Source organism: Pilibacter termitis (assembly GCF_900167335.1).
GTDB lineage: Bacteria > Bacillota > Bacilli > Lactobacillales > Streptococcaceae > Pilibacter > Pilibacter termitis.
This window is the reverse complement of record NZ_FUXI01000001.1, coordinates 96,685-154,355: the sequence shown is the minus strand read 5'-3', so window position 1 is coordinate 154,355 and position 57,671 is coordinate 96,685. Positions and strand designations below refer to the sequence as shown.

58 protein-coding genes and 2 riboswitches (2 of these 60 only partly in view) are annotated in these 57,671 nt (G+C 38.0%); of the genes, 51 read left to right on the top strand and 7 right to left on the bottom strand.

The window, feature by feature from the left end; genetic code table 11:
• A protein-coding gene (locus B5D30_RS00770) for a hypothetical protein (RefSeq protein WP_078806111.1) crosses the window boundary here: on the top strand, window positions 1-286 show its 3' portion. 152 nt of this gene lie to the left of the window's left edge; 286 of the gene's 438 nt are visible here — the last part of the coding sequence; the start codon falls outside the window, past its left edge; the stop codon is at window positions 284-286.
• A 36-nt stretch (window positions 287-322) separates the two neighbouring features.
• Here B5D30_RS00770 and B5D30_RS00765 read toward each other — a convergent pair whose 3' ends face one another.
• The gene (locus B5D30_RS00765) at window positions 323-739 is read right to left on the bottom strand and encodes a ribonuclease HI family protein (protein WP_078806110.1); all 417 of its coding nucleotides are present in this window, start codon (window positions 737-739) and stop codon (window positions 323-325) included.
• 114 nt (window positions 740-853) lie between these two features.
• Between B5D30_RS00765 and B5D30_RS00760 the strand changes: the two genes are divergently transcribed.
• Both B5D30_RS00760 and B5D30_RS00755 read left to right on the top strand, forming a co-directional pair.
• Window positions 854-1,288, top strand: coding sequence for an EbsA family protein (locus tag B5D30_RS00760; protein ID WP_078806109.1), 435 nt, complete (start codon window positions 854-856; stop codon window positions 1,286-1,288).
• Window positions 1,289-1,553: 265 nt separating this feature from the next.
• Window positions 1,554-1,838 carry a hypothetical protein gene (locus tag B5D30_RS00755; protein ID WP_144399429.1) on the top strand — a complete coding sequence of 95 codons (285 nt, stop codon included), beginning with the start codon at window positions 1,554-1,556 and terminating at the stop codon, window positions 1,836-1,838.
• Between the two features lie 72 nt (window positions 1,839-1,910).
• Here the strand turns inward: B5D30_RS00755 and plsY are convergent, their stop codons facing one another.
• Window positions 1,911-2,561, bottom strand: coding sequence for a glycerol-3-phosphate 1-O-acyltransferase PlsY (gene plsY, locus B5D30_RS00750; RefSeq protein ID WP_078806107.1), 651 nt, complete (start codon window positions 2,559-2,561; stop codon window positions 1,911-1,913).
• A 220-nt stretch (window positions 2,562-2,781) separates the two neighbouring features.
• Between plsY and B5D30_RS00745 the strand changes: the two genes are divergently transcribed.
• From B5D30_RS00745 to B5D30_RS00690, 13 genes are all read left to right on the top strand, one after another.
• Window positions 2,782-3,222 carry a CoA-binding protein gene (locus tag B5D30_RS00745; RefSeq protein ID WP_078806106.1) on the top strand — a complete coding sequence of 147 codons (441 nt, stop codon included), beginning with the start codon at window positions 2,782-2,784 and terminating at the stop codon, window positions 3,220-3,222.
• 73 nt (window positions 3,223-3,295) lie between these two features.
• On the top strand, window positions 3,296-3,727 hold the full coding sequence (locus B5D30_RS00740) for a hypothetical protein (protein ID WP_078806105.1): 432 nt from the start codon (window positions 3,296-3,298) through the stop codon (window positions 3,725-3,727).
• Window positions 3,728-3,849: 122 nt separating this feature from the next.
• Window positions 3,850-4,569, top strand: a complete 720-nt coding sequence (locus B5D30_RS00735) for a CBS domain-containing protein (protein WP_078806104.1) — start codon at window positions 3,850-3,852, stop codon at window positions 4,567-4,569.
• A gap of 29 nt (window positions 4,570-4,598) precedes the next feature.
• Window positions 4,599-5,060, top strand: a complete 462-nt coding sequence (gene lspA, locus B5D30_RS00730) for a signal peptidase II (RefSeq protein ID WP_078806103.1) — start codon at window positions 4,599-4,601, stop codon at window positions 5,058-5,060.
• A complete protein-coding gene (locus tag B5D30_RS00725) occupies window positions 5,057-5,962 on the top strand; it encodes an RluA family pseudouridine synthase (protein ID WP_078806102.1) in 906 nt (301 codons plus the stop codon). Before lspA ends, B5D30_RS00725 begins: the two co-directional genes overlap by 4 nt.
• A 64-nt stretch (window positions 5,963-6,026) precedes the next feature.
• Window positions 6,027-6,965 (top strand): manganese-dependent inorganic pyrophosphatase, encoded by a 939-nt coding sequence (locus B5D30_RS00720; RefSeq protein ID WP_078806101.1) that lies wholly within the window; start codon window positions 6,027-6,029, stop codon window positions 6,963-6,965.
• Between the two features lie 203 nt (window positions 6,966-7,168).
• The gene (locus tag B5D30_RS00715) at window positions 7,169-7,657 is read left to right on the top strand and encodes a FeoA family protein (RefSeq protein ID WP_078806132.1); all 489 of its coding nucleotides are present in this window, start codon (window positions 7,169-7,171) and stop codon (window positions 7,655-7,657) included.
• Window positions 7,647-9,812 (top strand): ferrous iron transport protein B, encoded by a 2,166-nt coding sequence (gene feoB / locus B5D30_RS00710; protein ID WP_078806100.1) that lies wholly within the window; start codon window positions 7,647-7,649, stop codon window positions 9,810-9,812. Before B5D30_RS00715 ends, feoB begins: the two co-directional genes overlap by 11 nt.
• Before the next feature lie 524 nt (window positions 9,813-10,336).
• Window positions 10,337-10,975, top strand: a complete 639-nt coding sequence (locus B5D30_RS00705; RefSeq protein WP_078806099.1) for a thymidine kinase — start codon at window positions 10,337-10,339, stop codon at window positions 10,973-10,975.
• Window positions 10,950-11,087: a hypothetical protein gene (locus B5D30_RS13350; RefSeq protein WP_159443149.1), complete on the top strand. Its 138-nt coding sequence runs from the start codon at window positions 10,950-10,952 to the stop codon at window positions 11,085-11,087. The genes B5D30_RS00705 and B5D30_RS13350 overlap by 26 nt, the downstream gene beginning before the upstream one ends.
• A gap of 93 nt (window positions 11,088-11,180) precedes the next feature.
• Window positions 11,181-12,260 (top strand): peptide chain release factor 1, encoded by a 1,080-nt coding sequence (gene prfA / locus B5D30_RS00700; RefSeq protein WP_078806098.1) that lies wholly within the window; start codon window positions 11,181-11,183, stop codon window positions 12,258-12,260.
• A complete protein-coding gene (gene prmC / locus B5D30_RS00695) occupies window positions 12,253-13,173 on the top strand; it encodes a peptide chain release factor N(5)-glutamine methyltransferase (protein ID WP_407675483.1) in 921 nt (306 codons plus the stop codon). Before prfA ends, prmC begins: the two co-directional genes overlap by 8 nt.
• On the top strand, window positions 13,145-14,176 hold the full coding sequence (locus B5D30_RS00690; RefSeq protein WP_078806096.1) for an L-threonylcarbamoyladenylate synthase: 1,032 nt from the start codon (window positions 13,145-13,147) through the stop codon (window positions 14,174-14,176). Before prmC ends, B5D30_RS00690 begins: the two co-directional genes overlap by 29 nt.
• A 65-nt stretch (window positions 14,177-14,241) precedes the next feature.
• Here B5D30_RS00690 and B5D30_RS00685 read toward each other — a convergent pair whose 3' ends face one another.
• Window positions 14,242-15,180, bottom strand: a complete 939-nt coding sequence (locus B5D30_RS00685) for a 1-phosphofructokinase family hexose kinase (RefSeq protein WP_078806095.1) — start codon at window positions 15,178-15,180, stop codon at window positions 14,242-14,244.
• Between the two features lie 318 nt (window positions 15,181-15,498).
• Between B5D30_RS00685 and B5D30_RS00680 the strand changes: the two genes are divergently transcribed.
• The 32 genes from B5D30_RS00680 (at window position 15,499) to B5D30_RS00525 (ending at window position 51,857) form a co-directional block, all read left to right on the top strand.
• The gene (locus B5D30_RS00680; RefSeq protein WP_078806094.1) at window positions 15,499-16,290 is read left to right on the top strand and encodes a DeoR/GlpR family DNA-binding transcription regulator; all 792 of its coding nucleotides are present in this window, start codon (window positions 15,499-15,501) and stop codon (window positions 16,288-16,290) included.
• On the top strand, window positions 16,280-16,771 hold the full coding sequence (locus tag B5D30_RS00675; RefSeq protein WP_078806093.1) for a PTS sugar transporter subunit IIA: 492 nt from the start codon (window positions 16,280-16,282) through the stop codon (window positions 16,769-16,771). The genes B5D30_RS00680 and B5D30_RS00675 overlap by 11 nt, the downstream gene beginning before the upstream one ends.
• Complete coding sequence (gene gatB, locus B5D30_RS00670; RefSeq protein WP_078806092.1) at window positions 16,768-17,046, top strand: PTS galactitol transporter subunit IIB; 279 nt, start codon at window positions 16,768-16,770, stop codon at window positions 17,044-17,046. The genes B5D30_RS00675 and gatB overlap by 4 nt, the downstream gene beginning before the upstream one ends.
• A gap of 19 nt (window positions 17,047-17,065) precedes the next feature.
• The gene (locus B5D30_RS00665; RefSeq protein WP_078806091.1) at window positions 17,066-18,424 is read left to right on the top strand and encodes a PTS galactitol transporter subunit IIC; all 1,359 of its coding nucleotides are present in this window, start codon (window positions 17,066-17,068) and stop codon (window positions 18,422-18,424) included.
• A 38-nt stretch (window positions 18,425-18,462) separates the two neighbouring features.
• Window positions 18,463-19,506, top strand: a complete 1,044-nt coding sequence (locus tag B5D30_RS00660; RefSeq protein WP_078806131.1) for a galactitol-1-phosphate 5-dehydrogenase — start codon at window positions 18,463-18,465, stop codon at window positions 19,504-19,506.
• Window positions 19,507-19,516: 10 nt separating this feature from the next.
• Window positions 19,517-20,362: a class II fructose-1,6-bisphosphate aldolase gene (fba, locus tag B5D30_RS00655; RefSeq protein WP_078806090.1), complete on the top strand. Its 846-nt coding sequence runs from the start codon at window positions 19,517-19,519 to the stop codon at window positions 20,360-20,362.
• A 266-nt stretch (window positions 20,363-20,628) separates the two neighbouring features.
• On the top strand, window positions 20,629-21,408 hold the full coding sequence (rpsB, locus tag B5D30_RS00650; protein WP_078806089.1) for a 30S ribosomal protein S2: 780 nt from the start codon (window positions 20,629-20,631) through the stop codon (window positions 21,406-21,408).
• A 460-nt stretch (window positions 21,409-21,868) separates the two neighbouring features.
• Complete coding sequence (gene pflB, locus B5D30_RS00645) at window positions 21,869-24,178, top strand: formate C-acetyltransferase (RefSeq protein ID WP_078806088.1); 2,310 nt, start codon at window positions 21,869-21,871, stop codon at window positions 24,176-24,178.
• A 642-nt stretch (window positions 24,179-24,820) separates the two neighbouring features.
• A complete protein-coding gene (eutP, locus tag B5D30_RS00640; RefSeq protein ID WP_078806087.1) occupies window positions 24,821-25,285 on the top strand; it encodes a EutP/PduV family microcompartment system protein in 465 nt (154 codons plus the stop codon).
• Window positions 25,286-25,436: 151 nt separating this feature from the next.
• The gene (locus B5D30_RS00635) at window positions 25,437-25,997 is read left to right on the top strand and encodes a cob(I)yrinic acid a,c-diamide adenosyltransferase (protein ID WP_078806130.1); all 561 of its coding nucleotides are present in this window, start codon (window positions 25,437-25,439) and stop codon (window positions 25,995-25,997) included.
• Between the two features lie 9 nt (window positions 25,998-26,006).
• Entirely contained in the window at window positions 26,007-27,128 is a 1,122-nt protein-coding gene (locus tag B5D30_RS00630) for a 1-propanol dehydrogenase PduQ (protein WP_078806086.1), read from the top strand.
• 310 nt (window positions 27,129-27,438) lie between these two features.
• The gene (locus tag B5D30_RS00625) at window positions 27,439-27,786 is read left to right on the top strand and encodes a BMC domain-containing protein (protein WP_078806085.1); all 348 of its coding nucleotides are present in this window, start codon (window positions 27,439-27,441) and stop codon (window positions 27,784-27,786) included.
• A riboswitch (adenosylcobalamin (AdoCbl) riboswitch) is annotated at window positions 27,778-27,918 on the top strand. (Overlaps the previous gene by 9 nt.)
• 112 nt (window positions 27,919-28,030) lie before the next feature.
• Entirely contained in the window at window positions 28,031-28,624 is a 594-nt protein-coding gene (locus B5D30_RS00620) for an ANTAR domain-containing response regulator (RefSeq protein ID WP_078806084.1), read from the top strand.
• 1 nt (window position 28,625) lies between these two features.
• On the top strand, window positions 28,626-30,032 hold the full coding sequence (locus B5D30_RS00615; protein WP_159443148.1) for a sensor histidine kinase: 1,407 nt from the start codon (window positions 28,626-28,628) through the stop codon (window positions 30,030-30,032).
• Window positions 30,033-30,118: 86 nt separating this feature from the next.
• Complete coding sequence (eutA, locus tag B5D30_RS00610) at window positions 30,119-31,552, top strand: ethanolamine ammonia-lyase reactivating factor EutA (RefSeq protein WP_078806082.1); 1,434 nt, start codon at window positions 30,119-30,121, stop codon at window positions 31,550-31,552.
• Between the two features lie 157 nt (window positions 31,553-31,709).
• On the top strand, window positions 31,710-33,074 hold the full coding sequence (locus B5D30_RS00605; protein WP_078806081.1) for an ethanolamine ammonia-lyase subunit EutB: 1,365 nt from the start codon (window positions 31,710-31,712) through the stop codon (window positions 33,072-33,074).
• A 39-nt stretch (window positions 33,075-33,113) separates the two neighbouring features.
• A complete protein-coding gene (gene eutC, locus B5D30_RS00600; RefSeq protein ID WP_078806080.1) occupies window positions 33,114-34,004 on the top strand; it encodes an ethanolamine ammonia-lyase subunit EutC in 891 nt (296 codons plus the stop codon).
• Between the two features lie 17 nt (window positions 34,005-34,021).
• On the top strand, window positions 34,022-34,675 hold the full coding sequence (gene eutL / locus B5D30_RS00595) for an ethanolamine utilization microcompartment protein EutL (RefSeq protein ID WP_078806079.1): 654 nt from the start codon (window positions 34,022-34,024) through the stop codon (window positions 34,673-34,675).
• 11 nt (window positions 34,676-34,686) lie between these two features.
• Complete coding sequence (locus B5D30_RS00590) at window positions 34,687-35,199, top strand: BMC domain-containing protein (protein ID WP_078806078.1); 513 nt, start codon at window positions 34,687-34,689, stop codon at window positions 35,197-35,199.
• The gene (locus tag B5D30_RS00585; RefSeq protein WP_078806077.1) at window positions 35,200-36,669 is read left to right on the top strand and encodes an acetaldehyde dehydrogenase (acetylating); all 1,470 of its coding nucleotides are present in this window, start codon (window positions 35,200-35,202) and stop codon (window positions 36,667-36,669) included. It abuts the gene before it with no gap.
• A 22-nt stretch (window positions 36,670-36,691) separates the two neighbouring features.
• Window positions 36,692-36,973, top strand: a complete 282-nt coding sequence (eutM, locus tag B5D30_RS00580) for an ethanolamine utilization microcompartment protein EutM (protein ID WP_234984584.1) — start codon at window positions 36,692-36,694, stop codon at window positions 36,971-36,973.
• A gap of 168 nt (window positions 36,974-37,141) precedes the next feature.
• Entirely contained in the window at window positions 37,142-37,426 is a 285-nt protein-coding gene (gene eutM, locus B5D30_RS00575; RefSeq protein ID WP_078806076.1) for an ethanolamine utilization microcompartment protein EutM, read from the top strand.
• Between the two features lie 219 nt (window positions 37,427-37,645).
• On the top strand, window positions 37,646-38,278 hold the full coding sequence (gene eutD / locus B5D30_RS00570; RefSeq protein ID WP_078806075.1) for an ethanolamine utilization phosphate acetyltransferase EutD: 633 nt from the start codon (window positions 37,646-37,648) through the stop codon (window positions 38,276-38,278).
• Between the two features lie 30 nt (window positions 38,279-38,308).
• Window positions 38,309-38,821, top strand: a complete 513-nt coding sequence (locus B5D30_RS00565; RefSeq protein WP_078806074.1) for a hypothetical protein — start codon at window positions 38,309-38,311, stop codon at window positions 38,819-38,821.
• A complete protein-coding gene (locus tag B5D30_RS00560) occupies window positions 38,818-39,081 on the top strand; it encodes a EutN/CcmL family microcompartment protein (protein ID WP_078806073.1) in 264 nt (87 codons plus the stop codon). The genes B5D30_RS00565 and B5D30_RS00560 overlap by 4 nt, the downstream gene beginning before the upstream one ends.
• Window positions 39,082-39,138: 57 nt before the next feature.
• Entirely contained in the window at window positions 39,139-40,227 is a 1,089-nt protein-coding gene (eutH, locus tag B5D30_RS00555) for an ethanolamine utilization protein EutH (RefSeq protein ID WP_078806072.1), read from the top strand.
• Window positions 40,228-40,341: 114 nt separating this feature from the next.
• Window positions 40,342-40,785: a cupin domain-containing protein gene (locus tag B5D30_RS00550; protein WP_078806071.1), complete on the top strand. Its 444-nt coding sequence runs from the start codon at window positions 40,342-40,344 to the stop codon at window positions 40,783-40,785.
• A 40-nt stretch (window positions 40,786-40,825) separates the two neighbouring features.
• Window positions 40,826-40,903: riboswitch (adenosylcobalamin-variant (AdoCbl-variant) riboswitch) on the top strand.
• A 187-nt stretch (window positions 40,904-41,090) separates the two neighbouring features.
• Window positions 41,091-45,761 (top strand): DUF4430 domain-containing protein, encoded by a 4,671-nt coding sequence (locus B5D30_RS14180; protein WP_078806070.1) that lies wholly within the window; start codon window positions 41,091-41,093, stop codon window positions 45,759-45,761.
• 14 nt (window positions 45,762-45,775) lie between these two features.
• Window positions 45,776-46,615, top strand: coding sequence for a DUF4430 domain-containing protein (locus B5D30_RS00540; protein WP_234984583.1), 840 nt, complete (start codon window positions 45,776-45,778; stop codon window positions 46,613-46,615).
• Between the two features lie 79 nt (window positions 46,616-46,694).
• Window positions 46,695-47,603: an energy-coupling factor transporter transmembrane component T gene (locus tag B5D30_RS00535; RefSeq protein WP_078806068.1), complete on the top strand. Its 909-nt coding sequence runs from the start codon at window positions 46,695-46,697 to the stop codon at window positions 47,601-47,603.
• Window positions 47,573-50,242: an ATP-binding cassette domain-containing protein gene (locus tag B5D30_RS00530; protein WP_078806067.1), complete on the top strand. Its 2,670-nt coding sequence runs from the start codon at window positions 47,573-47,575 to the stop codon at window positions 50,240-50,242. The genes B5D30_RS00535 and B5D30_RS00530 overlap by 31 nt, the downstream gene beginning before the upstream one ends.
• A gap of 256 nt (window positions 50,243-50,498) precedes the next feature.
• Window positions 50,499-51,857 (top strand): hemolysin family protein, encoded by a 1,359-nt coding sequence (locus tag B5D30_RS00525; protein WP_078806066.1) that lies wholly within the window; start codon window positions 50,499-50,501, stop codon window positions 51,855-51,857.
• 231 nt (window positions 51,858-52,088) lie between these two features.
• Here the strand turns inward: B5D30_RS00525 and B5D30_RS00520 are convergent, their stop codons facing one another.
• Window positions 52,089-52,697, bottom strand: coding sequence for a superoxide dismutase (locus tag B5D30_RS00520; protein WP_078806065.1), 609 nt, complete (start codon window positions 52,695-52,697; stop codon window positions 52,089-52,091).
• Window positions 52,698-53,137: 440 nt separating this feature from the next.
• On the opposite strand from B5D30_RS00520, the gene sdaAB reads away from it, so the two are divergent.
• Together sdaAB and sdaAA are read left to right on the top strand one after the other, a co-directional pair.
• Window positions 53,138-53,809, top strand: coding sequence for an L-serine ammonia-lyase, iron-sulfur-dependent subunit beta (gene sdaAB, locus B5D30_RS00515; protein ID WP_078806064.1), 672 nt, complete (start codon window positions 53,138-53,140; stop codon window positions 53,807-53,809).
• A gap of 52 nt (window positions 53,810-53,861) precedes the next feature.
• On the top strand, window positions 53,862-54,743 hold the full coding sequence (gene sdaAA, locus B5D30_RS00510) for an L-serine ammonia-lyase, iron-sulfur-dependent, subunit alpha (RefSeq protein ID WP_078806063.1): 882 nt from the start codon (window positions 53,862-53,864) through the stop codon (window positions 54,741-54,743).
• A 132-nt stretch (window positions 54,744-54,875) separates the two neighbouring features.
• Here sdaAA and B5D30_RS00505 read toward each other — a convergent pair whose 3' ends face one another.
• The 3 genes from B5D30_RS00505 to B5D30_RS00495 form a co-directional block, all read right to left on the bottom strand.
• A complete protein-coding gene (locus B5D30_RS00505; RefSeq protein ID WP_159443147.1) occupies window positions 54,876-55,208 on the bottom strand; it encodes a LytTR family DNA-binding domain-containing protein in 333 nt (110 codons plus the stop codon).
• Window positions 55,171-55,617 carry a response regulator gene (locus B5D30_RS00500; protein ID WP_078806061.1) on the bottom strand — a complete coding sequence of 149 codons (447 nt, stop codon included), beginning with the start codon at window positions 55,615-55,617 and terminating at the stop codon, window positions 55,171-55,173. Before B5D30_RS00500 ends, B5D30_RS00505 begins: the two co-directional genes overlap by 38 nt.
• 188 nt (window positions 55,618-55,805) lie before the next feature.
• Window positions 55,806-56,489, bottom strand: a complete 684-nt coding sequence (locus B5D30_RS00495; RefSeq protein ID WP_078806060.1) for a GntR family transcriptional regulator — start codon at window positions 56,487-56,489, stop codon at window positions 55,806-55,808.
• 541 nt (window positions 56,490-57,030) lie between these two features.
• Here B5D30_RS00495 and B5D30_RS00490 point away from each other — a divergent pair.
• A protein-coding gene (locus B5D30_RS00490) for a mannitol dehydrogenase family protein (RefSeq protein WP_078806059.1) crosses the window boundary here: on the top strand, window positions 57,031-57,671 show its 5' portion. The gene runs 988 nt beyond the window's last position; the window shows 641 of its 1,629 coding nt (coding positions 1-641); the start codon lies at window positions 57,031-57,033; its stop codon lies beyond the right edge, outside the window.

The window sequence follows — 57,671 nt, the reverse complement described above, 5'->3', positions numbered from 1 at the left end:
GGATATTTTAGCACATTTGACCGATGAGAGCTTTATTCTTTTGAGAAATGTAGCGAACGCACCTGAGGAAATTGTTTCCATGAAACTCTCTGTTGTGCATGATATTTATACTTTTACTCCGTTATCTGCAATTTCCATTCAGCCAATTGTCAAATTGCGACGAAACTTAGCTGATTTGGATATTTTCGGCAAAGTAATTTTTTCATTTCACGACTTTGCAGGTTTGATGAATGTTGACGGAAAAGCACGAGAAGTAGTGGATTTTCCAATGGTGAATTTGCCGTAAAAAGTATGGCTGTCCATTATTTTTTATAGTTTGTCTTTAGAGATGCCCTTTATTTATTTTTAAACTTTTTTGCAACCCTTGGCGAGCTAGATTGTCTGCCCCTTTGTTTTGATTTTCAGGAATCCACTGTACGATCAGCAAGGAAAAGTTTTTTTCTAGCTCTAAAAATTCCGTTAAATACGGAATAAACCTAGGATTTTTAGTAAAACCTTTATCCAACGAGGCAACAACCGTTTTAGAATCGGAAAAAAGGAAAATGCTCTCGTTTGTTTTTTCTTGCTCTAGTAAGATTTTTAGCGAGAGAAGTAGCACTTCAAATTCCGCCTCGTGATTGTTGGTAGCGTAAAGCGGAAAGGAGTGTTGCGTTTGTTTGCCGTTCTCGATAAAAACGATGCCACCGCCACTTAATTTCTTTTCTGTATGCGTTGCCGCATCTACATAAATTTTTATCATACTCAATTGACTTTCTATTTTTATGCTTTTATGTTAAAATTCTATCACATTGACTTGAAAAAAGTGAGTAGTAAGACTATTTTTTACACACTCAAAAGCGTAAGGAAGAGAAGTATGATTAAAATTTTCGGGAAAATTCGTTATCATTGGCAACCAGATCTCACGACAAGTGTGACGTATTGGTCAGCAACCTTTACTATTTTTTTCATTAGTATGATTTTTACATTGGAAAATACGGAGGTTTATTGGCTGACGTTTGTGATATTTTTCGTCTTTTTATTCTTCGTGGCAATCGGTTTTCATCGATATTTTTATTTTGAAAATGATGAGTTATTTGTCGTTTCTTTGTTCAAAAAAGAACGTGCGAGAGTAAAAATTTCGGATATTCGTGCCATTCAAATTGCCCCACATGGTGTGAGGATATATTGTGAAAAATGGAAAGACGGTCGTATTTTTTACATGAGACGTTGGCACAAAGAGCCATTTATGGAGGCAATCCGTGAAATGCAAGAATTTAAGGCAGAGATTACAGAGATTGAACATTTTTAGTTAGGAAAATAGTGTGAACACTTTTGTTAAGGGTACCTCTAAAAACTCTGGTTAAGCCAAAACTAGCAATTTTGGGTAAGCGTGAGTTTTTAGAGGTACCTTTAAGTCTGTTTTTGTAAACAAAAGAGTAGCTTTTTTAGTTTTTGATAAAAAAATAGGGCAGTTTTTTTCTTTTTTCTGAATAAACGGGTTTTATATAGCCACACCAAAAAGATAAGGTTATGATTTTAATGGTATCTTTATAACGTGGGGAATGAAAAGGAAAATGATGAAAAAAAGTATTATAATTACACTTCTCGGATTATTTGCAATTATCACAGGCTCTTTTGTCCATACTTTGACAAGTAAACAAGAAGTAAGAAAAATAGCAGACTCAATCGTTCAAGAGCAAGGGCGATTTACAGGTGTTTTGATAGAACAAGAGCCACACACACTACCCGCAAAGTCGGAAATTTTACAAAACGAACCTTCTGAAAAGGGAAGAATGGAGTTTGAAAAAAGAACTTCAACAAACGAAAAGAAAGAGTTTCAACTTACAAAAGAAGAATGAAAACAAATTTTTGATTCTCGTTCTTATGGAGAAGACAAGCGGCTTGAGAATAGAAAAGCAAAAAAGCGGGATTTATTTCTCCGCTTTTTTCCCGTTTTTCAACAAATTCAATCCAAAACCAATTGTATTTTCTTCTCGTTTTTTCATTCGTTCAATATTTTCACGATGTCGCAAGACGATAAAGAGTGCTAGTAACACAATCAAAACCGTAAATAACCAGTCTCGGTTTGCTAAAATCGGACAATGGAAAACTGGAAAAAGGAGTACACCTAAAAATCCAAAAGCAGCAGCTGCAATCGAGGAGAAACTCACCATGCTTGTCAAAAAGAGCGAAATGGTAAAAATCACCATAACATAAACAAAAAACATTGGTGCTACACCAAGTAACATTCCTGCACTTGTTGCGACTGCTTTTCCGCCTTTGAAACGGACGAAAATAGAAAAAGTATGCCCTAGAATCGCAAAAATCCCAAAAACAACTGGTGAGATATTGTTCACATGAAATACAACAGGCAAAAGAGTGGCAAGTGTTCCTTTGAACATGTCACAAAGCAATACAACCACACCTGCACGTTTCCCTAGCACACGAAAAGTATTGGTGGTACCAATATTGCCAGAACCAAACTGGCGAATATCGACATCAAAAAATTTTTTCCCAATCCAAACACCACTTGGAATTGAGCCAAAGAGATAGGCGAGTAATAATAAAAATGGAATAACCACGTTTTTCTCCTTCCTGTGAACGAAAGACCAATTGAAGTCTTTTTTGTTTTTTCACTTCATGTTTATTGACTTTGATAAGAAAATCTCTCGTACAAAAATTTTCATTTAAGGACACTCCTTAAAATATTTCATTATCATTTCTGCCCAAAAAATTATATACTATATAAAAGAGCTTGCTCAGAAATTTTACCAGATTTTTGCGTGGAAAGGAAGTAAAGAAATGAAATTTCACAATCCAGAGGAGAAGATTATTTTTGATTATTTGAAAAAAGCAAAGCGTATCGCTATTGTTGGGATGAGTGACAAGACAAATCGCTCGAGTTATTTAATTGCAGAGCAGTTGCAATTGGCAGGTTATGAGATTGTTCCTGTCAATCCAGTGCTTGCAGGAAAAGAAATTTTAGGTGAAAAAGTGGTGGCACGCTTGCAAGATGTTACAGGACATATTGATATTGTGGATATTTTTAGACGAAGTGAATTTTTACCAGAAGTTGCACGTGATTTTCTTGAGATTGATGCGGATGTTTTTTGGTCACAATCTGGCTTGTTCTCGGAAGAGGCGGCAGAGATTTTGCAAAATGCTGGTGTAGAAAAAATTGTCATGGATAGATGTACCAAAGTCGAACTACTTCGCATGAAATGGGCAGAAAATAGCGAGTAGAACAGGAAATTTCTCTGAGTTTATGCTATGATAAATGAGCTAAGCAAGCACGTAGCAAGAGAGGACGACAAAATTGATTTACCGTAATAGCGATTCGCTGAATACAAAAGAATGGAAAAGTTATTATTTGTCGATTGGATTGACAAGTAAATTTATAGATGAAACCTTGCAATATTTTTTAGACAAGGGGTGGATTGAATTTGGCGATTTCTTCCGTTTGGTTGAACTGAAAAAGCAATCCAACGACGTATTAGTGAGAAAATTAATGCCGAATTATTTAGCGGACAAAAAATTTCTCACAGGTGCGGTGACAATGGAGTTCTTATTGAGTTTTGATTTATGGGGGTATTATTTAGCGAAATATTTGTACCACTACCAAGCCATTATCCGCTTTGGACAACGTGACGAAGACTTATCATTTATCTATGAAAATTTAATCCTAGATTTCAAAGAAAACGTAGAAAAAGAGTTTGAACTCTTGAGAAAATACTCACAGGTGTTTTGAAAAAAGAAAAGCGAAGTGGGGCGTTTTGAATTATAAAGATTGTCAAGTCATTTCAATCAACATCGCCAGACTTCAACACTTTGTACTCACAAAAGAAAAAATTTTAGAGGAATGGAAAAAATATGACCGTTAAAAATAGCGACAGGTTTCTGTCTAGTTTTAATCGAATCAATAAATGGTTGCTTGAAAAAAGCGACAATCCAATCAATATTCCGTTTGTTTCATTGGTTGGGCATATGAAAAAACGGCGAGATTTACGTTTGGCACCATTCGCCAATGATCTCATTCAATTTGCTCAGTTGAGAAATGCGATTGTGCATGACCAAACAAACGAGGCGTTCGTCATTGCTGAGCCGAACGATTGGGCAGTTGAACGAATTGAAGCGATTGAGCATGAATTACTGCATCCTGAGCGGGTATTACCGAGATTTCGCAAGAAAATTACGCTCATCAATGCTGAAATTCCGATTTCCGAATTATTGGAAATTGTTGCCAAGAAAAAATTTACTCTTTATCCAGTCGTCAAAAATCAAGAATTTCAAGGGCTTTTGACGTTGAAAATGATTGGTTTTTGGGTAGCAGAGCGTATTAGTGCGGGAGAAAGTGATTTTTCGCACTACCAAGTAGCAGATTTGCTCGCACGTCCTGAAAAAAGAGCAAAATTTTCCTTCGTTCCAAGCAATTTCCCAACGGATTTTTGTATTGAGCGATTTCAAAATGAGCCAAATTTAGAGGCGATTTTGATTACCAAGCATGGTGAACGGAATGAAGAAATTTTAGGGATTATTCGTCCAAATGATTTATTTAAAAAAGCCAAGAATAGCTCAAAAACTTCTGTTTAATAGCGGTTTTTTTTGACAAAGGAGACATTATGATAGCAGTTTATTTATTGACAAGTGTGGCACTAATTGCTTTGGATCAATTGGTGAAATATTTGATTGTCAAAAATTTTTCTTACGGTGAGGAAAAAACATTGATTGACGGTGTTTTTTCATTGACTTATGCGAAAAATGACGGTGCAGCATGGAGCATTATGCAAGGGCAAATGTGGTTTTTCTATATTGTGACACTCGTTGTGATGATCGTTGCCATTTTCTTTTTAGTGAAAAATGTAAAGAAGAGCAAATTGTTAAGTATCGCACTTACACTCGTGATTGCAGGTGGTTTCGGGAATTTGATTGACCGTGTAAAACAAGGATATGTGGTAGATATGCTACAAACAGATTTTATTGATTTTCCAATTTTCAATATAGCAGATTCATTTTTGGTAATTGGTGTAGGGATTATTTTTATCTATGTACTTTTAGAGGAAAAAAAGGAAGCTAAAAAATGAAAAAATTAACATTTCAAGTAAAGAACCAAAAAGGAAGAATTGACAAGGTGATTGCTGAAAATTTCACAGACTATTCACGTTCACAAGTGCAACATTGGTTGAAAGAAGAACTTGTTACGGCGAATGGAAAAATTGTCAAAGCAAACTATAAAGTGGCAAATATGGATGAAATCGAAATTACTTTGCCAACTCCTGAAGTGCTAGATATTCAGGCAGAAAATATTCCGCTAGAAATTGTTTACGAGGATGAGGATGTGGCAGTGATCAATAAGCCACAAGGCATGGTCGTACACCCTGCGACTAGCCACACAAGCGGCACGCTAGTTAATGCGTTGATGTATCATATCAAGGATTTATCTACAATTAATGATGTGGTGCGTCCCGGAATTGTGCATCGAATTGACAAAGACACAAGTGGACTTTTGATGATTGCCAAAAATGATAAGGCACATGAATCACTTGCTGAACAGCTGAAAAATCATACGTCAGAAAGGAAATACATTGCACTTGTCCACGGTGTGATACCGCACGAAAAAGGAACGATTGAGGCTCCGATTGCTCGGCATAAAACGGACAGAAAAAAACAAGCGGTCATAGAAGGTGGAAAGCCTGCGATTACACATTTTACTGTCTTAGAAAGATTTGGCGAATATACGCTTGTCGAATTAAAACTTGAAACAGGTAGAACGCACCAAATTCGTGTGCATATGAATTATATCGGTCATGCCGTTGCAGGAGATCCAATTTATGCTCCGAGAAAAACACTCAAAGGGCATGGGCAATTTCTCCATGCGAAAATTCTAGGTTTTACGCATCCAACGACAGGAGAGAGAATGACGTTTGAAGTGGACGAGCCACAAATTTTCAAAGAAACGTTGGAGAGTTTACGGAAAATGCAATGAATGATACAATGAAGAAGAAAAAAATGAAGTGAAAAGCTTCAAGAATTTGGAAAGGAAGACAATCATGTCAAAAATTTTTGTATTCGGACATCAAAACCCAGACACTGATGCAATCGCCTCATCAATGGCTTTTGCGTACTTGAAAGCAAAGGAAAATAACTTACCAACAGAGGCAGTAGCGTTAGGTGAAGTAAATGAAGAAACTGCATTTGCGTTGAATTACTTTGATTTAACCGCACCACGAGTGGTGAAACGTGCGAAAGATGAAGGTGTTGAAACGGTTATTTTAACAGACCACAATGAATTTCAGCAATCAATAGAAGATATTGAGGAATTGCGTATTCTTGGTGTAGTTGACCACCACCGTATTGCAAACTTCCAAACTGCAGAGCCACTTTTTTATCGTGCAGAACCAGTAGGAAGTGCCTCTTCAATTGTTTATCGTATGTTCAAAGAGACTGGTATTGCGTTGCCTAAAAATCTTGCGGGTATGTTGTTATCAGGTTTGATTTCTGATACGTTGCTACTCAAATCGCCAACGACACATCCAACAGATTTGCAAGTTGCTAAAGACCTTGCAGAGATTGCAGGTGTGGAACTTGAAAAATACGGTTTGGAAATGCTAAAAGCAGGAACCAATCTTTCAACAAAATCAGAAGAAGAATTGATTGACCTAGATGCAAAATCTTTCCCACTTGCTGATAAAACAGTACGTGTAGCTCAAGTAAACACGGTTGACATTGAGGAAGTAATGACAAGACAATCAGCACTTGAGAGTGCGATGACAAGTGCGAGTGCGGCAAATGGGTATGACGATTTTCTACTTGTTGTAACAGATATTGTCAATTCAAATTCTGAATTACTTCATGTTGGGCAAAATGGTTCTCTTGTTGAAAAAGCATTCAACACAACGCTTGCAAACAATCGTGCTTTTCTTGAGGGCGTAGTGTCACGTAAAAAACAAGTCGTTCCTCAATTGACAGAGGCGTTTGGGAAAGTGTAGGGGGGCTGAAAATTTCTAACATCTCCGTTTGATCTAAAAAACACTAGTTTTTCGTTGTTCAAGGAAAAACTAGTGTTTTTTTATCCCACTTCAAATAATCTTCAAAAAACCGTGTACTTTTTTATACAGTTTGTGTTACAATGGAAACATAAATGAGAATGATTATCAATATCAATGATTTTCAAAAGTACAAAGGAGAAGGCATGCTGACATTAGAAAGTGCGAAGGTCAATCAGACCTATATTGTGGAGGAATTGCACGCAGAGGGTGATTTAAAACGTCATTTGACCGATTTAGGTATGAAGAAAAAAGCGAAAGTGGCACTCATTGTCTTAAATCGAGACAGTGGCATTGTTTCTTTTTCACATTCGAGAGTGGCACTTGATCGTAGTATCTTGCGATTGATTTCCATAAGTGAAATAGAAGAAGATACGGAAAATTGGCAAGTGCTGAATGATTTGAAAGTAGGCGAAATGGGGCGAGTGATTGCTATTCATGGAACGGGGGCAATTAAGCGACGTTTAATGGACATGGGGATTACACGAGGAACGGAAATTTATATCCGTAAAACCGCTCCATTAGGCGACCCTATCGAAATTAATTTACGTGGATATGAGCTAACGCTTAGAAAAAGCGAGGCAGAGCTAGTTTTAGTAACACCACTGAACGAGGAGAAGGAACATGAAAAATAAAATAGAAATTGCTCTTGCCGGAAATCCAAATAGTGGAAAAACGAGTACGTTCAACCATTTGACAGGGAGTATGCAACACGTAGGAAATTGGCCCGGAGTAACCGTTGAGCGAAAAAGCGGGCAATATCGGAAAAATACACAAATTGAATTGCAAGACTTACCGGGAATTTATTCCATGTCGCCGTACACGCCCGAGGAAATTGTGGCACGGGATTATTTATTGTCCAATTCTGCCAATGCGATTATTGACATTGTGGATGCAACAAATTTGGAGCGAAACTTGTATTTGACGACACAGCTTATGGAAACAGGTATCCCTGTTGTGATAGGGTTAAATATGATGGATATTTTGGAAAAACAAAATCGTCCGTTAAATATTCAAAAATTGAGTTATGGTTTAGGTGTGCCAGTTGTACCGATGAGTGCTTTGAAAAAGAAAGGGTTGAACAAAGCGGTGAAAAAAGCTCTCTATATTGCTCAAGAGCATGGAGAAGTTCAATTCCCCACTTATGACAATCGACTAGAAGTCGCTCTAGCTGAAATTTTAGATGTTTTGGGCAATACCGTTCCTACACGTCAGGCACGTTGGTTTGCAATTAAACTTTTTGAGCGTGATGAAAAAGCTGAGGCAACGCTTGATTTGTCTGAAATGCAGAAAAAGGAAATTGAGGAAATCATTCAGATTACAGAAAAAGTCTTTGATGATGATGCAGAGGCGATTGTTGTCAATGAACGTTACAACTTTGTTACGCAATTAAGTGCCTTGTGTTTAGGTGAGCGAGATTCTATTTCTTTTACATTTTCTGACAAAATCGACCGAATTGTTACCAATCGTTTTCTTGCTCTACCGATTTTTGCAGGATTGATGTGGCTTGTGTATTCTATCTCTATTCAGTGGATTGGAGGGTTTGGTACGGATTTTCTAAATGAGCAGATTTTTGGCGATTGGGTGCCAAATATTGCCGAGAAAACACTGGAAAATTGGCAGGTTGCTGAGTGGCTGAAATCTTTAATTATTGACGGAATTATCGCGGGTTGTGGAGCAGTGCTTGGATTTTTACCACAAATTATTGTTTTATTTTTCTGTCTGGGAATTTTAGAAGACTGTGGTTACATGAGTAGAATTGCCTTTGTGATGGATAGAATTTTCCGCAGATTTGGTCTTTCTGGAAAAAGTTTTATCCCAATGCTTATTGCAACAGGTTGTGGCGTACCGGGCGTGATGGCAAGTCGGACGATTGAAAATGAAAAAGATCGCAGAATTACAGTGATGGTTACGACTTTCATGCCTTGTTCGGCAAAATTACCGATTATCGCCTTAATTGCAGGAGCATTTTTCCCGAAAGATAACTGGGTTGCCCCAAGTGCCTACATGGTAGGAATTGCAGCGATTATTTTAAGTGGAATTGCTTTGAAAAAAACAAAATTATTCTCAAGTGATGCTACGCCTTTCATCATGGAATTGCCAAGTTATCATTTGCCAATGATGAAAAACGTTGTGCGGTACGCATTTGAGCATGGAAAAGAATTTGTCAAACGAGCAGCAACGATTATTTTTGTGATGAACATTGTTATTTGGTTCACATCAAGTTTCTCATGGCAATTACACATGGTAGAAACAGAAGACTCTATTTTGGCAAGTTTAGGGCGAGTGCTTGCACCGATTTTCGCACCAATCGGCTGGGGAAATTGGAAAGGAACGGTCGCAACTTTGACAGGGCTTGTAGCAAAAGAAACAGTTGTTGGGACATTTGGTATTTTGTTCCACGCAGGAGAGTTAGCAAGCGAAGACGGAAAAGAAATTTGGGGGAATTTAACGCAAAGTTTTACCGCACTTTCTGCCTATTCATTCTTGTTATTTAACCTACTTTGTGCCCCGTGTTTTGCTGCAATCGGAGCAATCCACAAAGAAATGCACAATTTCAAATGGACAGTAATGGCAATTGCCTACCAATGTGGTTTAGCCTATGTGGTAAGTTTTCTTGCTTATCAAGTTGGTCTAGTAGTGATTGAAAAGCGAGCAATCAATATTTTGACGGTTCTGGCATTTTTGCTTGCAGCAGTCATTCTCTTTTTACTCGTAAGAAAACCAGCAAAAAAAGCAGAACTTCCAAGTATCAGCTCAAAAGATTTTGAAGAAATGGAGCGTGTGTAAAAAATGTCAACAATTTTATTATCTATCCTTATTTTCGGCACAGCAACTTTTATAGTAGTAAAAAAAATCCGTCGTGGCTTATTTTCTGGGTGTTCAGATTGCCAGTGTGATTGTGGGGCTAAGGGGAGTGAGGGAGGAACGTAAATAAATTTTAATTTCAATCAGTAAAAAAGCAAAACAAGATAGATGAGAAAAAGCTCTTAATGCGAGCTTTTTTTTAATTTGTAGAGAAAATAAAAGACCACTTTATTGAAAATTTTAAAGAAAATTGGAAAAGTAGTTAAGTAAAAAGGCATGGAATTAAGAATAACTTGGATTAGTCTATAAAGTAAATGACAAAAAAATCAACGAAAATTCTAGCAAATTCGTAAACTTTCTTTGATTTTTATCCCTCTTAAATCTCAATATTATCAAGAAAAACATTTCTAACAAATATTTAGGTACATATAACTATATTCTTTCTTTAAAATTCCACCAAAAACCTGTATAATAGCAGACGATACTTTATAATTTCGAGGAGAATTATGGCACAATTATTTTTTAGATACGGTGCAATGAATAGTGGTAAGACGATTGAGATTTTGAAAGTTGCACATAATTACGAAGAACAAGATAAACCTGTTTTGATTTTCACAAGCGGTTTAGATAATCGGGATAAAGTAGGCATGGTTTCAAGCAGAATTGGTATGAAACGTGAGGCGATTCCGATTTTTGAGGAGACAGATGTTTTTGAGATACTGAAAAATCAATCTCAAAAAATTTATTGTGTACTGGTTGATGAGGCACAATTTTTACGGAAACATCATGTGTATGATTTTGCTAGAATTGTAGATGAATTGGATATTCCAGTTATTGCATTTGGTTTGAAAAATGATTTTCGTAATGAAATGTTTGAGGGAACGAAACATTTGCTTTTGTTAGCAGATAAAATTGAAGAATTAAAAACAATTTGTTGGTTCTGCCCGAAAAAAGCAAGTATGAACTTGCGTTATGTCAATGGTAAACCTGTTTATGAGGGAGAGCAAGTGCAAATTGGAGGTAATGAGGCATATTATCCTGTTTGTCGCAAGCACTATAACCACCCTGAGTTGAGTGGTGATAAGAAAAGCGAAGAAGTGCGTTCTGAAGTCTGTGGCAGTGAGCCATGTCGTTCATTCACTTGAAACGAAGTTTCAAGCGACGTTGCGAACAGCCGCCAGACTTCAGCACTTCGTAGCCAGACAAAGAAAAGCGAAGAGGGGCGTTAAGGAGGTTGTCGCAGTTAGACAAGTTTGAGGAAACTGACAAAGAAAATCGGAAAACTATCAATTTTGGATAAGCGTGAGTTTTAAAAGGAATGTAAAAAAAATCAGAGTAAGGAGAATGTAAATGTACGACCAATTACAAGCAGTAGAAGACAGATATGAAGAATTAGGAGAATTACTAAGCGACCCAGAGGTGATTAGCGATACCAAGCGTTTTATGGCTCTTTCAAAAGAGGAGGCAAATATTCGTGAAACGGTGGATACTTATCGTAAGTACAAACAAGTGCTTGAAACCATTCGTGATTCTGAAGAATTGCTCGCTGAAAATCTTGACCCAGAGATGACAGAATTTGCCAAGGAAGAATTGAACAATGCCAAGGCTGAAAAGACAGAATTAGAAGAGAAAATGACGATTCTTTTATTGCCAAAAGACCCAAATGATGACAAAAATATTATTTTAGAAGTTCGTGGGGCAGCAGGTGGTGATGAAGCAGCACTTTTTGCAGGCGATTTGTTCAATATGTATCAAAAGTATTCCGAAGGACAAGGCTGGAAATTTGAAGTTTTAGAGGCGACTGTGACAGGAATTGGTGGTTATAAAGAAGCGATTGCCATGATTACAGGCGACAATGTCTACTCAAAACTCAAATATGAAAGTGGAGCACATCGTGTTCAGCGTGTGCCAAGCACAGAGTCGCAAGGACGTATTCATACGAGTACAGCAACGGTTGTCGTAATGCCAGAGGCAGAAGATGTGGAAATTGATATTGAAGAAAAAGATTTACGTGTCGATATTTACCATGCAAGCGGTGCAGGTGGTCAGCACGTCAATAAAACCGCATCAGCAGTACGTTTGACGCACTTACCAACAGGAATTGTCGTGGCGATGCAAGATGAACGTAGTCAGCTGAAAAATCGTGACAAGGCGATGAAAGTGTTAAAAGCACGTGTTTATGACCATTATGCGACGCAAGCACAGGATGAATATGATGCAAGCAGAAAATCTGCTGTCGGAACAGGTGACCGATCAGAACGTATTCGCACGTATAATTTCCCGCAAAATCGTGTGACCGATCATAGAATTGGGCTTACAATCCAAAAGCTAGATCAGATTTTAGCAGGAAAATTGGATGAAGTAATCGACTCTTTGATTATTTATGATCAAACGAAAAAGCTAGAAGAATTGAACAATGACAATATCTAAACTAACGATTTTACAAGCGATTCGTGAGAGTGAGCAACGGTTAGAACTTGCGGGAATTGAAAAAGAGAACGCACAATATGTTTTTCTAAAACGAAAAAAGTGGAATTTGACGGATTGGGTTGTGCATATGAATGAATTTATTGCAAGTGATGATTTAATGCAGTTAAAACGTGATGAAACCAAACTTTTAAAGCATATTCCGCCACAATATATTTTAGGAAAGGCAGATTTTTTAGATTTTGAATTTCAAGTGACGAGTGACACGCTGATACCACGAGTGGAAACAGAAGAGCTTGTTTTGCGTGCGATTGAGCTAGGTGACGACAATTTGCCGATGAATGTGGTAGATATCGGTACAGGAAGTGGTGCGATTGCGATTTCCCTTGCACTTTTGCGACCGCAGTGGAAAATGTGGGCAACGGACATCTCAATTGGTGCATTAAACGTAGCAAAAGAAAATGCTAAAACACTTGGAGCGAAGATTTTCTTTGATTTGGGTGATGTACTCACGCCTTTTATGGAGCAAACACGAGAGCTAGATGATTTTGAGCAATTCGATTTTATTATCAGCAATCCTCCTTATATTGCAAAATCAGAACTTGCCGATATGGACGAAAGTGTGAAGCAATATGAGCCTGAAAATGCTCTATTTGCAGAGGACGAGGGGCTTGCGATTTACAAAAGAATTGCCGAGCAAGCTCCGTTTGTTCTCAAACAAACAGGTCAAATTTTGCTAGAAATCGGCTTTCGCCAAGGAGAAGTAGTAAAAGAAATTTTTGAACGTGCGTTTCCTACAAGAAAGGTAGAAATATTGCAAGATATGGCAGGAAAAGACCGAATGATTCACGTGCATAAAATAGAGGATTTTAAGAAAGAAGAAGAAAATGGAAACGAAGAAACTAGCAAAGACTGAAATCAAAAAAGCTGCCGAGCTGTTAAAAAACGGTGAATTAGTCGCTTTTCCAACAGAAACAGTCTACGGTTTAGGTGCGATTGCAACCAATGAAACCGCAGTTAAAAATGTCTATCTCGCAAAAGGACGCCCAAGTGACAATCCGTTGATTATACACGTGACCGATTTAGAAATGGTTGCTCGCTATGCAAAAAACATTCCAAAAAACGCAGAAATTTTAGCGGAACATTTTTGGGCAGGACCACTTACCATTATTTTGCCACTAAAAGAGGGAATTTTGCCAAGTGTTGTAACTGGAGGACTGAATACAGCTGCTTTTCGTGTACCGAATAATCAAGATACACTTGCTCTAATCAAAGAGGTGGGCGAGGGAATTGTTGGTCCAAGTGCGAACACTTCGGGGAAACCTTCACCGACAAGTGCAGCACACGTTTTACACGATTTAAACGGAAAAATTTCAGCCGTGCTAGACGGTGGTGTAAGTGAAATTGGTGTTGAATCAACTGTTGTCGACCTTTCTATTCCAGATGTCGCGACCATTCTTCGTCCGGGTGCGATTACAGAAGAAATGCTCAACTCGCTCATTCCTCATGTGAAAATGGATGAACATTTCCTTTCAGAAAAGGAGAAACCGAAAGCTCCGGGCATGAAATATACTCATTATTCACCAAATGCCAAGGTGTATATCACAGAGGCAACTCCAGAAAGTTTTCTTGCAGCGATAAACTGGGCAAAGGCACAAGGGATGAGCATTGGACTTCTCGCTGATAAGGAAATTCTTGCACTTTTTCAAAATCAAGTCACTGCAACATTTGAACTGACCACTTTGCATAATATAAAACTCGCAACAAAGCGTTTATTCGAGGGATTGCGTGCGTTAGACGAACAAAATGTCGAGGTCATCTTCGCTGAGAGTTTCGAGGAAATCGGCTTGGGCGTTGCGTTTATGAATCGTTTGAAAAAAGCTGCAGGAGGGGAGGAGTTTGGTGGTGGAAGAGGGTAAGGCTTTAAAACTCACGTTTACCAAAATTGTTCGTTTTTGTAAACGTGAGTTTTTAGAGGTATTCTTTAGTATAAAGTTTCTATTTTTACAGTTTCAAAAAAACTTTTGACTTGTTCAATAGATAATTCTGGATACCAGTTTAGCACGTTTGCAGTTGAGTAACTAATTGCTTTTTTTAGTGAAAAAATAGGATCACCAGAAAGAGTGAGGTATTTTACGAACCCGCCTAAGAAAAAGTCTCCAGAGGCAATCGGGTTTTTCGCCTCGATTTTTTCAAGAGATAGATAATAGATTTTCTCTTTCAGCTTTGCAATTACTCCTTTAGCACCAAGTGTAACAATGAAATAAGGAATTTCAGTAATAACTTGACTTTGCAAAAATTTGGCATAATCATCTATTGATGAAAACTTGGCTTTAGGAAATAAATCTAAAATTTCTTCATCATTTATTTTGATAGCGTATGGTTTTCCCTCGTACGCTTGTTTTAATGCTTCCCCACTCGTATCGACAAAAAATTTTACCTTTTGATTTTTAAACTTTGTTTGAAATTGCAGAATATAGTCATGAGGCATTCCTTGCATGAGCGAACCAGAAAATACGACTGTATCTCCGTCCTGAATAGAATCCTCAAGACTTTTTGTAAAATGATCTAATAAATTTGATTGTAGTTTAAAGCTATTTTCATAAATTGGATAAACTTCGTGCTTTTCACTGTCTACTAAGATATTACAAACTCGTGTATTTTCCTCAATTTCAATAGCAGACAATTGGATTTTGCTTTTTTCTGCTAACTCTTTTAAATATTCACCATTTTTTCCCCCAATAATAGTGTGAACGACTAATTCAATAGTTGGTTCTTCAAAAGTCATGGCATAAGCAACATTAAAACTTTTCCCACCAGCAAATTCTCTTACCTCATAAGGTCTATTTGGTGTTGACTTTGCAAAATTTTGCAAAAGCAAAGTGCGATCAATGGCTGGATTTGGGCAAATAAGATGAATCATAATAAAACTCCTTTTCGTGTATAATTTTTTTTGAATAGAGACGTACTTCTATTCAAGACGAATTATACATGAATATAGAGAGTAAAACAATGTTTTAATTTGCATAAAACTCAAAAAGCAAAATGAAACAAACATAATGCAAAATAAAAATAAAAAAAAGCAAAAAAATGCTTGCGTTTTATTTGAGAGAGTGGTAAGATAGTTTTTGCAAAGGGTTGCATGGAAAAATAGCAGTTTTTAGAGATGTCTATTAGAAATTGCATGAAATCCTGCGTTCTGTTAAAAGAATTGCAACACAAAAATATGGAGGTGTTTAGAATGAATGCAACCGAAAGAAAAGAATTTATTCTTAATTATTTACATGACAATCATTCGCTAAAAATCAATAAACTCTCTGAACAGCTTGATGTAACGAGAGAGACGCTGAGAAAAGATATTTATGAACTAGAAGAAGAAGGTCATGTAAGAAAAACGCATGGTGGAGCTGTTTTAGCAAATAAAACAAAAGAAACCGCCTATGAAAAACGTCGAGAGGAATTTTCCGAAGAAAAAAGAATCATTGCCAAACAGGCGATCCAAATGATTGAGGAGGGAGATAGTGTTTATTTGGATTATGGCACAACGATTTATGCTTTAGCAGAGGAAATTCGTCAATTAAAAAATATCACAGTAGTAACCAACTCTATTCCAATTATCAGTTTACTCATTCAAAATGATGAGATTGATTTAATTGTTCCCGGTGGACAACTTCGTCGCAATGAAGGTTCATTGTATGGAGATTTGGCAAACAACAATCTGAAAGATATTTTTGTAACGATTGGTTTTTTCAGTTGCTCTGGTATCTCTGCAAATATTGGAATTACCAATCATCATTTAGGAGAAACTGCCAATTCTAAAACGATGATTGAACATTCCGAAACAAGCGTTATACTTGCAGATAATAGCAAATTTGGCAAATGTGCATTTAGTAGAATGGCTGAATTTACGGAAATTGATGCGATTGTAACGGATCGTCAACCTGCAAGAGTGGAGGAAAAAGAAATTTTATTGAATGATGTTACATTGTATTATCCGCCAACAATTTTTAAGGAGGGAAGTAATGATACCTAGGGATTTCATTTTTCATCAAGTAAATGTTCAAAATCGCAATGAGTTTTTTGAACACTTTAGTAATTTACTGGAGAAAAAAGGATTTGTCAAAACAGGTTTTGCATCAGCTTTAAAAATCAGAGAGTATGACTATCCGACTGGACTACCTGTTCCTCATGGTGTTGCGATTCCGCATACAGATGGGAATTTTGTTCAAAAAGATGCAATTATCGTTGCCACTTTTGAACATCCTATTTTATTTCATGAAATGGGGGGAGATGAGGAGGATACTGTCGAGGTGAGAGTCGCTTTTCTATTGGCAGTTCGTGATGGGAAAAAGCATTTGGAAGTCCTGCAAAAACTGATTTTGGCAGTCCAAAACACAGCATTTATCGAAGAAATGCTTGCGGCAGACAATCAAATAGAATTGGCAAACATTGTAGAAAAAGAAATAGGTCATTATGATGAGACTGTAAGTGCAAAAATGGAGGAATCGAAATGAAAAAAATTATCGTAGCTTGTGGCGGGGCGGTTGCAACTTCAACCGTTGCAGCGAATTTAATTCGAGATTTAGCGAAGAAAAATAAAATTGAAGCGGAGGTAGTGCAATATCGCATTAGCGAGCTTGAAAGCCAAAAAGATGGTGCGGACTTGATTGTAACGACTGGACGATTTAAAAAAGATATTGGAGTTCCAGTTTTGCAAGGAACAGCGTTTATTAGTGGTATAGGGGTAGAAGCACTAGAGCAAAAAATTTTAGACATAATCAAAGACTAGAAAAACGGAGGCGATTCAAATGGATTTATTGTTAGATGGCGTACAGTATATTGTAGATTTGGGTGCAAGTGTAATGCTCCCAATCATCATTTTCATTTTAGCACTTTGTTTGAAACAAGGAGTCGGAAAATCATTGCAGTCTGGTATTACAATAGGAATTGGCTTTATTGGAATTGGATTGGTAGTTGGTCTTTTACGTGACAGTTTAGGACCAGCAGCTGAGGCGATGGCAAAGGAATTTAATCTAGGATTAAAAGTCGTTGATTTAGGTTGGCCTGGAACAGCTCCAATTGCGTGGGCAAGTGATTTAGGATTAATTGCTATTCCGATTGCAGTAGCGGTTAATCTTCTGATGGTAGCACTCAAGTTAACCAAAGTAATCAATATTGATATTTGGAATATTTGGCATATGGCATTTACTGGAGCAATCGTGCAAGTAGCAACGGGAAATATTTATTTAGGAATGATAGCGATTGCTATTCACGCTGTTATTGCGTATAAATTAGGAGATATGTTCGGGCAAGTGACAGATGGCTATTTTGGATTAGATGGTATTTCTATTCCGCACGGTACAAGTGCGTACATGGGTGTATTTGCTGTACCAATAGATGATTTTATTAGCAAAATTCCTGTATTGAATAAAATCGAATTGACAGAAGAAACGATTGAAAAACGTTTAGGTGTATTAGGGCAACCAACAATTGTAGGAGCAGTAATGGGGATAGTTATTGGTTTATTGGCAAAATATCCAGTAGGAAAAGCTATGCAGCTTGGTATTCAAATGGCAGGTGTAATGGTGCTAATGCCAATGGTGGTAAAACTTATCATGCAAGGATTACTTCCAATTTCAGAAGCAGCAAAATCTATTTTAGATAAAAAATTTAAAGGAAGTAATTTAAAAATTGGTTTAGACCCTGCACTTTTACTTGGCGATTCGCAAGTAATTGCAAGCTCTTTGTTGTTTGTTCCTCTTACGATTTTGATTGCTATCATCGTTCCGGGGAATCAAGTATTGCCTTTTGGTGATTTGGCAACGATTGGATTTTTTATAGCAATTGCTACAGGGATTCACAAAGGAAATATTTTCCGAACCTTAATTTCTGGTTCTGTGATTATGTTTATTACAATTTGGATTAGTAATCAAATGATTCATTTACAAACGACATTAGGAGAAAAAGTAGGAGTGCTTGCAAAAGGTGGTGAGAAAGTTTCTTCTCTTGATCAAGCAGGAAGTCCGATTACTTATCTCTTAGCGAAAGGGTTTACGTTTGAAATGGGAATTGGATTTTTCGTTATTTTATTACTTTATCTTGGAGCATTCTTTTACACGTTTGTGAAGTATAAAAAAGAGATGATTTATATAGATGAAATCGAATAAGAATGAATCTTTTTAAGATTAAGAAAGTTGAGGTAGATATGAAAGCATTAGCTGTAACTGGAATCAGAGAATTTGAACTACAAAATCTTCCCACTCCAAAAATTACCAAGGGAAACATTATGATTGAAGTGGCATATGTAGGGATTTGTGGTTCAGATTTACCACGATATTTTGAGGGAGGAGTTCATAGTTTTCCACAGATTTTAGGGCATGAGTTCTCTGGAAAAGTGGTTGAAATAGCTGACGATGTAATTGATTTTAAAGTGGGCGATCGTGTGGCAGTTGCTCCATTAGTGCCAGATGAAACAACGGTAGGTTTTTTAAAAGGGGAACCGGCGATGGCAGAGAGGTATAGTTTTATTGGAAGTCGTGAGCAAGGAGCAATGGCAGAATATGTTGTAGTACCAGCGAAAAATGCTGTGAAAGTGCCAGAAAATTTGAGCTTAAAAGAAGCTGCAATGCTCGAACCGTTGACCGTAGCGATTCATGGAATTGACAGAGCGACTATTTTATCAGGAGATGAAGTTGTAGTATTAGGAGCAGGTACAATAGGATTATTGACGCTCGCTGTTTTACGTGCTAGAGGGGTTGGCAATATAACAGTTATTGATTTAAATGAAAACAAACTATCATTAGCTAAAAAAATAGGAGCAGATGTTATTTTAAATCCAGAAAATATTGATGTAGAAAAATATTTTAAAGCACACAAAAAACCGAGAATTGTTATTGAAACAGCAGGAAGTTCCATAACACAGCGACAAGCGATAGAAATCGTAGAAAAACAAGGGAATGTCATTTATGTTGGAACTTCCACACGAGATGTGGTATTACCACCAGAATCTTTTGAAAAAATCTTACGTGGAGAACTTTTTGTCACAGGTTCGTGGATGAGTTATTCAGCACCTTTTCCCGGATATGAGTGGGAGGCAGGTTTACGCTATATGGCAACAAAAGAAATAGACGTTTTACCTTTCATCACAGGAATTTACAAGCTAGAGGATAAATCTATTCCTTTTGAAAAAATGATTGAAAAAAATTCCACTCAAATAAAATTGATGTATGAAATTAAAGCAGAGGATTAAGGAGAAAACCATGCTAGTAACCAGTAAAAAAATGATTTTAAACGCTCAAAAAGGCGGTTATGCCGTAGGGGCATTCAATATTGAAAATATGGAAATGGCGATGGCTGCGATTCAGGCGGCAAATGATTTGCACTCGCCAATTATTCTGCAAACGACACCGGGGACGTTGAAATACGCTGATTTGAGTGTGTATTTGGCAAACGTCAAAGCTCTTGCGGAACAAGTGGAAATTCCCGTGGCGATGCACTTAGATCACGGTTCAAGTTTTGAACTTGCGATGCAGGCACTTCGCACTGGGTACACTTCTATCATGATTGACGGCAGTCACGAGCCATTTGAGCAAAATGCTGAAGTTAGCCGTCGTGTTGCGGACGCTTGTCGCCCGAACAATGTGCCAGTAGAGGCAGAACTTGGAAAAGTGGGTGGAAAAGAGGACGATTTGGACGGCGGAAGTGGCAATCCTTACACCGTGCCGAGTGAGGCAAAAGAATTTGTCGAACGAACACAAGTGGATTATTTGGCAATTGCAATCGGCACGAGTCATGGAATTTACAAAGGGGAGCCAAAACTTGACTTTGACCGTTTGGCTGAAATCCGACAAGTAGTTGATATTCCACTTGTTTTACACGGCACAAGCGGTGTGCCAGACGAGCAAGTAAGAAAAGCTATTGCAGGAGGAATTTGTAAAGTAAATTATGCAACAGACCTCAGAATTGCCTATACAAAAGGAGTACGTGAAACTATAAAAGATGAAATGGTCATTGACCCTAAAAAATACGGAACACTCGGCATGAAAGAAGTCTATGATTTAGTTTCTGAAAAAATCAAAGTTTGTGGAAGTGATGGAAAGGCATAACATTTGGTTTGTTGTTTGAACTTCCTATTTTGAAAAAAGATAATCCCACACACGACCGTTCACGTGTGTGGGTGTAAATACTCTTCTCTCTAAAATGCCTCACCTAAAACAAATCCCTTGCAAATCCTCTAAAGAACTAGTATAATATAAAAGTTGTAAAACAAATACCACAGTTCTTATTTATTGCAAAAGAGTTGCTTAGGAAAAGTCCTTTTGTGAGTTTGAGGTAAGGATGAGGAAAAAAACAAAAAGGTGGAAACAAAACAATGGCAGTTATTTCAATGAAACAGTTACTTGAAGCTGGTGTGCATTTCGGACACCAAACACGTCGCTGGAACCCTAAAATGAAGAAATACATCTTCACAGAACGTAATGGTATTCATATTATCGACTTGCAAAAAACCGTTAAATTAGCGGACAATGCATACGAATATATGAAACAAATTGCTGAAGAAGGTGGAGTGGCACTTTTCGTTGGTACGAAAAAACAAGCACAAGATGCAATCAAAGATGAAGCAATTCGTGCAGGACAATACTTTGTAAACCATCGTTGGTTAGGTGGTACCTTGACAAACTGGGATACTATCCAAAAACGTATTGCTCGTTTGAAAGAAATCAACAAAATGGAAGAAGACGGCGTATTTGACGTTCTTCCTAAAAAAGAAGTTGCTTTGTTAAACAAACAACGTGATCGCTTAGAAAAATTCTTGGGTGGTATTGCTGATATGCCACGCATTCCAGATGTAATGTATATCGTTGATCCTAAGAAAGAACGCATTGCAGTTCAAGAAGCACGTAAATTGAATATCCCAATCGTTGCTATGGTTGATACAAACAGCGATCCAGATGAAATTGATGTAGTAATTCCATCAAATGACGATGCAATTCGTGCAGTAAAATTGATTACTGGAAAAATGGCAGATGCCTTTATCGAAGGAAATCAAGGTGAAGATCAAGTAGTAGAAGAAGTTTTCGTTGCAGAAGACGGACAAACTGCTGATTCTATCGAAGAAATCGTTGAAGTAGTCGAGGGAGATAACGATTAAATCAACGTTTCTAGCTACTTTAAAAAAGAAAAAACACCAAAAGGGGCAGAAAAGGGGCAAACACTCCTAGTCTGCCCCTTTTTTATTTATAAAAGCTACCTTTTTAAGAGTTGTTGACGTAATAAGGTTGTTGTCATAAAAACACTCCATTCTTTCGGTGAATTTTTGTGAAAAAAATTCGTTACCTAATTTTTTTTCAGTATATTCCCTTGTTGAAAAGTAGTCAAGGAAATCTAGGGATAAAAAGATGTACATTCTAATCTGCTGTAATGATACAGTAGAAAAATGTTGTATTACAGAAATTGTATGATTTTGTCAATATTCGGAGTGAGTTGCTTGTGAAACCGTTATAAATGCGTTATTATTGGATTGTAAAAAAGTTGTAGCAATTACACTGTCGAAGTGTAACAGCAGAAAGAACTGTTACATAATTCATTTCCAATGAGGAGGAACCAAAAACATGGCAACAGCAGTAAAAGAAAAAATCACTCAAGATGTCTTTGAAAAAGCATGGGAAGGCTTCAAGGGTGAAGACTGGAAAACAAAAGCGAGTATTTCACGCTTTGTATCAGCAAACTACACACCTTATGACGGCGACGAGTCTTTCTTAGCAGGTGCAACAGAACGTTCACTTAAAATGAAAAAAATCGTTGAAGAAACAAAAGCAAGTTATGAAGCAGATCGTTTCCCAATGGATACAGACAGAGTGGCATCTATTGATGAAATTCCAGCTGGTTACATTGACCAAGAAAATGAATTGATTTATGGTTTGCAAAACTCAGAGTTGTTCCGCTTGAGCTTTATGCCAAAAGGTGGTATCCGCATGGCAGAAACAACTTTGAAAGAAAATGGTTATGAAGTGGCTCCAGAAATTCATGATATTTTCACAAAATACGCAACGACTGTAAATGACGGTATTTTCCGTGCTTACACTCAAAATATTCGCCGTGCACGTCATGCACACACTGTAACAGGACTTCCTGATGCATACTCTCGTGGACGTATTATCGGTGTTTACACTCGTCTTGCACTTTACGGAGCAGACTACTTGATGAAAGAAAAAGCAAGCGATTGGAACAAAATCAACGATATTGATGAAGAAACAATCCGTTTGCGTGAAGAAATTAACTTGCAATACCAAGCATTACAACAAGTTATTAACTTTGGTGAGTTGTATGGTTTAGATGTACGTCGCCCAGCGATGAACGTAAAAGAAGCGATTCAATGGACGAATATCGCATTTATGGCAGTATGTCGTGTCATCAATGGTGCAGCTACTTCACTTGGACGTGTACCAATCGTTCTTGACATTTTTGCAGAACGTGACCTTGCACGTGGTACATTTACAGAAAGTGAAATCCAAGAGTTTGTAGATGACTTTGTATTGAAACTTCGTACAGTGAAGTTTGCTCGTACAAAAGCGTATGATGCACTTTACTCAGGAGACCCAACATTTATCACTACTTCAATGGCAGGTATGGGAAATGACGGACGTCACCGCATAACAAAAATGGATTACCGTTTCTTGAATACATTGGACAATATCGGAAACTCTCCAGAGCCAAACTTGACAGTGCTTTGGGCAGAAGAATTGCCATATGCGTTCAAACGCTACTGTATGGATATGAGCCACAAACACTCTTCTATCCAATATGAAGGTGTATCTACAATGGCACGTGAAGGTTACGGCGAAATGAGCTGTATCTCATGTTGTGTATCTCCACTTGACCCAGAAAACGAAGAAGGTCGTCACAATATCCAATACTTTGGTGCTCGTGTAAACGTCTTGAAAGCTCTTCTTACTGGTTTGAACGGTGGATATGACGATGTGCATAGTGATTACAAAGTGTTCGATATTGAACCTGTAACAGATGAAGTATTGAACTACGACAATGTTCTTGCAAACTTTGAAAAATCATTGGATTGGTTGACTTCAACATATGTTGATGCGTTGAATATCATCCACTACATGACAGATAAATACAATTACGAAGCTGTTCAAATGGCATTCTTGCCTAGTCACCAACGTGCAAACATGGGATTCGGTATTTGTGGTTTTGCCAATACAGTAGATAGCCTTTCAGCAATCAAATATGGTAAAGTAACGCCAATTCGTGATGAAAATGGCTATATCTATGATTATAAAACAGAAGGTGATTTCCCTCGTTATGGTGAAGATGATGATAGAGCAGATGAAATTGCAAAATTAGTAATGGAAATGTTCCACACTCGTCTTGCAAGTCACAAACTTTACAAAAATGCTGAAGCAACTGTTTCATTGTTGACAATCACTTCAAACGTTGCGTACTCTAAACAAACTGGTAACTCTCCAGTTCACCGTGGTGTGTACTTGAACGAGGACGGAAGTGTCAACACAAGCGAAGTTGAGTTCTTCTCACCAGGAGCAAATCCTTCAAACAAAGCAAAAGGTGGTTGGTTGCAAAACTTGAACTCACTTGCTAAATTGGACTTCTCTCATGCAAATGACGGAATTTCATTGACAACTCAAGTAGCACCGCAAGCTCTTGGTAAAACTCGTGAACAACAAGTTGAAAACTTAGTAGACATCTTAGATGCTTACTTTGAAAAAGGTGGACAACACGTAAACTTGAACGTTATGGACTTGAATGCAGTTTATGACAAAATCATGAACGGCGAAGACGTTATCGTGCGTATCTCAGGCTACTGTGTAAACACGAAATATCTTACACCAGAACAAAAACAAGAATTGACACAACGTGTGTTCCATGAAGTTTTGAATAATAAATAATGGATAATTAGCCCCCTGATTTTTGATCCTGCTGAAAAAGTTAAATAACTAAAGCTACATAAAATCATTTTCGTTTTATGTAGCTTTTTCCATTTTTTATAGATTTAAGTATTTAAATTTGAGATAATGGTTATTGCCTTAAAAGGTTACTTGAAGTTCTTTTGTTGTTTGTTCAAATCTTCCATTTTCCAAGTCTGTTTTCAATTTTTCCAAAAAAAGAGGATTTTCCGCTTCTAACTTTGATAATTGACCGAACGATTTATGGTACGCTGTTTTACTTTATTCCCTTCTCAATCCCCTTCAACAATTGAAACGGACTGTTTATCCTCGTGATTTTTATAAACATACCTTGTTATAACACAAACAACCGTTCGCAACAAAAAAATAAATAAAAAAACATTAAAAATCCTTATATCCTCAAGGTTTCTTAATGTTTTTGAGTGATGGTAACTGTAAAAGTCGGGAGGGTAATGACCATTTTTGTTAGTCTAAATTTTTTAGACTAATAAACTCTAAAAAATCCTTGAAATAAAAAAAAGAATCCGCTATAATAGTAAAAAACGCATACAATGTTGTGTGCAGGACAGGCAAAGACGCTGAAAAGAGTTTTCTTTTTGGTGTCTTTTTGCGTTTGGAGGTCATATGCAGAAAATTATTTTGATGGGTGCCGTAGGTTGCGGCAAAACAAGTTTAATTCAAGCGATGCGTGGGGAGGATTTGAATTATAACAAAACACAGACACTTGAATTTATTGATGAGATGATTGATACTCCGGGGGAATATATTTTGCACCGAAAGTTTATTCAATCGTTGACTGTTACAGCAGCAGAGGCTGATGTGGTGGGATTGGTGCAAAGTGTGAGTGAGCATGAGCAGATTTTTTCTCAAGGTTTTGGGGCGATGTATCCAAAAACAGTGATTGGGATTGTGACGAAAATGGATTTGGCAACAGATGATGCAGAAATTCGATTTGTAGAAACACAGCTAAAAGAGGCAGGAGCAGAGCGGATTTTTTATGTTTCATCAAAGGAAAAAGTAGGTTTGGAAAAATTACATGATTTTTTATCAGAAGGCGAAACTATCAAGAAACAAGAAATCACGAAGTGAAAAAGCGGGAAAAAATTTTTGAGCATTTTTGAAGGAAACGAGAAGAAAAGACTTCGAGCAGACGAAGTTTGCGAGTGACCCTGCTTGGCCGAAGCGAAGCGGAGGTCAAGTTTCGAGCGTTTCCGAAGGAAACGAGAAGAAAGGAGCAACAATGAAGATTTATACCAAAACAGGTGATAAAGGAATGACACGTCTTATCGGTGGGCAATTGGTCAGTAAAGCAAGCGATCGAGTGGAAAGTTATGGATATGTCGATTTTTTAAACTCTTGGGTGGGGAGGATTACTGCTCAAACAAAGGGAAACTACCCTGAAATTTCCCAAGAATTACGGCAAATTCAAAACTATCTTTTTGATTGTAGTACGGATTTGGCAACACCTGCTGAGAAGGACTATGATTGGCGAGTACAAAAAGAGTGGGCAATGTTTTTAGAAGAAAGAATTGATGTTTATACAGCAAATTGCTCGCAAATTGAAAGATTTATTTTGCCAACAGGAAGTTTGCTGGCAAGTGATTGCCATGTTGCACGTACGCTAACGAGAAATGCTGAGCGTAAAGTGGTGGAATTAATGTGGACTTCCACAATCAATGATGAAGTATTAGTATTTTTAAATCGCTTGTCTGACTATTTTTTCGCCTTGGCAAGAGAGATGAATCGCTTGGAAAATGTAGAAGACGAATATTATGAAAGAAGTGGCAAAGTATTTCGCTAGGAGGAAATTATGGAAACATTAGAAATGAAAACAAAAATTATCAATGGAAGTATTAGTTGTCTGTCGGAGTTACCAGAGGAAAAAATCTTTGTGGTAAGTGATCCATTTTTGCTTGAAACACCGATTTTTTCTCAATTGCAAGCAGCGTTGGCAAGCAAACAGGTGAAAATTTTTTCTAATATCCAGCCAGACCCACCGATTGAACAGGTAATGGAGGGAATTGAGGAGATGAAGGCATTTGCTCCAGAAGCAATCGTTGCTATCGGTGGAGGAAGTGCGATTGATGCAGCGAAAGGAATGAAATTTTTCTACAATAAACTAGAGGAAAATGCAAAGATTTTCTTTGTGGCAATTCCAACGACAAGTGGAACAGGGAGTGAAGTGACAAGTTTTGCAGTCATTACAAACAAAGATACTGGTACAAAATATCCACTTGTAACAGATGAAATCTTGCCAGAACTTGCGATTTTGGACGTAGAATTGGTCAAGACAGTTCCACCAAAAATTACTGCTGATACTGGAATGGACGTTTTAACGCACGTTTTAGAAGCGTATGTTTCAACGGGGCATAATGATTTTTCTGATGCTTATGCGGAAAAAGTGGTGCAATTGGTTTTTGAATATTTGCCAAGAGCTTATAAAAATGGAGAGGATACGGAAGCAAGAGAAAAAATGCACATTGCTTCTACCCTTGCTGGTATTGCTTTTAATCAAGCAGGACTTGGGCTAAATCATGGAATTGCTCATGCTGCTGGTGCAAGATTTCACGTACCTCACGGTCGAATGAATGCTATTTTAATGCCTGAAATTGTCGCTTTTAATGCTGAACTTGAGCAGAATGTGAATAATGAGTGTATCACTGCTGCTCGTTATGCCAATCTTGCACGTTTGATTGGTTGCTCTAGTGCCTCTTCCAGAGCAGGAGTGAATTATTTTATCCGTGCGATTAAAAAATTGCGTGCGACACTTGATATGCCAAGCACTTTACAAGAGTGGGGATTGAAAAAACAAGATGTATTGAAGGAAATACAAATAGTAGCTGAGAATGCTCTAAAAGACCCGACAACTGCAACCAACCCTAGAAAACCAAGTGAAGATGACGTGGTGAAAATTTTAGAAAAAGTGCTTTAAAGATGCCTGTAAGTAAAAATACGAAAAAAAATATACAAAAAGAAACCGTTTGCTATTGACAGAATGAAAAAACTATGTTTTACTAATAATGTACAAGGACGTACGCATTAAAAAAAAGACGAACGATGGGGTTCTATTAGCTGACTTTACATTTTTGTATAGTTTGTTTATAGACCCCCTTTTATGCTATCAACGGAGCATACGAATAATGTTGTTGGTGTGTTTCTGGGGATAGCGAGAAAAATAGAGCATACTACTTTCGTTTGTAGAGCATTTTACAAATTGTGAGTAGAAATTGGAGGAGGTTTCATTGACGGAAAAGCAGAGAATGATTCAAGAATATGTGCCGGGGAAACAAGTCACTATGGCACATATTATTGCAAGCCCCAATCCAGAGATTTATACAAAACTAGGATTAAATACGCAAGCAAAAGGTGCGTTGGGGATTTTAACGATTACACCGAGTGAGGCGGCAATTATTGCAGTAGATATTGCAACCAAAAGCGGTGCGGTAGAAATAGGTTTTGTCGACCGTTTTAGTGGCAGTGTAGTCATTAGCGGAGATATTAGTTCAGTTGAGTCGGCGGTAACAGAAGTATTGGCAGGATTAAAAGATATACTTGGTTTTAATGTTGATACAAAAATTACCAAAACATAATGAGAGTGAATGTACAATGGAATGAGGTGGAAATCCTCAACGGTCCGTTATCCACAGTAAATAGCACATCGCTAAAGTCTGGTCTTTTGTCCATTCACTAAGTACATAGGAAGATACGCGGTTCCTTTGCTTAATACAAAATACGAACCAATGAGCAGAATGTTTTAGGTTTTCTTCTTCATATTTTTGTTTGATAGAAAACATTTCACATAAGTTTATTGGTTGAAAGCATGAAAAACTTTCAATGAGGAGAGTGTTATTGTTGAGCAAAGGGAGAATAATCGTTGTTGATGATGAATCCTTGGTAAGAATGGATTTTGTGGAAATGCTCGAAGAGGCAGGTTTTGAAGTGGTCGCACAAGCTGCAGATGGTATTGCAGCAATTGAGGCGTGCAAGAAACATTTGCCTGATGTGGTATTGCTTGATATAGAAATGCCATTACTAGATGGAATTTCCGCAGGAAAAAAGATTAGTCAAGATGGTTTAGCAGGTTGTGTGGTCTTTTTGACCGCATACAGTAGTGAAAAACATCTGAAAAAAGCGAGTGAAATCGGTGCTTGTGGGTATCTTGTAAAACCACTTGATGAAAAAAGTTTTATTCCTACGGTGAAAATTGCGATGAGCAAAGGGAAAACGTTGATGTCGTTGCAAAAAAGAATTGACAAGCTCGAAACTGATTTGCAAAATCGTAAGCTCATTGAGCGTGCAAAAGGAATTTTGATGAAAAAATCAAGCATTGACGAGGAAGCTGCTTATAGCATGATGCGTACTTTAAGTATGCAAAGACGTATTTCGATGAAAGAATTAGCAGAAATGATTGTGTTAAGTGATGACTGAGATGAAATTGTTACAACAGCTCTGTGAAGAGCATACAAAACTTGAATGTGGAGATATTGCAGAGATTATTGCCACTGCACAAAAGAGCAAGGACAATCAAAAATATGCCAATTTTGATGTGTTTATTGATGTGTATGATGAACGGACACATGAGGCACTTGTCGTTTGGCACCTTCGTCCAAAGAAAAAACAATCACTTTATGAAAAAGAAGTGGTCGGCAAGCTTGCCAAGCTAAAAGATGAACCGGGTGTTCACCGAACACTTCAAACGGGGAGCGATTCACGTAGATTGCTTGCAATGACACAAGAGGGGAAAAAAGTATTTCAGACGATTTATCCAATCCGAAACAACAAAAAAACAATTGGGGTTTTGATTTTGGAGAGTGATAATGAAGAGGAAATACTGAATGAAGTGCAGGATATTTCTGCTTTTGATGTGTTTATTGACGGTGAATTGCATTATTATGACCAATTTGTCGAGAGCATTTTGATTTATGATGAAAATGGTCAATGCTTTTACCATAATCACCCAGCTGAAAAACTTTATCGAAAGTTAGGCTACAAAGGGAATTTGAACACGTATCACTACGACAATATGAGCTTGGATTATACGACTTTTGAGTATTTGCAATACTTGTTTACAGTCAAAAATGAAACAAGTGAAGTGAGTGAAAATCCATATCAAGATTTTACTTTTTTGACAAAAAAAATATGGTTTCCAAAATCGAATCATATTCTCGTTTTGATAGAAGACAAAACTGAGGAGAAACGCAAGGAGCTTGAGTTGCGGACAAAAGAAGTGATGATTCAAGAAATTCATCATCGCATTAAAAATAATTTACAATCAATTGTTTCTCTTTTACGTTTGCAAGAGCGGCGGACGAATAGTGTGGAGGCGAAAAAAGTTTTACAAGACAGCTCCTCACGCATTTTGGCGATTGCTCAAACACATCAGTTGCTCTCTCAGCACATAGACGGCATTGTTTCACTCAAAGAAATGGTTGAAAATCTTACACGTAATCTTTTGTATAGCCTTGCAAGAGAGGGAATTAAGATTGTGCTAGATATTGACGAAGAAATCGTTTTAAATACCGAGCAGATGATTACGCTAAGTTTGATTTTAAATGAAATCATCGCCAACGCTTACGAACACGCTTTTGACGAAAAACAAGAGGGGTTCATCAAGATAACGGCGAAGAAAAAACGCAACAAAATCGACTTGCTTGTAAAAGATAACGGCAAAGGATTTGACACGAAAACAGCAAAACGCAATCTCGGAATGAACATCATCGAAATGTATGTGACAGAAAAATTATCAGGCAAATTAGAAGTTACTTCAAGTGCGAATGGCACTCACAATCGAATACAATTTATCATGGAAGATAAAGAAACAAGCAAGGACGCTTAAAAGTAGAGAGAAGAAATTCTCATGCTTTTAAACGTCCTTTTTTGATAATAAAACCTTTGCTTAAAAAGTGTGAGAGGAGGAATATTATGGAAAAAGAAAAGCTGTTAAGTGTCGGAATTGACTTAGGCACTAGCACGAGTCAAATTATTATTTCGGAGTTGACAGTTGAAAATTTTGCGTCAGATTTTACCATTCCTCGTATTGATATTTCTGAAAAAGAAATTGTTTACCGAAGTGAAATCATTTTCACTCCTTTGCTAGATGAGTCAAATATTGATGCAGAGAAGTTAAAGGAATTTGTTGAAAGAGAATATGAGCGAGCAGGTATTCAAAAAGGGGCGATTCATACAGGAGCGGTTATTATCACTGGTGAAACTGCACGTAAGGAAAATGCTAGTAATGTACTAAATGCTCTTTCTAATTTTGCAGGAGATTTTGTAGTCGCAACGGCAGGTCCTGACCTTGAGAGCATTATCGCAGGGAAAGGAGCAGGCACACAATTTATTTCCAAAGAAAGTGGCGAGCGAGCGGTTAATTTGGATATTGGTGGCGGAACGAGCAATCTAGTAGTCTTTTCAGCAGGAGATTTGGAGTCAACAGGTTGTTTCGATATTGGCGGTCGTGTAATAAAACTAGATGTCGCAACGCAAACAGTAAAACATATGACACCAAAAGTTGTGAAGTTAGCGGAACATTTTCACATTCCACTAGCGATTGGTAAACCGTATCAAGTGAGCGATTTGGAAAAAGTTTGTCAGCATTTCGCACAAATTTTGGAGAATGCTATTGGAATTGGTGAGCAACATGAATTGTATGATTTGTTTGTTACCAATCATGGCATTGATGTATCGCATAATATTCCACTTGTCACTTTTTCAGGTGGGGTTGCCGATTGTTTTGAGGAATTTACAGAGCAAGAATCTTTGAGATTTGGAGACATTGGTTTATTGCTTGGCAGAGCGATAAAACGCTCACGTATTTTTTCGGAAAAAGAAGTCAAACATTCTAAGGAGACGATACAAGCAACCGTAGTTGGTGCAGGAACACATTTGACTGAGGTGAGTGGAAGTACGATTAGTTTTACTGAAAACATTTTGCCCATTGCCAATTTGCCTGTTGTGCATTTGGAGAAAGTGAAAGAGGAAGTGGCTGAAAATGTGTTGCCAAAACAGATTTTGCAAAAAATTAAGTGGCATTTTGAAAACGACAGCCCTCAAAAAATAGCTTTGGCATTTGACGGTTGGCGAAATCCACGTTTCCAAGAAATCCAAGATTTGACGAAACAAATTGTAGAAGGACTTACACCATTTATTCAAGCCAATTTGCCAATTATTTTAGTGGTAAAAGAAGATATGGCAAAAACAATCGGACAAAGTCTCTATCATTTGTTACCGAAAGACTATCCATTTATATCAATAGACTCTATTACAGCAGACAACGGAGACTACATTGACATAGGAGAGGCGATAGCAGGTGGAAGTGTGTTGCCTGTGATTATAAAAACGTTGGTTTTTGACTGAAATGAAAAGTGAAGAGGTGGGGGAAGTCAGCTGCATTGAGCGAAACCATTTGCTTGTTTGAAATTTTAGTATTGCAAACTGCGGCGAAACCGCCTTAAAAAAATTTGAGACACGAGAAAAACAAAAAATAAATTAACAAAAAGAAAGGAACAAACAAATGATTTTAAAAACAAAATTATTCGGCAAGAGTTATGCTTTTGCAAGCGTAAAGGAAGTTTTGGCAAAAGCGAACGAAGAAAAATCTGGAGACAAATTGGCAGGAGTGGCAGCAAATAGCTCTGAGGAGCGAGTAGCAGCAAAAATTGTTCTTGCTCAACTTACGCTAGATGATTTATTCAATAATCCAGCAATTGCTTATGAGGAAGATGAAGTTACACGCATTATTATTGATGATGTGAACTTGCGAATTTTCAATTCTATTAAAAACTGGACGGTTGAGGAGTTGCGTGCGTTCTTGCTAAACGACAATACGACAGATTTTGATATTAAACATATCGCTCGTGGATTGACTTCTGAGATGATTGCAGGAGTTTGTAAGTTGATGAGCAATATGGACTTAATCGTTGCAGCCAAAAAAATTCGCATTGAAAAAACAGCAAATACAACGATTGGTCGCCTTGGAACATTCTCGAATCGTTTGCAACCAAATCATCCGACAGATGACGTTGACGGTATTATGGCAAGTGTAATGGAAGGGTTGAGTTATGGTTCAGGAGATGCTTTGATTGGGCTAAATCCAGTAGACGATTCTACCGAGTCTGTTATTCGCATTTTAGATAAATTCGAAGAATTTCGTTCAAAATGGGAAATTCCAACACAAACTTGTGTACTTGCTCACGTTTCTACACAAATGGAAGCAGTTGAAAAAGGAGCTCCAACAGGCTTGATTTTCCAATCTATCGCAGGTAGCCAAAAAGGAAATGAAGCGTTTGGTGTGACAGGTCAACTTATTCAAGACGCAAGAGATTTGGCTTTGAAACAAGGACAAGCAGCAGGGCCAAATGTTATGTATTTTGAAACAGGACAAGGGAGTGAATTGTCAAGTGAGGCTCACTTTGGTGCCGATCAGGTGACAATGGAGGCAAGATGTTACGGATTTGCTAGAAGATATGATCCTTTCTTGGTAAATACCGTAGTAGGATTTATCGGGCCAGAATACTTATACGATGCGAAACAAGTTATTCGTGCAGGATTGGAAGATCATTTCATGGGCAAATTGCATGGATTGTCAATGGGCTGCGACGTTTGTTACACCAATCACATGAAAGCTGACCAAAACGATATGGAAAACTTGACGACATTGCTTGCAGCGGCAAATTGCACGTACATCATGGGGATTCCTCATGGCGATGATATTATGCTGAATTACCAAACGACAGGTTTCCATGAAACAGCAACGATTCGTGATTTATTCGACCGTAAACCAATTCGTGAATTTGAGATTTGGTTGGAAAAAATGGGCATTATGGAAAATGGTAAATTAACAGCAAACGCAGGCGATGCTTCTATTTTTCTAAGATAAATAGACATTAATAACGCTAGAGATAGAAAGGAAAGACACATGAAGGCTACAGAATTAAGAACAATGATTGAGTCAATTTTAAAAGAAATGACACAATCTGGCAATACAACTCAAGTAAAGGAAACTGTCGCAACACTTAGCCAATCACCTTCTGTTATTGAGGACGGTGTGCTAGAAGATATTACAGAAATTGACATTCGTAAGCAACTATTGGTGGAAAATCCAAAAAATCGTGAAGGCTATTTGAAAATGAAATTTTACACGCCAGCACGACTTGGGTGCGGACGTGAAGGAACAAGGTACAAATTGCAAACTCAACTTCGTTTTCGTGCTGACCACGCTGCTGCACAAGACTCTGTTTTCTCAGAAGTGCCAGAGGAACTAGTAGAAAAAATGAATTTCGTCTCAGTCAAAACAGTTTGTGAATCAAAAGATGATTATTTAACAAGCCCTCCTCGTGGTCGTCAGTTTGACAAAGCGAATGAAGAAAAAATCAGAGCGGCAGTTCCAAAGAAACCAAAAGTGCAAATTGTTGTCGGCGACGGCTTATCTTCAGCTGCCATTGGAGCAAATATCGAAGAAATTTTGCCTTCTATCAAACAAGGATTGAAAATGCACGGCATTGAAGTGGGAGAAATTATTTTCGTCAAATATTGTCGTGTGCCAGCAATGGATGCGATTGGGGAATATACAGATGCAGATGTTGTCTGCTTGCTCGTTGGTGAACGTCCCGGACTTGTAACAGCGGAGGCAATGAGTGCATATGTTGCCTATCGTCCAACTGTTGGTATGCCAGAGGCACGTAGAACAGTGCTTGCCAGTATTCACAAAGGCGGAACACCAGCAGTTGAGGCAGGAGCATATATTGCAGATTTGATTAAGAAAATGCTAGATGCGAAAAAATCAGGAATTGATTTGAAACAGGCGTAAAGAGAGGTGACGTAAGAATGAAAAATGATAGATTAAGTGCAAGTGTTCTAAGCGTGCAAGTCATTCCAAATGTTGATGATTCTTTGGCAAAAGAGTTGAAATTGAAAAAAGGGATTCGCTCGCTTGGGATTATTACTTCGGACTGTGATGATGTAACGTATATCGCAGTAGATGAGGCGACAAAAGAGGCGGCTGTTGAAGTCGTTTATGCAAGAAGTATGTACGCTGGAGCTGGAAATGCTAGTACAAAATTAGCAGGTGAGGTTATTGCGATTATCGCAGGTCCTTCGCCAGCAGAAGTGAATAGCGGACTTCAAACGGCAGTTCGTGTTATCGAAGAAGACGTAGCGTTCGTAAGTGCAAACGAGGATGATTCGATTCCTTATCTTGCACACGTTGTCAGCAGAACAGGTAGCTTTTTGTCAAATGAGGCAGGCATTACCGAAGGCGAGGCAATTGCTTACTTGATTGCTCCGCCAAACGAGGCGATTGTGGGCATTGATGAAGCGTTGAAATCTGCTGATGTGAAATTGGCAACTTTCTATGGTCCTCCGTCTGAAACAAACTTTGCAGGAGCATTATTGACGGGGACACAATCAGCTTGTAAAGCAGCTGTTGAGGCATTTGCTAGTACAGTTTGTCGAGTCGCTGATACACCACGTGTAATGTAGTAGGTGAGCATATGGAAACAGCATTAGGAATGGTGGAGGTGCGTGGATTTCTTGCGGCGGTAGCTGTGACAGATGCTATGCTCAAGTCAGCAGATGTTCATCTTCAATCATCAGAAAAAACAAAGGGTGGCTTAACGACTGTTGTTGTGCGTGGAGATGTTGGTGCGATAAGAGCAGCAATTGATGCAGGAGTAGAAATCGCCAAACAATTAAATGGTTATTTAAGTCATCACGTGATTGCAAGAGTCGATAGCCAAACAGATACGCTACTTACCAAAAAGCAACAAGAGAAAGAAAAAACAATCGAAACGATTGAAAGAAATGAAGTAAAAATGGAGCAAGGAGAGGAACATTCTGAGGAGAATTTTTCAGAAGAAGAATTGAACAAAATGAAAGTCGTTGACCTTCGCTCGCTTGCTTATGCAATTAATTTGCCAAATTTGACGAAAAAGGAAATTAAATTTGCAAATAAAGAATTATTGGTTCGCTCAATTTTGAACTATAAAAAAGAGGAGGGGAAATAATTGGCATTAGAAGATAAAGATTTACGCTCTATTCAAGAGGTGCGAGATTTACTGAAAAAAGCAAAGGCAGCTCAAGCAATTCTAGCTACATTTTCTCAAGAAAAAATAGATGAACTTGTGCGAGCAATTTCTGAAAAAACCTATGCAAAAAGAGTGGAATTAGCCAAAATGGCAAATGAAGAAACTGGTTTTGGTCGCTGGGAAGATAAGGTGATTAAAAACTTGTTTGCCTCAAAAGTGGTCTACGACTCTATTAAAGACATGAAAACGGTCGGGATTTTGCGTGAGGATATGGAAGAAAAACTTATAGAGGTAGCTGTTCCAGTCGGAGTGGTGGCAGGAATTATTCCGTCAACGAACCCAACTTCAACTGCGATTTACAAAGCAATGATTGCGATTAAGTCTGGGAACAGTATCGTATTCTCACCTCACCCGGGAGCGTTGAAATCTATTTTAGCGACCGTTGAAATTATTCGTGAGGCATTGGCGGAATTGAACGTACCAGTAGATGCAGTAGGTGTGATTAGTATTCCGACTATGCAAGCAACGCAAGAGTTGATGAAACATCCATTGACCAATTTGATTTTGGCAACGGGTGGGAATGCAATGGTGAAATCAGCGTATTCATCTGGCACACCAGCGATTGGTGTAGGACCGGGGAATGGTCCAGCGTATATCACTTCAACGGCTGATATTCCCAAAGCGGTCAAATGTATTATGGATAGTAAAACGTTCGATAATGGGACTATTTGTGCATCTGAGCAATCCGTTATTGTCGAAAAATCGACGGATGCTCAGATTAAAGCAGAGTTTGCAAAAAATGGAGGATATTTCTTAACAAAAGAGCAAGCGGAGAAATTGTCAAAATTTATTTTGCGACCAAATGGCACGATGAACCCGCAAATTGTTGGACGTGATGTGCATACTATTGCACGACTTGCAGAGATTACCATTCCAACGGACGCACGTGTTTTGCTTGCTCCAGAAGAAAATGTCGGGCTGCAATATCCTTACTCTCGTGAAAAACTTTGTCCGATTTTGGCTTATTACGTGGTGGAAAATCACGAAGAGGCTTGTAATTTGGCAATTGAAATTCTCATGGGCGAAGGTGCTGGGCATACAATGGCAATGCACACGGAAAGTCGTGAGTTAATCAAAGAATTTGCATTGAAAAAACCAGTGAATCGCTTGCTCATCAACACACCAGCAGCGTTAGGTGGAATTGGAGCAAGTACAGCTCTCGCACCTGCTTTGACCCTTGGAAATGGAGCAATTGGTGGCAGTGCATCAAGTGATAACATTACCCCACTTCATTTGCTGAACATTCGCCGAGTTGCTTTTGGTCAAATGGGACTTGAAGAAATTCGAGCAATGGATACGCAATGTGAGGTCAACGCAACAAGTTGTAGTCAAGAACAACTCATCGAGTCAATTGTCGCTCAAGTTTTTGAGCAGTTGAAAAATAAATAGAAAATAATTGGAGGATTATATTATGTCATTAAACGCATTAGGAATGGTAGAAACACGTGGATTAGTCGGAGCAATCGAAGCAGCAGATGCAATGGTAAAAGCAGCGAATGTTGAACTTGTTGGAAAAGAACAAGTTGGTTCAGGACTTGTAACAGTCATGGTTCGTGGGGATGTCGGAGCAGTAAAAGCGGCAACAGAAGCAGGAAGTGCTGCAGCAAGTCGTGTGGGAGAATTGGTAAGTGTTCACGTAATTCCACGCCCACACTCAGAAGTAGATGCGATTTTACCAAAATCAATGAAATAAAAAATCTGAGAACACAAAATTAAAGCGTAGCGAAAGTCTTTTGCGAAGAAGGGGAAAATTTAGGAAGTAAGCTGAGTTGTACGACTTGCTTTAGCCAAGCTAAAAATTTCCCCTCTAAGCAAACAATTTAGGTAGAACAAAAAATTAAATTATAAGGAGAGCAAAAAAATGTCATTAAACGCACTAGGAATGATTGAAACACGAGGATTAGTCGGAGCAATTGAGGCAGCAGATGCAATGGTAAAAGCAGCCAACGTTGAGTTAGTTGGAAAAGAACAAGTTGGTGGAGGGCTTGTAACGGTAATGGTTCGTGGCGATGTTGGAGCAGTAAAAGCAGCAACTGATGCAGGAGCTTCAGCAGCAGAACGTGTTGGTGAATTAATGAGCGTTCACGTAATTCCACGTCCACACACAGAAGTCGATGCGATTTTGCCTAAAGCAATAGAAAAATAAAAGGTACTGTAAATTGAGGTTAGGGATTCCCTAAAACGAAAGAATACTCTAACCTCGTTTACCTGAGAATATGAGCTATCGTGTTTTCAGGTAAATGCAAAATTTATAATTGCATGACTTGCTTTTAGCAAAACTAAAAGTTCCCCCGCTAAGCAATCAACTAAGCAAACCAAAACCTAAAAGGTTTCAAAAAATATTCTATAAGTAAGGAGCAACAAAATGGATACAAACATAGAAAAAATTGTTAGTGAAGTTGTGAAACGAATAAAGGAAAAAGAAAGTGACCATTCCTTTGAAATAGAAGCAAGTGCTAGACACGTTCATCTTTCACAAAAGGATTTAGAGTCACTATTTGGCAAAGGGTTTGAATTGACGAAGGCAAAAGATTTGTCTCAACCGGGGCAATTTGCCTCAGGGCAAAGAATTGCTGTTATTGGGCCGAAAGGAATGTTTAGCAACGTGATTATTTTGGGACCAACTCGAAATTCTTCACAAGTGGAATTGTCTCTGACAGACTTGCGTTCGATTGGTTTAAACGCACCTGTTCGGGAAAGTGGCGACATCAATGGTACACCGGGAGTTACTTTGATGAATGGCGAAAATGTTGTGCATTTAGAAAAAGGACTCATTGCTGCTAAACGCCACATTCACATGACGCCAGAAGATGCTGAAAAATTCGGTGTGGTCAATGAAGAAATTGTGAAAGTAAAAGCCTGCGGAGTGCGTCCTTTGATCTTTGATGACGTGGTTATTCGTGTAAGCAAAGATTTTGCGACATATATGCACATTGACACAGATGAGGCAAACGCTTGTGGATTTACAAGAGGAATGCGTGGGGAAATCGTAAAATAATTTTTCGTAAATATGATTGGAGGGAAGTGCATGAAAAGCGAAGAAATAGAAATTCTCATTCAAAAAATAGTAGAGGAGGTCATAAAAAGACTAGACATAAAAGATACATCAACAAATACATTGTGTGCAATGTTGTTAGGAGATGAAAAAAATCTTCCCGAGGCGATTTTTGAAAAAATAACCAATTATCTTGTTCTTTCGCAAGAAATCTCGCTGGCGGATATGCTCTTAGTTGCCAATCTCACGCTTGGGCAACTTTCGGCACTTGCCAATCTTCAAGAAAACGATGAAGAAACAAAAACGATATTGCAAGCTCTGCTAAAGAAAAAAAGTGTATTCATTCTTTCTACTTCATTTTCACTAAAAGAACTGCGGAGTGCTACACGCTTTGGTATTTGGCGAGAAATCGGTGAAATGATGAAAAAACTAGAAAGCTACGGCGTTCACTTTATCCATTCTGATGAAGAATTTGAGAAATTTCTTTATCAAGAGGAGTTAAGGAAAAAGCGAAAACATTCTATTGCAAGGAGGGGGAGTAAATGATTCTTGGTAGAGTAATCGGGAATATTTGGTCGACACGGAAAAATGAGCGTTTAACAGGCTTAAAATTTATGGTCGTTGAGCGGTTAGATCATCAAGAAAATAGCACGCAAGACACGTTTATCGCAGCCGACAATGTGGGTGCTGGTGTAGGAGACACAGTCATTGTCGTAACAGGAAGTGCTGCAAGAGTAGCACTAGAGCAAGAAATCCCAGTAGATTCAACCATTGTCGGCATAGTGGATTCTGTCGAACAAGAATAATCTTGCAAGAAAATTTATTTGTTGCAAAAAAATAAAAATTTATAAGGAGAGTTAAAAATGAGCATTAATGAAATTATTATGTATGTTATGGTTGCCTTTATGGTAATCGGAGCCGTGGATAAATGTATCGGCGGAAAAATTGGACTTGGCGAGCATTTCGAGGAAGGAATTAACGCAATGGGAGCATTGGCAATGTCAATGGTCGGAATTATCGTATTGGCTCCTGTATTGGCTGATATTCTCTCACCAATCGTTGTGCCAGCTTACAAAGCAATTGGAGCAGATCCGTCTATGTTTGCGACAACGCTTTTGGCAAATGATATGGGTGGATTTTATTTAGCACAAAAACTTGCAGAAGACCCACAAGCTGGTTTATTTGCTGGAACAATTCTTGGAGCAATGCTTGGACCTACGATTGTGTTTACCATTCCAGTAGCACTTGGTATTATTAAAAAAGAAGACCACCGCTTTTTAGCAACAGGTGTACTAAGCGGTATTGTAACGATTCCTCTAGGTTGTTTGGCAGGTGGTTTGACGGCGGGTATGCCAATTATTATGATTTTGAAAAATCTTATTCCGATTGTTATTTTTGCAGTTTTAATTATGCTAGGTCTTGCTTTAATTCCTGAAAAAATGATCAAAGGATTTACTATTTTCGGGCAAGGTGTGGTAATTGTGGCAACTTTAGGCTTGGTACTTGGAGCAATGGATTTATTGGTTGGTTTTAAACCAGTGAAAAATATTGCACCTGTTACCGAGGGGATAGAAGTTGTCGGAAGTATCGCTCTAACACTTGCGGGAGCTTTCTGTTTAGTATTTGTTATTACCAAACTTTTTGCTAAACCATTAGAAAAAGTTGGACAATTGCTTGGTATGAATGAAAAAGCAGCAGCAGGCTTGGTTGCCACTCTTGCAAACTCTATTCCGATGTTTGAAATGTTAGGAGATATGGACAACCGTGGAAAAATCATCAATGTAGCATTTGCAGTATCAGCAGCGTTTGTATTTGGTGACCACTTAGGATTTACAGCTGGAGCAGCAAAAGAAATGTTGTTCCCGATGATTGTTGGGAAATTAGTTGCAGGGATTACAGCGATTTTTGTTGCTCAATTTATGGCAAATCGTATGTTGTCGAAAAAAGATTAACAAGCAGTGAATGAACAACATATTGAGAAAAATCATTAGAGTTGCCCTTATTCTTTGGATAAATGGCAAGTTTGTTTGTTAGAAAAATAATCAAGAAAAAACGAGGAAGTATAAATGAATAATTTAACAAAAGAAACAGTTGAAAAAATGGTACGAGAAATTATTATGGAACAATTTTCCCTATCGAAAATTTCCGATAAAAGTGGTATTATTAAGGTAAGCTTACCACAGGTAGAGGTGACGGAAAAAGATAGACTGGATACAGGAAATCCAACGGATAAAGTTTATTGTCATGATTTATACACGCTTGAGGAAAGTCCACGCTTAGGGTGTGGGTTGATGCAAATGGAAGCGTCCACTTTCCCTTGGCATTTAGATTATGACGAAATTGACTATGTGATTGACGGCACGCTAGATATTATTGTAGACGGTAGAGTAAATCGCGTAGAGAAGGGAGAAATTATTTACATTCCGAAAGGAAGTGACATTGAATTTTCCGTAAAAGGAAAAGCACGTTTTATGTATGTCACCTATCCTGCTGATTGGGCAAATCAATAAAGAGTACCTTTAAAGGTACCATAAAATTAGATAGATAAAAATTTTGGAACTGAGGGAACTAGGTGGAACTCCTAGACTGTCTCTAATCAACCGTAAAAGTCGGGTCGCTCGCCAAAATGTTACAAAACAATTTCCTTATGAGAGAGGGAATGGTTTTTTGTGTTACTCAAAAAGTATTTGCCCTGATAGCCCAAAAAATATGAAGGAGGAAAGCAAGGAAAGTAATGAAACCAAGTTTCACGTAGAAAATAAGAAGTTTTTAAAGGTAGCTTTAAGCGAAAAAAATCTCGCAGAAAGGGAATACGATGAAAAAATTATTGCGATTAGTAATATTAGCCGTCCTAGTATTTCAACCAAGTCCAATGCTTGCCGTTTTTGCAGCAGAAAACAATTCGAGTGTTGAGGTTTATGTTGATGTGGAGGGGTATAATTTAGGGCAAGGTTATTATGTTGAGCCAACAAAAGTGAGCTTGCCAAAAGGAACAACGGTCGAAGATGCGACACGAAAAATCTTAAATGACAAAAAATTGAACTATGATGCGTTTGGTTCAGGTAATAGTTTTTATTTGTCAAGGATTTATTCGATTGATAATGGAAAAGTTGCACCGCCACCTTATATTAAAACAAAACTCCAATCTGGGAGCGGAGATGGTTCTTTAGGAGAAATGGATTATTCGAGTACATCTGGTTGGATGGTGACGGTTAATCATGAGCAAATCAACACAAGTGCAGGAAGTCGCGTTCTTCAAGAGAAAGATGTTATTCGTTGGCAATTTTCAGTAGAAGATTATGGCAATGACTTAGGCATTGAGGCAAATGCTCCTTACACTCATGCCAATAAAACGGAACTCATGCGAGGATTGTTTGCTTCTACGGCAAGTGAACAAGTGAAAAAGCAAGCATTAGATGTTCTGATTAACCCTCTTGCAACGGAGCAAGAAGTTTCATCAGCACTGCTTGCGTTGAGCGGGAACGCAACAAGTAGTGTGATTGAAGAGGAGATAGTCATTGAAAATCCTAACGGAAAAATCATTGAGAAAATCCAAAATGCTCTAAAAGAGCATGGTCAAACCGAAGGAAATTGGGATTATTCTGCTATTCAAAAATTAAAAATCACAGGAATGGTTGCCAATACACTTGCCAATAATGATATAGGAAATGCGAGAGAAATCCTTGGTGCAACATTGCAAGAATTGGATTGTTCGCAAGCAACTACGGCGAACGGACCAAGTTACGGTCAAGCACAAGACGGAAGTAGTCCGCTGTCAAATTGGCAAGGGGTGAAAACATTGACTTTGCCAGAAGGCATACGGATAACAGGGAAATTACTTGTTTCCAACACCTCTTTAGAAACGGTTATTTTTGCAGGTGATTTGGCGGTAAATGAAATTTATGATAAAAATTTTACCAATACACCGAATCTGAAAAGCGTTATTTTCAAAGGAACAACGGCTCCGAATTTTAGAGCGGGCAAAGTGATTTTTGACGGAGAAAAACCAATTGCTTACGTGCCAGATAAAACGCTTGGTGGGTACGAATTAGAAAGTTTCACTTCCCAATTTTCAGAGGTGCGAAATATTGAGGCAGAACCTCCTGCAAGCGAGGAAAGTCGTCAATCTTTGAAAGTTGTGATTGATGAGGCGGAAAATTTCCTTAGCAAAGAATCAAAATATACCGCAGAATCATGGCAAGTTTTTTCAACTGCATTAGAAAATGCAAAGAACGTCTATGCAAATACAGCAAGTTCTGAAAAGATAGTTCAAAACGTAACAAAGAAATTGCAAGATGGGATGAATCAGCTGAAGTACAATTCGACCGCAACCTTTGTGCAAGTGACAAAAGGAGCGAAAATCGGGGTTTATCAAAAATCGGAGAAAAATTTCACAGCGTTTACAGAGTATCCATTGAAAAAAGAAGAGAGCTTGTCAACAGATGAATACGACACCTATTCTGTCAATGATTTACCAAAAGACGACAAAATCAATGTGCATTTTGAGGCAACAAAAGCAGGATTTGTCAAACAGGTGAAGTTTTTCAAAAACACCTCAGACGGCTCTCTTGTCAAAATAGATTTGACAAAAGAAAACGAATGGAGCAATGCTGAAAGTGCCACTTTAGATGTTGTAACAGGTGCAAGCGAGGTAAGTGATTCACAATATAACAACAATGTCTATACAAATTTAGACGACACAGGGACGGTGAATTTAAGCATTGGCGAAAGTTTCAACCTTGATACGTTTCGAGTGTGGCAAGCAACTCAAGGAGTGGTGGCAAATAATTTTGTCGAGCCAGAATATCATTTTGAACTTTTAGGAGATGCCACAGAAATTGAAAACATCGGCAATGTCGGACGAGAGCAGTTGAAAATTACAGCGAAGAAAAAAGGACTTGCGATTGTCAAAGTTACTTACGGAGCATTGGATTATGTGGACGAAAATGGAAAAGCGTTGAAATTCAATGGAATAGACAAACGAAATACGCTTTCCGTTGTGGTAAATGTTGACGGTGGAGAGAATTTTGACACAGGTCTTTCACTAAGAAACGATTTTGATACGGTTTATTTTGATAAAACGATTGGAGCAGGAGAGTTAGAGTTTACACCTGCAAAAGAAACGAGTGTGCGTGTGCATAAACCACTGAATCAAGCAGAATTTGGCACAGCTTGGACGGAGTATGAGGCGGATAAAAATGGCAAATTCCACATTTTCGTAACAGAAGGACGCAATATCGTAGAGCTTACGCATAAAGGAGCGAAACGTTATTATATCGTCAAAGCAAAATCCTTAAATGTGCAAGTGGAAAATATCACTCGACCAAATGAGAAATTTAAAATTGGCGATACAGCGAAAATTACCTTAAAAGGAATTGAGCCAGCAATTGAAAAAATGGCTGCTATTTACAATCCGGGGTTTGGCAATAAATTGGCACCAAGTATTGTCTATTCTGACGGAGAGTTGGAGTTCAAGAGCAATTCGGCAAAACAGTATAGTGAATTGATTACAGATTTTGTGGTCAATTATACGATTACGGATAAGACAAAAACTGTTTTAAATGGAAATGTAGTGGTAGGTTCCATGGGTTCTACTATCGGTAGTCATCGTTCCATTCCTTTAGCAGGTGTTCCAGCAAATATGACAGCCGTGGCAGTGGGACCTTTCCCGTTTGGGATTTTGCCAACTATTTCACTAGAGTTGGAAAAAGAAACAGAAAAACCAACAGAACCAGAAGAACCAACGAATCCAGAGAAACCGACAGATCCGGAAGAACCAGAAAAGCCAGTGGAACCAGAGAAACCAACAGAGCCAGAAAAACCAACGGTTCCAGAAGATGTATTTCCAAATCAAAATTTGACGAAAGTGTTACAACAAATCGAAAAAGTTGCAGAAAGAAATCCAGTAGCAACAGAACAAGATTGGGAAATTCTCGCTTTAGCACGTGGAAATATCAAAAACGATACACTTTACACGAAGTATTACCAACAACTCGTCAATTATCTCAAAGCCAATTATGATACAGAAACAGGCAAATTGAAAAATGCGAGTACGGGAAAAATTGAGCGAAAATCAACGGAAATGAGTCGAATAATCCTTACGCTATCTTCCTTGGGTAAAAATGCACAAAATATTGAAGGAATGAATTTGTTGAAAGGATTCCAAGACTTTGATTATTTGAAATGGCAAGGTGTGAATGGAACGATTTATGCTTTGATTGCTTTGGATAGTAGAGAATATCAGAGTGAGGAACTTGCTGGTTTACGTCAACGATTGATTACAGAAATTCTTGAGAAACAACTAGCAAATGGTGGCTGGAATTTAACTGGAGATGAACCAGACCCAGATATGACGGCTATGGCATTGCAAGCTCTTGCTCCATATTATAATAATGCCAATCCAAAAGTAGCAACCGCAGTTAATTTGGCAATTAAATATCTTTCAGACACTATGTCAAACGCTGGTACATTCAAGCCTGCGGGAAGTTGGGGCGAAGAAAATGCTTGCACTCTTGCTCAAGTGGTGACTGCTTTGTCAGAATTAGGCATAGATGCAGGAGGCGATGTTCGTTTTACCAAAGGGAAGAATACTCCATTAAAAGCCTTGCTAAGTTATCAACTTCAAGACGGAAGTTTTTATTATAGTACAAGTACAACAGGAAAAAGCGATAAAATGGCAACTCATCAAGCCGCTTACGCTCTAACAGCTTATAGTCGTTTGAAAAACAACGAAAACCGTCTTTACGACATGCGAGATGCAAAAGATATTGCCAATTCAACTGGTGAAAATAACGGTTCTAATGGTCAAAACGGCACGGACGGTCAGAATGGCACGGACGGTCAGAATGGCACGAACGGACAAAATGGTACTAACGGAACAAACGGCACGGACGGCCAAAACGGCACGGACGGCCAAAACGGCACAGACGGACAAAATGGTACTAACGGAACAAACGGAACAAACGGTCAAAACGGTACGAATGGTACAAACGGCACAAACGGCACAAACGGAATCAATGGTGCGGACGGACAAAAAGGTCCAACAGGCGATACTGGAAAAGCTGGAGCCAATGGTCAAAATGGTATAGACGGGAAAAATGGTACGAATGGAGCAAATGGAGTTGACGGAAACAACGGGAAAAACGGATCGAATGGTGCCAATGGCGTAAATGGTACAACGACAAGCATTATCAAAACAACAAGCACTCCTGAAACATTAACGACTAACCGAGAACGTACTTCTGAACTTGGCACGTATTCTGGCGATGAAAAACAAGCAAAAACGACCACTCAAGCAACCGATGTAGCAAGTGATATAAATGAACCGCAAAAAATAGGTAGAGCTGATTATACATTGCCTGTTACTGGTGACGTTGTTGAAAAAGGTTGGTTTGCTAAAAATCAAAAAATCATTTTGTGGGTGTTATTCATGGGAATTATCGGTGTCTTAACTGCCTTTGTCTTGAAAATAAAGAAAGTGTGGTAGGAATGAAGAATGTAATGAAAACAAAAACTGGGAAAATTTTGCTTGGGGTACTTTACTTGCTGATTATCGTCTTTGGGTGTGTTTTCTTCAATCAAGCGTCCAAAAGCGACCAAGCGAGTAATGCTACTTCCAATAGTTCGACAGTTGTAAAAGAGTCTCAAACAAGCAAAGCAACAGGAAAAACAACGAGTTCCTCTGAGAAAAAAAGCTCGAGCAGCACGCAAGCAAGTAAGAAAGCAACGAGTCAATCCACAGCGGGAAAAACAGAAGAAGTTGTTCAATTCTCGGAAAATGTTGTCAACCATGGTGCAAACGATGAACAAGGAAGTCAAGTGCAAAGTCAAGGAGGCAGTAAAACTGCTAGTACTCCGAACAATTCGACACCTACTTCCTCCTCAAATACTAAGCCAAAACCTGTTAATCCAGAAGATGTAGAGGTTGATACAAAAGAAACTTACCGAGCAACCGTGAGTATTCGAGTGGATACGATTTTGAAAAACATGGACAAACTTGACCCAGAGAAAAAAAGTATTATCCCAAACAACGGGGTAATATTACCAAAAATGGAAGTCGAGTTTTCCAAAAATGAGAGTGCTTTTGAAGTGCTTCAACGAGTGACAAAAGAAAAAGGAATACATTTAGAGGCGACCTTTACTCCTGGTTACAATAGTGCCTACATCGAGGGAATTGCCAATATTTATGAATTTGACTGCGGTCCACTGTCTGGTTGGTTATACAAAGTCAATAATTGGTTTCCAAACTACGGTTCTAGTCGCTATGTGTTGCAAAATGGCGATGTTGTAGAATGGCTCTACACGTGCGATTTAGGAAAAGATGTCGGTTCCCCTCAGTAAATGGCTAAAAATTTAAGAGATAGGGAAATATTTCGCAAACGCGGGATATTTCCCAGCTCTTAGTAGCAAGGAGAGAAGTATGAACAACAATCAAAAAATAGATGAATTTTCAAGACGAAATCCTATCGTAACCCTTTTCTTTTTTGTGATAACTCTTACCATGACGCTTTGGATTTTGCACCCGCTTGGTGTTTTTCTCTCTTTAGCAATGGCATTTCTTTACTTGAGTTCTTTGCAAGGAATAAGAAAAGTGTTGAAAAAAAGTGCTTTTCTCTTACCCGTAGTATTCGTGGCAATTCTTATCAATCCCTTATTTTCTCACGCAGGGACAACGATTTTGTGGTATTTTCCCAATGGCAACCCGCTCACCTTAGAGTCCATTCTTTACGGACTTTACACGGGTGGAATGCTTTTAGCCGTAATGCTCTGGTTTGGTTGTTTTCACCAGATTATGACAACGGATAAATTTGTCTATTTATTTGGCAAAATTACTCCGTCACTTTCCTTATTGCTTTCCATGAGTTTGAGATTTATCCCGAGATTTATTGCTCAGCTAAAGGAGATTACCGTAGCACAAAAAAGTATTGGCGTAGAAATTACAATAGGAAATGTGCGAAATCGTATGAAAAATATGGTTAAGATTGTCTCTGTTTTGATTACTTGGTCGCTAGAAAATGCGATAGATACGGCTGATAGTATGAAATCAAGAGGCTACGGCGTTGGAAAAAGAACAAGTTTTCACATTTTTGAAATTGAACAGCGAGATAAATTTTGTCTTTTATTGCTAAGTGGACTGCTCGTCTATTCCATTCTTAACATTGTGATGAATGTCTTTTATTTTCGCTATTTCCCGATGTTACAAGTCGGTGTTTTCAATGTCAAATCGACATTTGGGTGGTTTGGGTACGGTTGCCTTTTAGGGTTTCCATTGTTATTAAATTTACAGGAGGCGTATGTATGGCGACAGAAGAAAGCTATATCGAAATAAAAGATTTTTCCTTTACTTATCCTGAAAGTTCCAAACGTGTGCTAAAGGATATTCGGTTGAGTGTGAAAAAGGGGGATTTTCTGCTTTTGATGGGCAATTCTGGAAGTGGGAAAACGACACTTTTAAGACAATTAAAGCCAGCAATTGCTCCTCATGGTACGAAAATGGGCAGTGTTTTGATTGCAGGTGAGCAAGTGCAGGAGATGAGTGCAAGAGAGCAGGCGGAAAAAATTGGGTTTGTCATGCAAATTCCAGAAAATCAAATTGTGACGGATAAAACTTGGCACGAACTTGCATTTTCAATGGAAAATTTAGGTTTTCATCCGAGTAAAATTCGTTCGAGAGTTGCAGAAATGGCATCATTTTTCGGCATACAAGAATGGTTTCACAAAGATGTGAGCGAACTTTCTGGTGGACAAAAGCAAAAATTAGCCTTAGCATCTATTATGACATTAAACCCAGATATTTTGTTACTTGATGAACCAACCAGTCAGCTAGATCCGATTGCTGCCAATGAATTTTTAAGAATGGTTGAAAAAATTCACAAAGAGCTTGGCGTGACCGTTATCATGATTGAACATCGTTTGGAAGAAGTTCTTCCAATGGTCAATAAAATTGCCGTCCTAGAAAATGGGGAAATGCAAGCAGTATCACCAAAAAGGGAGTTGCTAAAAACATTAAAAGAAAAAAATAGCAAACTTTTTTGGAGCTTGCCTGCAAGTGTGCAAGCATGGTGGGCAACGAACACAAATTCTTCCCCTCCGATAAGTATTCAAGAGGGAAAAAAATGGTTCAACACGCTTTCGATTCGTCAGCAAATTTCTACGGAAAAGGAAAAAACGCACAGGCAAGGAAACGCACTTTCTGTAAAAAATCTTTGGTTTCGCTACGAACAGCATACAGAGGATATTTTAAGAGGAGTGGATTTATCTGTTGAAAAAGGGACGATTACAGCGATTGTCGGTGGCAACGGAACTGGAAAATCAACATTTCTCTCGGTTTTGTCAGGAGTATACCCTGCTAGTCGAGGCGAGATAACATTTTTTGAGCAAGCAACAAACGGCAAACGTATCGCCACACTTCCGCAAAATCCACGTAGTTTATTTACACAAAAAACGGTGCTTGCAGAGCTTTCGGAAATGGGTGAGAACTCAAGTGTTTCGTTTCAAAAACAAGTAGAGCAAATGGTGCGATTATGTGATTTGCAAAGTATTTTAGACAATCATCCGTTTGACTTATCAGGTGGAGAACAGCAAAGAGTTGCCCTTGCAAAATTGTTGCTTTTGCAACCAACCGTTTTACTACTAGACGAGCCAACCAAAGCGTTTGACGGAGGGTTTAAAAAAGTATTTGCTACTATTTTAGAAAAGCTGAAACTTCAAGGAATTACTATTTTAATGGTTTCACATGATTTGGAGTTTGTCGCTGAAATTGCAAACAATTGTGCGTTATTTTTTGACGGGAAAATTGTCTCAAGTGAAGAAACCGCACGTTTTTTCAGTGAAAATCAATTTTACACGACATCAGCAAATTTAATTGCCAGAGAAAAATTGCCAACAGCCATTACAGCCAGAGAAATTGTGACTTCGTTAGGCGAAGAATATCCAGTGTTTGATACAACTCTCGCAAACGAGTGGGAGCTAGAGGCGAATGCTTTTGATTTACCTGAAAAAGTTGAAGGGGAAAAATGGTCGAATAAACGAAGTGGTTTGCTTGCATTTTCCTTAGTTCTTTTTATGTTGACAAGTTTTTATGTGAGCCGCAATTTTGACGGCTTGAAAACTTTCCTTTCAGGCGGTGCAGGGGCAAATTTAATGGCAAGTGACAAAGGAATGTTGATGAAATACGGAGGAATTTTATTTTCATATATTGCTTCGATGTTAGCATTTTTTACAACTGTTGTAGGAAAAAAAGAAAGAAAAGAAGTTTTACCCCCACTTTTAGATAAAAAAGAAGGAATCGGGAAATATTCTACACTATTTTTTATTATAACGCTTGTCCTTACCGTTTTTCTAGGAGCAAGAATCCTTGACGTTAGAAATTATGCTCTTGTTTCCAATTTAGCGTTATTAGAGGTGTTTTTGTTTTCATTTTTAAGTTTTGAGCGAAAAAAAATTATTGCTCGAAAACTCGTGATGATTGCGGTGTTGATTTCTATTGCCGTAGCAAGCAGAGTGGCATTTTTCATGCTCCCTCAATTTAAACCAATGCTTGCAATTGTGATACTTTCAGGGATTGCACTTGGCGGAGAAGTTGGCTTTATCACTGGAGCAATGAGTGCGATTGTGAGCAATATTTTCTTCGGTCAAGGTCCATGGACTGCTTGGCAAATGCTCTCATTTGCCCTTATCGGCTGGCTTGCAGGTTGGTTGCACCAAAGAAAAATTCTCTCAGCCACTCCATTATCATTGGCTATATTTGGCGGTTTATCCGCACTATTCCTTTATGGTGTGATAATGAATATATCAAACGTACTTATTATGCAAGCGATGATAACCAAAGAAATGCTTATCGCCTCCCTCTTGCAAGGTTTACCATTTGACCTAGTACACGCACTTGCTACAACATTTTTCCTATATGTAGGATCGGATGGAATGTTAGAAAAAATTCATCGTACTCGGAAAAAATATGGAATTTAAATAGTATATTTTTTCAAAGCATCTACAACGGAGTAGGTGCTTTTGTACGGAAAAATTATATTAAGGGTGCCTTCAAAAACTTACGTTTATCCCAAATTTGCTAGTTTTGGCTTAATCAGAGTTATTGGAAGTATCTTTAACAGAATATATTCTACTTCCAGCCACCAAAGTTTGAAAGAATAAAAGAAATATGATAACATTTTCTTTAGCACCTAGTGAGTAATAGGTGAATAACAAATAATGAGGTGGATAATTTATGAACGGTGACCCCGAAAGTCAGTCGATTCTAGTACAAATCTTGATATTGCTGCTTTTGACAGCATTGAACGCATTCTTTTCTGCGAGTGAAATGGCAATGATTTCATTGAATAAAAACCGTATTACGCAAAAAGCAGAGGAAGAAGATGACAAGAAAAGTAAAAAAATCTTAAAAATTTTGGAAGACCCCAATAAATTTTTATCAACAATTCAAGTTGGGATTACAGTAATTAATATTTTAGCAGGGGCAAGCCTTGCGGATACACTTGCTGGGAAACTTTCTGCAGTTTTAGGTGGAGGAGCGACGGCGAAAAATATCGCAACGATTCTTGTTTTAGCATTTTTGACGTATTTTTCCATTGTGTTTGGTGAACTTTACCCCAAACGCATTGCGTTAAACTTAAACGAAAAGATTGCAGGAATTTCTGTTACGCCAATTAAAGCGTTTGGTACGGTATTAAGTCCGTTTGTTTGGCTCTTATCTGCAAGTACCAATTTGCTCTCACGTATCACACCAATGGAATTTGATGATGAAACAAGCAAAATGACACGTGACGAAATGGCATTTATGCTGACAAATGAAGGAACGCTTGAAGAAACAGAAGTAGAAATGCTACAAGGTGTGTTTTCGCTTGATGACAAAGTTGCACGTGAAGTAATGGTGCCACGAACGGATGCTTTCATGATTGATATTGAAAACAATTTACATGAAAACATTCAAAAAGTGCTAGGCGAAAGATTTTCACGTGTTCCTGTATATGAAGACGACAAAGACAAAATCATTGGGATTTTGCATACTAAAACACTTTTAACCAACGGTTATTATAAAGGTTGGGATAACGTCAATCTTCGTGAAATTTTACAAGAACCACTTTTCGTGCCAGAAACCATTTTCATTGACGATTTATTGACCGAATTAAAACGGACGCAAAATCAAATGGCTATTTTACTTGACGAATATAGTGGCGTGGCAGGTCTTGTGACATTAGAGGACTTGCTTGAGGAAATTGTCGGTGAAATTGATGATGAAACCGATGAAAAAGAAGTGCTATTTAGCCAAATCGGTAAGAATGAATACATTATTCAAGGTCGTATGCTCATTGATGAGTTCAACGAGGAATTTGATACCAATTTAGAAATGGACGATGTCGATACGATGGCAGGCTATTTTTTGACTGCTGTTGGAACTATTCCAGACGAGCATGAGGAAATTAGCTATGATGTCGATAACGACCACGACCATTTAACTCTCCACAAAGAAAAAATGGAGGGAACAAGAGTTTCCGAACTACGTGTGCTGTTTCGTGAAATTGAACCACTTGTTGTTGAGGAAAGTGAGGAAAGCGGTGGGGAATAGTTTCATGCTATTCCTTGAACATTCCCCGTTTTTCTTATGCTGTCAAAGTATGTGAATACCCATATAGACACCCCTAATAATTCCGTTTAAGTTTCTGAGGAAACACATCAAAGAAAAGCGGGAAAAAACTATCTAATTTGGTATTAAGCGGAGTTTTAAGAGTACACAAGAAAAAAGAGCAAGGAAGCCACTAACAACCTTCCTTACTCTTTTTATTTGGTAAATTTCTTATTACAAAGCTTTTTTGTAGTTTTCATTCACCACATCCCAGTTCACCAAGTTCCAAAAAGCAGCGATGTAGTCTGGACGGACGTTTTTATATTTCAAGTAATAAGCGTGTTCCCAAACATCTAGTCCAAGAACAGGAGTTTGACCGTTAGTAAGTGGTGAGTCTTGGTTGGCAGTAGAAGTGATTTTCAACTCTCCATTGTCAACGACAAGCCAAGCCCAGCCGCTACCAAAGCGACCTGTTGCAGCAAGTTTGAAATCTTCTTTCATAGACTCGAAACTACCAAATGTTTTTTCAATCGCTTCAGCAATTTCACCTGTTGGATTTCCGCCACCGTTTCCGCTTAAAATTTCCCAGAAGAAACTGTGATTTGCGTGTCCACCACCGTTATTTTGCACGGCAATCTTAATGTCAGCTGGCACATTTTCAAGGTCAGCAACAAGTTCTTCGACCTTTTTGTTAAATAACTCTGGATATTTTTCTACCGCAGCGTTTAAATTTGCAACATATGTTGCATGATGTTTGTCATGGTGCAAGTGCATTGTTTCCACATCAAAGTGTGGTTCAAGTGCATCATAGGCATATGGTAAATCTGGTAAAGTATAGCTCATTGAGAATCCCTCCAAAAAAAATTATTCGTAAATGCTTACAGTGAATATTGTAGACCGAATGAGCCAAAAAGAGAAGTAATCTGCTTGAAAGATAAAAGTTCATTGGGAAATTATCGGAAACCATAAGAAAAGAGTGGGAATACTATTTTTTTAAGGGCACCTCTAAAAACTCCGCTTAAGACTAAATTAGCTAGTTTTTCGATTATCGAGGAAATCGACGAAAGCTATGTGGTTCATAGGTTGAGGAGATTGACGAAGAAAATCGGAAAACTAGCAATTTAGGATAAGTGCGAGTTTTTAGAGGTGCCCTTAAATGTTAAATGAACAATTTAAGGAGAAGAAATAATCTTGAAACCAAAAAAAGAATAGACATTGATTTACTTGAGTGGTTATTTTGATTAAAATGAAGAGAGTAGAAAAGATGAGAAGGATGAATTTAGATGAAAAGCATACGTTATAAGAGCGTTTTTGATATTATTGGGCCTGTTATGGTTGGACCGAGTAGTTCGCATACGGCAGGTGCTGCGAGAATTGGCAAAATTGTTCGCTCTATTTTTGGTGAGGCACCTGAAAAAGTGGATATTCATCTGTACGAAAGTTTTGCGAAAACATATCGTGGGCATGGAACGGATATTGCGATTGTTGGCGGACTTTTAGGTATGAATCCAGATGACAACAGGCTGTCACAATCGCTAAAATTGGCTTACGAGGAAGGAATTGAGGTAGCGTTTATTCCGCATAAGGAAGATAGAGCAGAACATCCGAATACAGCACGCATTGTCCTTGAAAAAGGCGAGAAGAAGATGAGTGCAACAGGCATTTCAATTGGTGGCGGGAATATTCAAGTGACAGAATTGAATGGTTTTGACATTTCACTTTCTATGGGAACGCCAACGTTTATTATCGTTCACCAAGACGTTCCCGGTATGATTGCGAAAGTGACCAATATTTTGAGTGCAAATGAAATCAATATTGCCCAAATGAATGTGACGAGAGCCTCAAAAGGTGATAAGGCGATTATGATTATTGAAGTGGATTCACCAAGAGTAGAAGATGTTTGTCAGGAAATTAAGGATATACCACATTTGCACAATGTGAGTTTTTTCCATTAAAAATAAAATTCTGCATTTAGTTTCAAGAATGTGGATGTAAAGTGAGGATAAAATGTTTTATTCAATTCAGGATATAATTGAACAAGCGAAAAAGTATAATGATTCAGTAGCAGAGTTGATGATTGCGACAGAGGAAGAATTAACAGGTCGCAGTCGGAAAAAAATTCTTCAGCTTATGGAAAGAAATCTGGAAGTGATGATTTCATCGGTTGAGGAAGGAATTAAAGGTGTGAAATCTGTAACAAAAATTACAGGTGGAGATGCTAAGCGTATGAATGATTACATTGACAGTGGCAACTTTTTAAGTGGTGAAGTGATTTTAAAAGCGGTCAGAAATGGGATTGCGGTCAACGAAGTCAACGCAAAAATGGGGTTGATTTGTGCGACACCGACAGCTGGTTCAGCAGGTTGTGTGCCAGCTGTTTTGCTTGCAGCAAGCGAAAAGTTGAATTTGACGCATGAGCAGCAGTTGGATTTCTTGTTTACAGCAGGAGCATTTGGTTTGGTAATGGCAAATAATGCCTCAATTAGCGGTGCAGAAGGAGGTTGCCAAGCAGAAGTAGGGTCAGCCAGTGCAATGGCAGCAGCAGCACTTGTAATGGCAAATGGCGGTACGCCAGAAATTGCAGCGAACGCAGTTGCTATTACGCTGAAAAATATGATGGGCTTGATTTGTGACCCCGTAGCAGGACTTGTCGAAGTACCTTGCGTAAAACGCAATGCTCTCGGTGCCTCACAAGCATTTATTTCAGCCGATATGGCACTTGCAGGGATTCAATCAGTCATCCCAGCCGATGAGGTTATTATTTGTATGTATCAAGTAGGACGGGCAATGCCAAGTATTTTTAAAGAAACTGCTGAAGGAGGACTCGCACAAACTCCAACAGGAAAAATGATTGGTAATCGAATTTTTGGGGAGAAAGAGAGTGTATAAAGGCACCTCTAAAAAGTAAAGAGATTGTGATAAAACTAGAAAAATCGTAGAAATTCCATTTTCTCAATGGTTGATTTTCTGCGATTTTTCTAGTTTAATTAGGCTAGATTTTGAATTTTTCCTAGCCGTTTTTTATTCATGTAATTTTTTTAATAATTTCTCTAGCTCTTTAAATTTCTTTAAAGAAATGTAAGCATAACTTCCGTCCTCAAAAATAGCGATTTTGTTTTTCTTATCGAGTGTTACTATATTTTCAATGTTGATAACAAAGGAACGATTGCTCTGGAAAAGTCGTTTATCTTTGTTCAAAAGGTTTTTAATTGTCTCTCGAAAGCGGTATTCTCCATTTCTAGTTTTCAAGTTTAAATAATGCTCTACTTCGCTTGTTTCAAAGAAGAAAATATCATCAAATCTTACATGGATACTATTATGAGAGTTTTGAAGAAAAAAAAGATTCTTGTGCAATCGTTCTTTTACAATTTTCTGCAACAATTTTTAAATTTTTAGAAATAGCATGTTGCAATTTTTCTCTCTCATGCACTTTTACAATGAAATCAAGAGCAGAAACACTGTAAGAATAGCTTTTCCACATATAATTTGGGAAAGAGCTAATAAAAACAATGGAACAATACCTATCTTTTTTTCTAATCTCTCGTGCAACTTCCAAACCAGCAAGGTCATTTCCATTGATTTGAATGTCTAAAAAATAAATTTGATGCTCTCCAACTTCTTGTGCCACATTCAATAACTCCTCTGGCTTGGAGGTCGAAAAAACTTTTTCGTAATGATAATGCTCTTCTTTTCCAATGCTCTTAATAATATGAACGAGCTGTCTTCGCTGAAGAAAGTCGTCTTCTAATATAAAAATATTCATGCTTATAATGTCTCCCTAAAATATAAAAAGAGTCGCACGCACAAAAAAACACTACCCACAATCAGAGTAGTATTTATTAGTTTTTTTGTCAAATGAAGATGAGCAACCAAGAATTTTTGAGCGATTTTAATTTTTTAGCAAATAAAACGCATGAGGGTAACCTAAAAAAGTTACCTTCATGCGTTTTTTCAAATGAAATACTCTGAAAAGTTTTCGTGTAATCTTTCGAGTAGATCGTCCACGTTGTTTAAATGTTTTTTCACAAAGTCGTCGATTTTTTCGATTTCTTTGTTTTTAATAATCTCAAGAAGTTCTTCATGCTCGTCAATGCGTTTTTCGATTGCGTTGCCAAGCATAATATCTAATTTTCTTGCTCGGTTAAATGGACTGCTTAGTTTTTGTAGCTTAAACCATGTTTCTTCCTTGCCGACTGCTTTATAAATTGCTTGGTGGAAGGAATTGTCCAAAGAGAATAAGGAATCAAATTCATCATGTAAAGAAAGCAGGGTTTTTTGTGCGTTAAGAATTTGAGAAACAGCTGCAAAATCTTCCTCGCTAAATTGTTCACAAGCTAAACGGATAATTTCAGCTTCAATTACTTTCCGCATAAATACTACGGTTTTTACAGAGTCTGTTTCAATTTTTGTAACATAAGTCCCCACCTTAGGTCGCACTTCAATGAGGGATTCGCTCTCAAGTAAAATCAAGGCTTCTCGAATCGGTGTGCGACTCAAATTTAATTCCTCAGAGATTGCAACTTCGCTAATGCGTTCATTTGGACGCAAATAAAATTCAACAATGCTCTCTTGGATGGTGCGGTAAACAAAGTCACGGCTAGACTCTGTTGCATATTTAAACGTGTGTTTTAACATAGGAACTCCTTTCAATTTTTAAAATGTTATATACTAAAAGGAAAGTAAAATCTCTCCCTTTTTTATAGATGGAAAAGGTAAAAAAACTAAGTGTAAGACTGCTCGTTAGGAAATAAAATGTGAAATAAGCATCAATCTTTTTTCCGATAGTTGTCGAGCAAGACATTCTTTATTCGTTGTTGCAACAAGAAAAACTCAAAAGGCATGAAATGTTACAAGAGGAAAAAGAATACTATAACATATATAATAGCAAAAAATACAGTTATATCAAGCGATAAAAATAAATTTAAAAAAAATATTGAAAAACGCTTGCATTAATTTTCGACATAGTGTAATATACAACGTAGAGGTTAGGTGAGGAATTGGTGAAAAAGTGTAGAAAAAATGCGGTTTCATCATCGAAACATATAAGAATTGAAAATGAGCAATTTGGGATAAGCGTAAAGTGATTAACGTAATGGAGTAGAAACTTTTTGTTACAAATGCAACGCACAAAAATCCCAAGTGCATGATTTTGAACAAGAGAAAGGAGCAGTGCCAAATGGTACAAATTACAGATAATTGGGGAGTTGAGTTTTTAGAAAACCAGCGTGCATTTGAGAAAGCGAACATTCGCTTGCCTCAATTTGACGAGAAAAAAATGCGGGAAGAAACGAAGAAAAATCCTCAGTGGGTGCATTTTGGAGGAGGCAATCTTTATCGTTGTCTTCATGCGAAAGTTGCACAAGATTTATTAAACAAAGGGGAAATGAATACAGGTATTATAGTTGCAGACACATTTGGTCGTACGTTGATTAATAATGTCTACAACAAATTAGACAATCGAAGTTTAAACGTCGTGATGAAATCAGATGGAAGCGTAGAAAAAGAATTGATTGCTTCAACTGCAGAAGCATACTATCTTTCTTCAGAAGTTTCACAATCTGTTGAGCGAATGGTCGATGTATTTAAGCAAAACTCTTTGCAACTTGTGACGGTGACGATTACGGAAAAAGGTTATACGGTAAAAGATATAGAGGGTAATCTTACTCCGCAAGCGAAAGCTGATATTGAAAATGGTGCAAATTTTGCAGAGTTGAGTACTTCTATGGCAATTTATGCCTACTTGCTCTATCAGCGTTATCTTAACGGTGGTGTGCCGATTGCGATGGTTTCAACGGATAATTTTTCTCATAACGGCGA

Coding starts and splice junctions, on each gene's coding strand:
- B5D30_RS00765 (WP_078806110.1), bottom strand. CDS start 739: ATGATAAAAATTTATGTAGATGCGGCAACGCATACAGAAAAGAAATTA.
- B5D30_RS00760 (WP_078806109.1), top strand. CDS start 854: ATGATTAAAATTTTCGGGAAAATTCGTTATCATTGGCAACCAGATCTC.
- B5D30_RS00755 (WP_144399429.1), top strand. CDS start 1,554: ATGATGAAAAAAAGTATTATAATTACACTTCTCGGATTATTTGCAATT.
- B5D30_RS00745 (WP_078806106.1), top strand. CDS start 2,782: ATGAAATTTCACAATCCAGAGGAGAAGATTATTTTTGATTATTTGAAA.
- B5D30_RS00735 (WP_078806104.1), top strand. CDS start 3,850: ATGACCGTTAAAAATAGCGACAGGTTTCTGTCTAGTTTTAATCGAATC.
- lspA (WP_078806103.1), top strand. CDS start 4,599: ATGATAGCAGTTTATTTATTGACAAGTGTGGCACTAATTGCTTTGGAT.
- B5D30_RS00725 (WP_078806102.1), top strand. CDS start 5,057: ATGAAAAAATTAACATTTCAAGTAAAGAACCAAAAAGGAAGAATTGAC.
- B5D30_RS00720 (WP_078806101.1), top strand. CDS start 6,027: ATGTCAAAAATTTTTGTATTCGGACATCAAAACCCAGACACTGATGCA.
- B5D30_RS00715 (WP_078806132.1), top strand. CDS start 7,169: ATGCTGACATTAGAAAGTGCGAAGGTCAATCAGACCTATATTGTGGAG.
- feoB (WP_078806100.1), top strand. CDS start 7,647: ATGAAAAATAAAATAGAAATTGCTCTTGCCGGAAATCCAAATAGTGGA.
- B5D30_RS00705 (WP_078806099.1), top strand. CDS start 10,337: ATGGCACAATTATTTTTTAGATACGGTGCAATGAATAGTGGTAAGACG.
- prfA (WP_078806098.1), top strand. CDS start 11,181: ATGTACGACCAATTACAAGCAGTAGAAGACAGATATGAAGAATTAGGA.
- B5D30_RS00690 (WP_078806096.1), top strand. CDS start 13,145: ATGGAAACGAAGAAACTAGCAAAGACTGAAATCAAAAAAGCTGCCGAG.
- B5D30_RS00685 (WP_078806095.1), bottom strand. CDS start 15,180: ATGATTCATCTTATTTGCCCAAATCCAGCCATTGATCGCACTTTGCTT.
- B5D30_RS00680 (WP_078806094.1), top strand. CDS start 15,499: ATGAATGCAACCGAAAGAAAAGAATTTATTCTTAATTATTTACATGAC.
- B5D30_RS00675 (WP_078806093.1), top strand. CDS start 16,280: ATGATACCTAGGGATTTCATTTTTCATCAAGTAAATGTTCAAAATCGC.
- gatB (WP_078806092.1), top strand. CDS start 16,768: ATGAAAAAAATTATCGTAGCTTGTGGCGGGGCGGTTGCAACTTCAACC.
- B5D30_RS00665 (WP_078806091.1), top strand. CDS start 17,066: ATGGATTTATTGTTAGATGGCGTACAGTATATTGTAGATTTGGGTGCA.
- B5D30_RS00660 (WP_078806131.1), top strand. CDS start 18,463: ATGAAAGCATTAGCTGTAACTGGAATCAGAGAATTTGAACTACAAAAT.
- fba (WP_078806090.1), top strand. CDS start 19,517: ATGCTAGTAACCAGTAAAAAAATGATTTTAAACGCTCAAAAAGGCGGT.
- rpsB (WP_078806089.1), top strand. CDS start 20,629: ATGGCAGTTATTTCAATGAAACAGTTACTTGAAGCTGGTGTGCATTTC.
- pflB (WP_078806088.1), top strand. CDS start 21,869: ATGGCAACAGCAGTAAAAGAAAAAATCACTCAAGATGTCTTTGAAAAA.
- eutP (WP_078806087.1), top strand. CDS start 24,821: ATGCAGAAAATTATTTTGATGGGTGCCGTAGGTTGCGGCAAAACAAGT.
- B5D30_RS00635 (WP_078806130.1), top strand. CDS start 25,437: ATGAAGATTTATACCAAAACAGGTGATAAAGGAATGACACGTCTTATC.
- B5D30_RS00630 (WP_078806086.1), top strand. CDS start 26,007: ATGGAAACATTAGAAATGAAAACAAAAATTATCAATGGAAGTATTAGT.
- B5D30_RS00620 (WP_078806084.1), top strand. CDS start 28,031: ATGAGGAGAGTGTTATTGTTGAGCAAAGGGAGAATAATCGTTGTTGAT.
- B5D30_RS00615 (WP_159443148.1), top strand. CDS start 28,626: ATGAAATTGTTACAACAGCTCTGTGAAGAGCATACAAAACTTGAATGT.
- eutA (WP_078806082.1), top strand. CDS start 30,119: ATGGAAAAAGAAAAGCTGTTAAGTGTCGGAATTGACTTAGGCACTAGC.
- B5D30_RS00605 (WP_078806081.1), top strand. CDS start 31,710: ATGATTTTAAAAACAAAATTATTCGGCAAGAGTTATGCTTTTGCAAGC.
- eutC (WP_078806080.1), top strand. CDS start 33,114: ATGAAGGCTACAGAATTAAGAACAATGATTGAGTCAATTTTAAAAGAA.
- eutL (WP_078806079.1), top strand. CDS start 34,022: ATGAAAAATGATAGATTAAGTGCAAGTGTTCTAAGCGTGCAAGTCATT.
- B5D30_RS00590 (WP_078806078.1), top strand. CDS start 34,687: ATGGAAACAGCATTAGGAATGGTGGAGGTGCGTGGATTTCTTGCGGCG.
- eutM (WP_234984584.1), top strand. CDS start 36,692: ATGTCATTAAACGCATTAGGAATGGTAGAAACACGTGGATTAGTCGGA.
- eutM (WP_078806076.1), top strand. CDS start 37,142: ATGTCATTAAACGCACTAGGAATGATTGAAACACGAGGATTAGTCGGA.
- eutD (WP_078806075.1), top strand. CDS start 37,646: ATGGATACAAACATAGAAAAAATTGTTAGTGAAGTTGTGAAACGAATA.
- B5D30_RS00565 (WP_078806074.1), top strand. CDS start 38,309: ATGAAAAGCGAAGAAATAGAAATTCTCATTCAAAAAATAGTAGAGGAG.
- B5D30_RS00560 (WP_078806073.1), top strand. CDS start 38,818: ATGATTCTTGGTAGAGTAATCGGGAATATTTGGTCGACACGGAAAAAT.
- eutH (WP_078806072.1), top strand. CDS start 39,139: ATGAGCATTAATGAAATTATTATGTATGTTATGGTTGCCTTTATGGTA.
- B5D30_RS00550 (WP_078806071.1), top strand. CDS start 40,342: ATGAATAATTTAACAAAAGAAACAGTTGAAAAAATGGTACGAGAAATT.
- B5D30_RS14180 (WP_078806070.1), top strand. CDS start 41,091: ATGAAAAAATTATTGCGATTAGTAATATTAGCCGTCCTAGTATTTCAA.
- B5D30_RS00540 (WP_234984583.1), top strand. CDS start 45,776: ATGAAAACAAAAACTGGGAAAATTTTGCTTGGGGTACTTTACTTGCTG.
- B5D30_RS00535 (WP_078806068.1), top strand. CDS start 46,695: ATGAACAACAATCAAAAAATAGATGAATTTTCAAGACGAAATCCTATC.
- B5D30_RS00530 (WP_078806067.1), top strand. CDS start 47,573: ATGGCGACAGAAGAAAGCTATATCGAAATAAAAGATTTTTCCTTTACT.
- B5D30_RS00525 (WP_078806066.1), top strand. CDS start 50,499: ATGAACGGTGACCCCGAAAGTCAGTCGATTCTAGTACAAATCTTGATA.
- B5D30_RS00520 (WP_078806065.1), bottom strand. CDS start 52,697: ATGAGCTATACTTTACCAGATTTACCATATGCCTATGATGCACTTGAA.
- sdaAB (WP_078806064.1), top strand. CDS start 53,138: ATGAAAAGCATACGTTATAAGAGCGTTTTTGATATTATTGGGCCTGTT.
- sdaAA (WP_078806063.1), top strand. CDS start 53,862: ATGTTTTATTCAATTCAGGATATAATTGAACAAGCGAAAAAGTATAAT.
- B5D30_RS00500 (WP_078806061.1), bottom strand. CDS start 55,617: ATGAATATTTTTATATTAGAAGACGACTTTCTTCAGCGAAGACAGCTC.
- B5D30_RS00495 (WP_078806060.1), bottom strand. CDS start 56,489: ATGTTAAAACACACGTTTAAATATGCAACAGAGTCTAGCCGTGACTTT.